We start from the raw sequence: 54,809 nt of genomic DNA, 5'->3' as shown, positions 1-54,809 counted from the left end.
ACATCGAGCCGCAAGGTCCGATCGAGACCGAGGCAGCTCGACGCCTCGACGGCGAGCTCAACCAGAAGTAGCTACCTGGTTACCCAACACTTTCTAAGGCGCGGGCTGACCGCAGGTCAATCAGCCGTTTCGACGTACGACGCCAGGTTGGCCAGCGAGGAGGCGATCCCCGCCTCGTGGTCCGCCTGGTCGATGCCGGGCGGCACGCCGGTGGCGGTGACGGTCACTTCGGTCCCCGCGCCGGCGGCGGCGAGCTGCCAGGTCATGGTCATGGTGCCTGCGTACGACGGGTCGTCGGAGTCGAACACGGCCCGCTGCACCACGCGCTCGGCTGGCACCAGGTCGGCGAAGGCGACGTCGACGACGTCTGTCGCGTCGGACGTCTTGCCGGGACTGTCCGGCGCGTCGAGATAGGTGAGCACCATCCGGAACCCGCCACCGGGGCGAGGGTCCCATCGCTCGATCCGCCCGCGCATGCCCTCAGGCGGCAGCCACGCCTGCAGCGACTCCCGGTCGAGCAGGGCGTCGTAGACGGTCGCCGGTGGTGCGGCAATGGATCGGCTGGCGCGGTCGGTCCTCTCCATGGCCCGATCCTAGGGCTCGCGGAAAGGCCGGACAGTCCGACGCCCGGGCGCCTGCCGTGTTCCGGCCGGCACCCGGGCGCTCGACGTCTCCCCGGCGAGCGGGGTGTTAGGCGGGGGCCCCGCCTGTACCGAATGCGTTGACAAGGGCCCCCGCCTTACACCTCAGCCGGGTTGGGTGACGTTGTTGACCTTGAGGGTGTAGGGGGCGTACTGCTGGACCTGCTCGGTCGGCTCGTCGTAGGCGACCACGGCGACCACCTTCGGGAACAGGCTGAGCAGCGCGAGCTGCGCCAGGTTCAGCGACACGCTCGACTTGCCGTCGAACTGGAGCTGAAGCGCGATCGAGTGCTTCTCGTCCAGGCCGATCAGCCGCAGGTTCCAGTTGTGCACGGTCGCCGGCTTGATCTCGCTGGGCGAGTCGAACGGGGCGAGGCTGCTGCCGTCGCTGAGCGTGGTGCCGCCGACGGTGACGTCGTCGATCAGCAGGCCGCCCTCGTTGACGCCGCCGTCGCTGACGTAGCGGAAGCCGAGCAGGATGCTCTTGCCGGCGTACGCGGACAGGTCGTAGCTGTGCGGCTCGAACCCGTCGGTGGTGCCGTTCAGCGCCGGGCCGAACGGACCGGCGACCGTCTTGTCACCGGGGATGGCGGTGTAGGTGGCGCCACCGTCGGTGGAGACGGTCACGTAGCCGTAGTCGAAGCCGGCCTCCGCGCCGTACTTGGCGAGGAAGCGCAGCGTCGGGTCGGTCGCCGGCACGGTCACCGGGGTGACCGCGGCGGCGTCGGTGTTGTTGGCGTTGCCGGAGAACAGCACCGGGTTGCCGGGCCGGTCGGGGTCGTTGTTGACGACGGTCCAGGCCAGCGGCAGCGGCGGCAGGGTCTTGGCGCCGGTGAACGACAGCGACCGCAGGTCACGGCCGCGCAGCACCGTGCCGTCCGCCTTCTGTAGCGGGACGAAGTCGGCCCCGTTGGGCGCCGCGCCGGGGGTGGCGTAGGCGGCCGGGTTGGCCAGGTTGACCGTGGAGCGCAGGCTCTTGGCCGTCACCCGGCTCTTCGGTACGCCCAGCATGACGCCCTTGCGGTCGCCGACGATCTTGTCGACCAGCGTCATCGTCTGGTAGTCGTGGATCACCTTGTACATGTCCTTGGCGCCTTCGGCGGCCAGCGTCGCCTGCAGGCTGGCCAGGCCCTGCCGCTCACCGTCCTGATGCAGCCGGGACAGGATGTCCGCGCCGTACCGGTCGTGCAGGAACTGCATGAACGAGTACGCGTTGCCGTAGTCGGCGAGCACCGCGTTCGGGTTCGGGCTCTCGCCCCACAGGGTGAGCGAGTTCTCCGGCCCGCCGCAGTCGCGCGGGTTGGTGTTGTACGGCGTCTGCACCGTGCCGAAGCCCTGGTAGCAGTAGAGGTGGCTGTCGGCGCCCCGGTCGTAGACGGTGGCCGTGGTGTCGACGTAGCCGACCAGCGTCTGCGCGTAGTCGGACAGGCCCTCGTTGATCCAGGACGTCTCGAACGGGTCGGTGTAGTAGTGCGCCAGGTGCTGCCACTCGTGCGCGAAGGTGCCCTCGTACAGGTGGGGGCGGGCCGGGCGGCTGGTGCACAGGTCGTCGGTCGGCTCGTTCGGCGGGTTGGCGCCGGTGCGGTGCGCCCAGTCGAACGCGTCGATGGTCATCACGTTGCGGTCGAACAGCTCGTTGAGCTGCGAGGAGAAGAAGCCGGCGATGTAGGTCGGGGCGGCCGGGAACTCGTAGAAGTTGTCGTCCCGTACGTTGTCGACCAGGGTGACCGTCTTGTTGCCGCCGCCGGTGTAGTCGCCGCCGTTGCCGCCGGCGTCCGGCCCGAGCAGCGCGTTGCTGCCGTCGCGGTCCGGCGGCGTGCTGAACGCCGCCGTCTCCTTCGGGTACATGTTGTTGTCGAACTCGTCGACCAGGGCCGTCACCTGCGCGTCGGTGACCTCGGTCGAGTTGGCGATCTGGGTGCGGCAGTCACCGGCCGGGAAGGCGATGTCGTTGGCGACCCAGACCTCGATGTTCTTGCCGACACCGCGCAGCGTGTAGTTCTTGCGGTAGTACGTGCCCTGGTAGTCGTCGAGCCCCAGCCACTGCCGGACGGTGCCGACCGGCGGGGTGTCGGCCGCCGCCTGCGCCTGCGACCGGGCCTGTGCCCGCGCCCGGTACCGGGACGGGGTGTCGACCTTCTTGCCGTCGAGGGTGAAGTCCTTGCGGGACAGTTCCCGGACGTCACTGGTCCGGGACTGCTTGCCCGCGTCGGGCGAGGCGGGTGCGGCCGCCGCCGCCGAGGCGGGGATGACGCTGATCAGTGGTGCGACGAGTGCGATGGCTGCTGCGCCGGCGAGGCGGCTGCGTGCCATTGGCCCCCCTATGGGTGAGGTCGGTCCGATCCGGCGGGAGCTGTCCGCGCGGCCGGGATGCCATTGACGTTCGTACTGCTAAAAGTTGCCCTTGGCAACATCTGCGCCACGACAATCTCCCGACAGCAGGTGGCGACGGTTAGCGTCAGTCGGGAGTGGATACCTCGCACGTCGGCCTGCGGTCGGTGAAACAGCAGCGGCGTTGCCGGACAGGTAGAGGATGTGAGGACACCGCAGCCGGATCGGGAAGGGCGCTTCCGGGCGCTGTACGCCGATGCCTACGCCGATGTGTTGCGCTTCGCCCAGCGTCGCGTGCACCCGAGCCACGCCGAGGACGTCGTCGCTGACGCCTTCCTGGTGGCCTGGCGCCGCCTGGAGGAGGCACCGACCAACCCTGACCAGGCCCGTGCCTGGCTGTTCGGCATCGCCCGCCACTGCCTGCTCAACACCCACCGGGGGCTGGGACGGCAGGACCACCTGGCGGTCCGGATCGCGGAGACGGCACCGACCGACCCGACCGGCGAACCCGAGGACGAAACGGTCGTCCAACGGTTGGTGCTGGCCGCCGCCTGGCGAAACCTGAGCGCCGCCGAGCAGGAGACGCTGGCCCTGAAGGTCTTCGACGACCTCAGCTCTGCCCAGGCCGCCCGGGTTCTCGGCATCAGTGCCGCCTCCTACCGGCTGCGGCTGCTGCGCGCCCGCCGGGCCCTGCGCCGTCACCTCGAACTTGTCGAGCGACCACAGCCCGCGCCCGGCTCCGCACCAGCACTGGCACCACCCACCTCGACAGCGCCGGCCACCGGGCGGCAGATGGAGGCAAAACCGTGAAGACCCACCCCGACTCGGCGAACTCCCGGCTTGACATCGCCCTGCGGTCCCTCGACGCCGCCAGCACGATGACCGCCGTACAGCAGCAGCACGCCGCCGCGACGCTGGAACGGATCGTGACCACCCCGCCAGCGCCGCTCTCCGACCAACCCGGCGCGGCACCACCCGTACGACGTTCGCCCCGTCGCCTGCTCCTCATCTCCGCGGCTGCGGCCGCGGTGGCGGCCGGCGTCCTCGTCCTACCCTCGGGCGGCGGCGGTGGACGGGCATACGCGTCCTGGACTCCCGTGCCCGCCGGTCTGACGGCAGCGGAGGTCGACCTGGTGGCACCGGCCTGCCGCAAGCGGCTGGGCGATGGCCACCTGGACCTGGACCGCGCCCGTCTCGTCCTGGCCGAACGTCGCGGCGAGTACGTCGTGCTGCTGTACCGCACCGACGACCCCGACGTGTCCGGGTCCTGCCTGGCCCACAACCGTCAGGGCAGCGACGACGTCGACGACGTCGCCTGGGGAATCGGCGGCAGCTCGGGGCCCGCCCTGCCGGCGCCAGCCCGCGGCTTCACCCAGGGAGCCATCAGCGACTTCGTCGACGCCTCAGTCACCGACGGCGCGGCCGGCCCCGGCGTCGCCGGCGTGACCATCCACGCCGGCGAGCTGACCGTCCAGGCGTCGGTCAGCAACGGCCGCTACGTCGCCTGGTGGCCGGGCCCAGCCTTCACCAGCGCCCGCGACCAGCGCAGCGGGAAAGGCGGCCCGCAGTTGATCATCAGCTACGACCTGACCCTGACCGACGGCACCGTCATCCGGAACGCGCAACCGAGCCGCCCGTCGTGACGCCAACCAGACCCGGCCGTACTCGGAGGGTGCGGCCGGCCTCGGCCCGCACCCTCCGGACTGCGAATCAGAGCAGGCCAGCCTTACGCGAGTAAGAGGGGAACTCGCTTCCTGTGCACGGGAGGCGGTGCCCGGTCTGGTGCAGGGCCTCGACGATGGCGCTGGCATTGGCCTCGGTCAGCTTGCCCGAACGACAGCCGCCGGCAAGTAGTCAGACCGTGCCATGGACGGGCAGGCCGTAGGCCAGACCGACGCGCTTCGCGGCCCGGTCGTCCGTGATCGCGATGCCGTGACGCAGTTGCGCCGCGGCGAAGACGCTCGCCTCGCCTCGGTCCCGGTCCCCAGCGCCCACCCGGCGTACCCACTCCGCGAAGCACCTGATCTCGGCGAGGCTGTCGAGGGCAATGACCTCGATCCAGTCCAGTGCCATCGCAGCACGTAGTGCTGGGTGCCGTTTGCCGCTCTCCCCGAGTTCGCTCAGGACTACCGACGTGGTCGCCGCCGCCCGGCCGACGACCAGATCTGCGAGTACATCGAGCCGGTCGGCGAGGGCGAAGTGGTGCAGCACGGTTGCGTCGAAGACGAGAAGCGGCTCGGGGCACGAACCTGCGCTGCTCACGGCATCAGGTCAGGTTCGATGCGGGGTGGAAGGTCATCAACACCGATCTGCCCGCGCAGCAGCTCGACCGCTCGGGTGTCGGTGACCTTGTCGCCACGCCATGCCTCCATCACCGCATGGGAGTAGCCAGGAGGCACGCGAACCGCATCCAGGTCGGGTTGCGGCAACCAGCCGACAGCGTCCATGAACTCCGCGCGAGTCGGCGTCGACCGGCCCCACTGCCGCTGGACGGTCGAATCGACCCATCCCGCCTGCTGGGCCTGCCGGAGTGCCAAGGACCAGGAGGTGCGGTAACGGGCCGCCAGACGAATGACGTCCTCCCGGCGCGCGGTCCCACCCTCAGAGGCGCCGAATGCGTCGACCGGGAGGAGAAGCTCGGCGGCGAACGCGTTGATCATGCTTTCCCGGTCCGCGCGTGACAGGTGGACGGCCAGGTCACTCGAATACTCGTCGCCGAGCACGAGATGCCCCAACTCGTGGGCGGCCGTCGCCCGTCGCCGGCCGGGGTCCCCGGCGAGGCTGACCACCGCCACCGCGAGATCGTCATCCACCAGGGACGCGCCGTCTCCTGGTATGTCGCTCACCAGAACGTACTGGCCGCTGCGCTCGCAGAAATCCATCAGCGTGTCGATGGGCTCCACGTCGGCGCCATGGGTCTGGCGGAGCCACGACGCGGCGGCCCGTGCCTCGGACTCTGACCTGATCGGGCCGCCGTACCGCAGTGGCGAGGTGGGCCGCAGAGTGCCGATCTCGATGAGCTGGCGGACGTCTCGCAGCCACGAGGAAAGCGTGATCTCGAGACGTTGGGTCCGGCGGGCAACGTCGGTGTCGTTGTCCTCGGTCAGCAGTTCGGCCCGGTGCGAGATCACCGCCGGTCGACGCTCGAGCAGGAAGTCGAGGGGAACGTCGAGCGCGGTCGCCAGCCGGATCAGTTCCAAGGCGTCGACGCGGCGTGCGCCGGCTTCGATCTTGGCGATCATCGTCCGGTCGAGGTCCACTCGGGCACCGAGCTCAGCCTGGGACAAGCCGGCGCCGAGCCGGGCCTGCCGGACCTGGTCGCCGACTGTCATCCAGTCGCTCTTTTCGGCCATGGTGCGATAATCGCACACTTTAGCTGCCGTCGGCGGCAATCAGCAGCCGGGGTGCGCTGCCTCCGCCGCGACCGCCTCACCCCGGCCCGCAATCGGCGGGCAGAGCAAAGGAGGCGCGAGCTGGTCCGGCGGGTCGGCAGGCACCGGGCGAGGCGGGGGTCGCTGGCGGATGGGGGCGCCGGAGCGGGTGCCGCCCAGCGGCCCGGTAGGGTGCCCAGCACCTGCTGGCGGAGGGGGAGGCGATGCTCGGGCTGGAGGTGCCGCCCGCCGTCGCGGCGGAACAGGTCATCGCTGCCGTCCTGGCCGACCTGCGTGGCGGCGAGCACCGCGGCGTGGTGGTCGACTCCCCGCCCGGAGCCGGCAAGTCGACCCTGGTGGTCCGCGCCGCCACCGAACTGGCCGCCGCCGGCGAGTCGCTGATCATCGTCGCGCAGACCAACGAGCAGGTCGACGACCTCGTCGACCGGCTCGCCCGCAAGGCGCCGCAGCTGCGCATCGGCCGGCTCTCCGCCACCGAGTACCGGCCGTCCGACCGGGTGCGGGCCCACGACCTCGTCCGGGTCGCCGCGAAGGTCACCGACCTCGCCGACTCGGCCGTCATCATCGGTACGGCCGCCAAGTGGGCCACCGTCACCGAGGGCGGCTGGCCGTGGGCGATCGTTGACGAGGCGTACCAGATGCGCTCGGACGCCCTGCTGCGCGTGGCCGGACGGTTCGAGCGGGCGCTGTTCGTGGGCGACCCCGGCCAGCTCGACCCGTTCTCCACCGTGGAGACCGCCCGCTGGACCGGCCTCACCTGGGATCCGATGCAGTCGGCGGTGGCCACCCTGCTGCGGCATAACCCGGGCCTGCCCGTACACCGGTTGCCGGTGTCCTGGCGGCTGCCCGCCACCGCGGCGCCGGTGGTGGCCGCCGCGTTCTATCCGTTCACCGGCTTCCGCGCCGGCACCGGCCCCGCCGACCGGGCGCTGACGTTCGGCGCGACCGGCCCGGGCGACGAACTCGACGCCGCCGTGGAGCTGGCCGCCGCCACCGGCTGGGCGCTGCACGAACTGCCCGCCCGGCACACCCTGCGTACCGATGGCGAAGCCGCCGCGGCCTGCGCGGAGCTGGCGCTGCGGGTGTTGCGGCGCGGCGCGGTCGCCGTCTCCGAACAGGCCCCCGAGGGTACGCCGGTGACCGCCGATCGGATCGCCGTCGGCGCCGCCCACCGGGACCAGGTCGCCGCGATCCGGTCCCACCTCGGCGCGGCCGGTGCCGGTATCACCGTGGACACCGCCAACCGGCTCCAGGGCCGGGAGTACGACGTGACGATCGTGCTGCACCCGCTCTCCGGGCGACGTGACGCGACCGCGTTCCACCTGGAGTCGGGGCGGCTGTGCGTGCTGACGTCGCGGCACCGGCACGCCTGCGTGGTGGTGGCGCGGGCCGGGATCGGCGAGCTGCTCGACGCGCACCCGTCGACGGAGCTGGTGCACCTGGACGTGCCGGTGCGGTTCCCGGACGGCTGGGAGGCCAACCAGACGATGCTCACCACCTGGCAGCGGGACCATCTCGCGCGCCGGTGAAGGGGACCACGCGCGGGAGCGGAAGACACTAACGTCCCTGCGGTGACCCCGATCGTGCTGCGCCGTACCGCCCGGGCCCTGCTCGCCCTGCTCGCCCTGCTCGCGTTCGCGGCCTTCGCGCTGCCCTGGCTGACCCGGGCCAACGGTGACGTCCTCATCGGCTTCGACATCGGCTACCTTGCCTACGGCCTGGGCCGGGAGCCGTACCCGGTGACGCAGCTGTTCACCGAGGTGGCGCAGCTGCCGGCGTTGCTCGCGGTGCTGCTCGTTCCCGGGGTGGCGGTGCAGTCCCGCTGGGGCCGGGGCGTCGCGGTCGTCCTCGGGCTGCTCGCCGCCGGGCTGGCCGGGTTCGCGGCGGTCGGCCTGTTCAACAGCATCGAGGACTACTGGGAGCCGGCGCGCAGCACCCGGTACCAGCTCTTCGCCGTCGCGGTGGCCGTGGTCGCGGTGCTGGTGCTGGCCGCCGTGGTCGCCCTCGCCGCCGGGCGCCGCCGGGCGTACGCGATGGCGGTGGCGCTGCTGCTGGTCGGCGCGGCCGCGTTCCACCTCGGCTGCGTCCTGGTCATCTCCTCGGCGCGGGCGATCGGCGTGGAGCTGAGCCCGCTCGCCTGGGCGCCGGCGGCGGCGTACCTGCTGGCGGCCGGCTGCGCGTTCCTCGCCGCCAGCCAGGACACCGTGCCGGCGGCACCCGCCCGGGCCTGAGCGGTCCCTACACTCGGGCGGTGACGGACGTACGCATCGCGCCGTGGGGCGAGGACGACCTGGAGCTGCTGCGGCGGCTCAACCAGCCGGCGGTCCGGGCGCACACCGGCGGGCCGGAGACCGACGAGCAGGTGTTCGCCCGGCACGTCCGGTATACCGGCGGTGTCGCCGACGGTCAGATGTACGCGATCGTGCTGCCCGACGGGGTGCAGGCCGGCAGCGTCGGCTACTGGCCGCGGGTCTGGCGCGACGAGCCGGTCTACGAGATGGGCTGGGCGGTCCTGCCCGAGTTCCAGGGGCGCGGCGTCGCCACCGCCGCCGTACGCGCCACTGTCGACGCGGCCCGGGCCCGGGGCGGCCGGCGATGGGCGCACGCCTACCCGTCGGTGGACAACCCGCCCTCCAACGCGGTCTGCCGCAAGGCCGGTTTCGAGCTGCTCGGCCCGGTCGACTTCGAGTACCCGCCGGGGCAGCTGATGCGCTCCAACGACTGGCGGCTCGACCTGTCCGCCCGCTGACGACGATGACGAACTGGTGTTTTCGTAGTCCGGCAACCTCGTCGTAAGAGATCGCTCAGCTTCCGTGACCGGGTTGGTCACTCGCGGCCGAAACAGTCAAGGCGTCTCCCCGCCCGACCGCGAGCGAATGAGGACCTGCCGTGTCCGGACCACACCGTGCCCTCCGGCACGCCTGGCGTGGCGCCTGCCTGTTCGTGCTGGTGCTGGCCGCCGGACTGCTGCCGGGGCCGGCCTCGGCGCATCCCTTCGGCGCTCCACAGCAGATCGAGGTCGCGGGTCAGGGTGACCGTGGGGTGCGGGTCCGCTGGCTCGTCGGCGGCACCGACGACCTGACCCTGCTCGGCATCGCCCTCGGCGTGCTGCCCGGGGACCGGGTCATGCTGGACGGCGCGGTGAGCTACCGGGACTCCGACGCCGAAGCGGTGGCCGGCGCGCCCGAGTTCGCCCGCTACCTGACCGAGCGGATCGCCGTGGTCCAGGGCGGGCGGCCCTGCCCGGGCCGGGTCCGGGTCGCCGACGACCTGGCGGGCGGCGGCGCCGAGGTGGCGTACACCTGCCCGGCGCCGGTGGGCACGGTGACCGTGACGTCCCGGATGCTCACCGACCTGCACGAGGCCTACCGGACCCTGGCCCGCGGCCCGGACGGGCAGAAGGCGGTGTACGACGCCGCGCACGAGTCGGCGGACTGGACCTTCGGCCCCGCAACCGGGTCGGGCCGGTCCGCGGCTCGGGAGAGCGCCTGGCAGCTCGCCGTCGTCGGGGGTGTCGTGCTGGCCGCCGTCGTGGCCGCAGTCGTCTGGCGCCGTCGGCGTGGACGGGGGGCCTGACGTGGACGCTCTCCTCGGCGCCGCCGACCTCGGGGATCGGCTGGTCGGCGCGGTGCAGTCGCCGGGCTTCGTGCCGGTGGCGCTGGTGACCGCCTTCGTGGCCGGGGCCGCGCACGGGCTCGCCCCCGGCCACGGCAAGAGCCTCGCGGCGGCGTACCTGATCGGCTCCCGCGGCCGGGTCCGCGACGCCGCCTGGCTGGGCTTCTCGGTGGCCGCGATGCACACGGTCTCGGTGCTGGTCGTCGCGCTCGCCTGGACCTTTTTCTCCCTCTCCGACCTGGTCAGCCTCGAACGGCTGACCACCGGGCTCCAGTTGGCGGCCGGCCTGACCGTCGTCGCCGTCGGGCTCTGGCTGCTGCGTCGCCACCTGACCGGCCACGGCCACCGCCACGAGCACAGCCACCGCCACGAGCACAGCCACAGTCACGAGCACGGCCACCGGCACGAGCACGGCCACGACCATGACCACGCCGCCCGGCCGGGGCTGGTCCTGCTGGGCGTCTCCGGCGGCCTGACCCCCTCACCGGCGGCCTTCCTCGTGCTGGTCACCGGCATCTTCGCCGGACGGGCCGGGTTCGCCCTCGCCCTGGTGGTCTGCTTCGGCCTCGGGCTCGCCGCGGTGCTCTTCACCGTCGGCGTCCTGGCGCTCACGGGCCGCTCCCTGGTGGCGCGCGTCGCCGGGTCCCGCGCCCTGCTGCGCGCGGCCACCCGGGTGGCCCCCGTGCTCGCCGCCGTCGGCATCACCCTCATCGGCGTGGGCATCTCCGCCGCCGCCGTGGCCGGCCTGCCCGGCACCTGACCGCAGACCCCTCCTCCTGTCAGCAACCCCCAACGAAGGAGCTGTCGTGACGACACCACTTCATGCCCTCGCCCGGAGGTGGCGCCGCCTCGGCGCGGCCACCCTCGGGCTCGCCCTGGCCGGCGGCGCGCTCGTGCTGCCCGCCCAGGCCGCCCCGACGTCGACCGGCGCGGCCGGCGCCAGCCAGGCGGTCCCGGTCCCGGCCGCCGACGTGCTCGACGTCGCCTTCACCGGCGGTACCAGCAGCGACCGGGCCCAGCGGCTTCCCGCGACCACCTGGGGCGCCCCTCGCTACGCCACCGACGCGGCGTTCGGCCACGACATCCTCACCGTGGACGGGGTCGACGACGCCGTCTCGTACGACTTCACCGACCAGTGGGGCAGGTTCTCCGCCGGCTTCGCCATCGAGTGTGTCTTCCGGGTCGACACCACGATGCCGGTCAGCGGCGAGAAGGACCTCTGCTCCGACAAGGAGGCCGGCGGCTTCTCGGTCTACGTCAACGGCGGCAACCTCGGCACGATGGCCCACATCGGCGGCGGCTACAAGTCGGTGCTGACCCCGATCAGCGGCAACCGCTGGTACCACGCCGTCTCGGTCTGGGACGGGCAGACCCTGAGCCTGCACCTCAACGGCCAGCTGGCCGGCTCGACCGCCGCCACCGGCACGCTCACCCCGCCGGCCGCCACCTCGCGCCGTTTCGTGGTCGGCGCCGACGCCGCCCCGACTGGCATCGGGCAGGTCGCCCCGCCCGCTTCGTTCGCCGCGAGCAAGGTGTGGAGCGCGGCCCTGACCGGCGCGCAGGTGGCCGAGCTGGCCTCGGCGTACGACACCCGGCCGCCCGTGCCGGTGGCCGACGTGCTCGACGTCGACTTCGACGACGGCGGCCCGAAGGACGACGCGCAGAACCTCGCCGTCACCGTCCACGGCGCGCCGGTGATCGCCGAGGACACCGCGGTGAAGGCGGCGGTCGCCACCTTCGACGGCGCCGACGACGCCTACTCGTACGCCTTCGGCGACCAGTGGAGCAAGATCAGCTCCAGGGTGTCCATCGAGTGCACCCTGAAATCCAACGGCACGCTGCCCAACAACGGTGAGCACTCGGTCTGCTCCGAGAAGGAGAGCGGCGGCTACTCGATCGTCATCTACGGCGACAAGCTGACCTTCACCGCCTACGTCGGCGGCGGCTACAAGTCGGCGCAGACGCAGATCGTCTCCGGCCGCTGGTACCACGCGGTCGGCACCTGGGACGGGCAGCACGTCCGGCTCTACCTCGACGGCGCCCTCGCCGCCGAGGCCCCCGCCGCAGGCACGCTCGGGCTGCCCAGCGGCGCCGCCCGCAACGCCTTCTACATCGGCGCCGACTCGGTCAACCAGTTCTGGGCCCCGGCCTCGGTGCTCAACGCCCGCATCTACTCCAAGGTGCTGACCCTCGACGAGGTCAAGGCGCTCAACATCGCCGCCTTCGGCGACGTCCGGGACGCGGGCGTCGCCGTCACCTCCACCGTCCCGGCCGAGGGCGACCACCTCAGCCGCCCGACCGAGTTCCGGGTCGCCGTCACCAACCAGGGCAACGCCACCGGCTGGCGCTACCTGCTCGACGGCGAGCCGATCCAGGTCGGCCAGGAGATCGGCGCCGGCCTGAAGTCCGGCAGCCACACCCTGCGGATCTCGGCCACCGACGTCTTCGGCAAGCCGATCAGCCGGACGGTCACCTTCACCTCCGACGCCATCCCCACCGGCGGCGGCACCGAGGTCGGCCAGGGCAACGGCCGGGTGAGCCTCTCCGCCATCGCCCACAACCCCGACGGCGGCGAGGTCACCACCACCTTCAAGCAGGCCACCCCGAGCGTCCCGGCCGCCGGCGTCCAGGGCGTCGTGCCGGTGATGCCCTCCGCGCTGGACTTCTCGTACGCCGAGGGCGGCCAGATCGGCACCGCGCCGCGCCCCGACGGCAGGTCGATCGACAGCCCCTCCACCGGCGACATCCCCTTCCAGCGGTACGACGTACAGGTGCCCGCGTCGACCGAGCGCCGCCAGATCCTGTGGAACGGCGTGGTCGACCCCGAGCGTGCCGTCTCGCTGCACGCCTGGAACAGCACCACCCGGGCGTGGACGGAACTCGCCACCGCCCGGGGCCAGGCCGAGGGGGAGACCACCCTGAAGGCAGCGGTCGGGCCGGAACTGGTCGACGGCGGCGTGGTCCACGTCCTGGTCACCGGGCAGGACCCGTTCGCCGACGACCTGGCGGCGCGTGACGCCACCGCCGGCGACCCGGCCAACCGGGACCACTTCGAGGACCCGTCGGCCTACGACTTCTCGCTGGCCCACTTCACCGACACCCAGTACCTCGCCGAGGGCGCGGTCGGCGGCACGTACGACGACTTCGACGGCAACGTCGAGGCCAGCGACAAGATGACCATGGAGGAGCAGGCGCTCTGGGCCAAGTCCTACCGGGACACCACCCAGTGGCTGGCCGACAACGCCGACCGGCGGAAGATCGCCTACACCGCACACACCGGCGACATCACCGAGAACGACTACACGAACCCGCTGGCCACCGACTCCAACGGCAACCTGCTCCGTCCCGGCCTGGACGAGCAGGTGACCAAGGAGTTCCAGTTCACCGCCGACGCGCAGCGCACCCTCGACCAGGCCGGACTGGTCAACCAGGTAATCGCCGGCAACCACGACAACCAGGGCGGCAACGAGACCGGCCCGACCTCGCGGTTCAACACGTACTACGGTCCGGAGCGCTACTACGAGAGCGCCAAGCTGTGGCCGGCCGGCGCCAAGGCGTCGTACCACGCCTGGGACGAGACCACCGACGACTCCGGCGCCGTGGTCACCCGTGGCCGGGACAACCAGAACAACTACGTCCTGTTCTCCGCGGGCGGGCTGGACTTCGTCGCGGTGGGCCTGTCCTACGGCGTCACCCAGGCCGAGGCCGACTGGGCCAGCTCGGTCTTCCAGCGCTACCGCGACCGCAACGGCATCCTGCTCACGCACGCCTACATCGCCCCGTCGGGCGCGCCGGACGGCCGGGGCGCCAACTTCTCCACCGACGGATCGCGGGCCTTCTCGACCATCGTGACGGCCAACCCGAACGTGTTCCTGGTCCTCGCCGGCCACGAGCACGGCGTCGGCACCAACCTCAAGACCGGGGTCGGCGTCACCGTCGCGCACAACGTGGTCGAGCTGCTCGCCGACTACCAGTTCTACAAGATGACCGCCGGTGAGCTGTGGCCGGAGAAGGTCGACGCCAACGGCAACCTCGATCTCGACGGCGACGGCACCATCGACCACCGCAAGGGCGACCTGCTCCAGTTCGGCGCCAGCTTCCTGCGGCTGCTCCAGATCGATGTCGACCGGGCCCGGATGAGCGTGGACACCTACTCGCCGATGCTCGACAACTTCGGCGCCACCGAGTACGACGACCGCAAGCGCTACAACGGCGCCGAGGACAACATGGTGCTGCCGATCGACCTGTCGTCGCGCAAGACCAGCTTCAGCACCGACGGCCTGGTCCTGGTCACGCCGACCGACACCGTGATCGGCGAGGACACGACGAAGTCGGGCTGGCCGGCCACCGTGCAGTGGAGCGGCCTGACCGAGGGCGAGCTGTACGCGTGGACCACGACCAGCCGTACCGGCGACGGCGAGCAGGTCGGCTCCGCCGACCAGTTCGGCGGCGTCTTCGTCGCCACCGCCGCCGGCACCGACGTCACCGCGCCGGTGCTCACCGTCCCCGCCTCGACCACCGTCGAGCAGGGCACGCCCTTCGACCCGCTGGCCGGAGTCACCGCCGTGGACAACACCGACGGCGACCTCACCGACCGGATCCAGGTGATCGGCACCGTCGACACCACCACCCCGGGCAGCTACCCCCTGACCTACCTGGTCGCCGACACCAACGGCAACCAGGCCGTCGCCAACCGGGTGGTCACCGTCACCCGGAAACCGGCGATGGAAATCACCCCCACCTCGGTACGCGCAGACGACGTGACGGCCACCTGGGGCCGGACCCTGAAGCTGACCGCCGCCGTCACGCCGGCCAAGGCGACCGGGCCGGTGCAGTTCATGATCGGTGAGGACGTGCTCTGCGAGGCGCCGGTCAAAAAGGGCGCCGCCTCCTGCACCGTCAAGATGCTGCCCAACCCCGGCACCCACCAGGTGCGGGCGGTCTACGGCGGCGACAAGACCCACGCGGCGTCGTACGACGACTTCACGCTGACGGTGGTCGAGCGCAAGCGCTGACCGGAGACCCGGGCGGGGCCGGTCCGGTCGGACCGGCCCCGCCTATCCGGTGGCGCGGCAGGAACTTCTGGTCATCGCGGCTGCCGCGATCCACCGCTCTCCGGGCGACCCCCAAGGGGTGGAGGATTGTCGATATGGTGTCCCTGATCGACCTGCGGGGGCGGGTCGGGAGGGAGCGAACCATGAGGCGTACCGGACGCATCGCCATGGTGGCGGTGCTCGTGGCGGCGGCGCTGGCCGGCTCGGCGAACCCGGCACAGGCGGCCGATCCACCACCGACGAAACTCTCCGCGTCCGGGTACACGCTGACCACCAGCCGCAGCTATGGCAACGCCGACCTGCTCGGCGGGGCCATCGGCGCCGCGAAGAAGCGGGGCGTCGACTGGATCCTGGCCAACGCCAACCGGTCACTGGAGCCGCTGTCCTGCCAGACCGGCAGCGGCAAGGCGATGTACCACCTGGCCGCCCGGGGCACCGGCGAGTACGGCTTCTGCTGGGACGACACCGGCACCTCCACCGACGACCCGAGCACCACGGCCTGGTACCCGCAGGGCATCACCACCACCGCCGACGCGTACGACAACTACACCTACGACGGCGTCCAGGCCGTCGCCACCACCTGGTACAGCAGCGCCAACGAGTACGTCCGGGTCTCGCTCGCCCCGGCCGCCGGCTACACCAGCGGCGCGAAGTACCGGCACCTGCTGCTGGTCAACCCCGGCTCCGGGGGCACCTTCAGCGCGGTCAGCAACTGCCACGCCGGCGGCGCGATGTGGTACGGCACCATGCTCTACGTCGCCTGCACCGACCACATCAAGCTGTTCAGCTGGGACCACGTGTGGAGCGCCGACACCACGTCGTACTGCGCCGACCGGATCGGCCGGTACTCCGACAACGGCACCTACCGCTTCTGCGCCAGCGGGTACGCGTACATCATGGCGCAGGTCGGGCAGATCACCCCGACCAGCGGCAACGTGCGGTTCTCGTCGCTGGCGCTGGACCGGGCCGCCTCGCCGGACAAGATGGTGGTCTCCCAGTACTCCACCAGCAACGGCGGCAAGATCTGGCGGTACGACCTGGACTACACCACCCGGCTGCCCAAAGTGACCGCCCCGTCGACCTCCACCGGGGCGTATGACGTGTGGTCGATGCCGTGGGACAAGGTCCAGGGCGCGGTGACCCGCGGCGACCACTTCTGGTTCAACAGCAGCGGCGGTTCGGACTTCTACGGCAAGCTGCGCTACTGGAACGCCGCCAGCGGCGACCCGGTCAAGACGTTCACCGGGGCGCACGGCGCCGAGGCGATCTCGTACTGGGGCTGGGGCGACGGCCCCGGCGGGCAGTTGGACATGCTCTACACCCTGACCGAGCACCCCGGCTACCGCGCGGTGATCGCCGTCCGCCAGAGCGACTTCAACTGAGCCCGGCCCGCCCCGGACGGCGTCCCCAGTTGACGCCGGCCGGGGCGGGCCGACGCGTCGCGGGACCGGACTTGTCGGACCGGTCCGCTACCGTCGGGACGTCATGGAGCCGTGGCCGGTCGAGACGCTCATCGGGCGGGAGCACCCCGCGGGCCTGCTGCGCGCCGAGGTCGACCGGGTGACCAGCAGTCACGGCGGCCTCGTCCTGGTCGCCGGCGAGCCCGGCATCGGCAAGACCACCCTGGTCACGGCTGCGGCGGCGGAGGCCCGCCGGCGGGGCGCGCTGGTGCTCGGGGCCGCCTGCTGGGATTCCGACAGCGCACCGGGCTACTGGCCGTGGGTGCAGGTGCTGCGGCGGCTCCGCCGATCCGCCGACGACTGGGCGCCGGCGCGGGAGGCAGCCGAGCCCGCCCTGGCCGTGCTGCTCGGCGAGACCACCGGCGACGGCGACCGGTCCGGTGGCGTCCCACGCCTCGACGCCGACGGCGGTGCCGAGGGCCACCCCGGCGACGGCGCCACCGGCGGCGACCGGGAGGAGTTCCGCCTGCACGACGCGGTCACCAGCGCGCTGGTCGCGGTGGCCCAGCGGCGGCCCGTCGTGGTGGTGCTCGACGACCTGCACTGGGCCGACCCGGCCTCGCTGCGGCTGCTGCGCTTCGCCGCCCAGCACACCTGGTTCGAGCGGCTGCTGCTGATCGGCACGTACCGCGACGCCGAGCTGGAGTCCGGCGAGCACCGGCTCGCCCCGCTGCTGACCTCGCTGACCGCCAAGGCGACCACCATCACCCTCACCGGGCTGGGCCGCGACGAGGTGGCGGCGCTGATAGCCCGCACCGCCGGCCGTACGCCCGACGCCGGTCTCGTCGACGAGGTGCACCGGCGCACGGGCGGCAACCCGTTCTTCGTCGAGCAGACCGCGCGGCTGTGGCACACCGACGGCCTGGTCACCACGATCGCCCCGGGGGTGCGGGAGGCGGTGCGACGGCGGCTCGCCCAACTGCCCGCCCCGGTGGTCGAGGCGCTCACCGTCGCCGCGGTGCTCGGCCGCGCCTTCCACCGTCAGCTCCTCGCCGCCTGCGTACCCGGTCCGGCCGCGCAGATCGACCGGCTGCTGGACCGCGCGGTCGCCGCCCGGCTGGTGGTCGCCCGCGGCGGCGGCCGGTTCGCCTTCGCGCACGACCTGGTCCGGGAGACCCTCTACGACGGGCTGCCGGACGCGGAGCGGCGCGCCCGGCACGCCACCGTGGTACGCGCCGTCGACGGGTCGGCGCCGCTGGCCGAGCGGTTGATCCCCGCGGACCTGGCCCGCCACGCCTGGCTCGCCGGGGCCGATCTCGACCCGTCGCGAGCCGTCGAGCTGCTGGTCGCCGCGGCTCGCGACGCGGGCGGCCGGCTGGCCGGGGAGGAGTCGATCCGGCATTTCCGCCGCGCGCTGGAGCTGGCCCCGGCGCCCGCGGAACGGGTGAAGATCATGATGGAGCTGGCCGAACTGCTCCGGCACACCGGCGAAGCCGCGCAGGACGAGTCGGACCGGCTCTTCATCGACGCCGCGGCGCTCGCGCTCGCCCTCGACGATCCGGTCGTGCTGGCCCGCGTCGCGGTCGCCACCCACCGGCGGCACAGGTTCGCCCGCCACCCGGTCGACGCGCGGCGGCTGCTCCGCGAGGCGTACCGGCGGCTGATCGGCGAGCCCGGCGCCGATGTGCCGGTCAGCACGCTGCTGGCCGACCTGATCACCGCCACCGAGACGCTGGCCCGCCGCGGCCAGGACGACGAGGCGCTCACCTTCAGCCTCTGGGCCCGGCACGACACGACCTGGGGTCCGGGCACGGGCGCCGAGCGGGCCGCGCTCACCGCCGAGATCCGCGAGGTGGCCCGCCGCACCGGTGACCGGGAGACCGAGCTGTGGGCGACCTCCCTGCGCTGGGTGGCGCTGCTCGAACTCGGCGACCCGGGCTACCACCAGGAGCTCACCGCGTTCGTCGCCGGCTGCCGGGCCGGTGACGTCGCGCTGCGGCGGGCGGCGGCGGCGGTCGACGCCGGGATCACGGCCGGCTTCCGGGGCGACTTCGCCGAGGCGGACGCGAACCTCGCCGAGGTGGACTCCTTCGGCGAATGGGAGCAGCACAGCGACCACGCCTACCTGGGCCCGCACCTGCACTGGGCGCGACTGCTGCTGCAGGGGCGGTTCGACCAGGCGGCTCGGCTGCTGGACGCGCCGGACGTCACCGCCCACCCGTACGCGGAACTGCTGCGGGCGATCACCGCCGCCGAGCGCGGCGACGCGGCGGAGGCCGTCCGGCTGACCGTCGGCATCGAGGCGGCGGGGACCACCTACCCCCGGGCGGTGTCGCCGCTGTGGCTGCGGCTGCGGGCGCAGGCCGCTGCGGCGAGCCGCGACCCGCGCCGCTGCGCGGAGGCGCACGCCGCCCTCGCGCCGCACCGCGGCCAGTGGCTGGTGGCGCTCTTCGGCTGCGACCTCAGCGGCCCGGTGGACCACTGGCTGGCCGTCCTGGACGCGGCGCGGCTTCGTTGGGACGACGCCGTCGCCGGGTTCACCGCCGCCCGCGACGCCGCCGACCGGATGGGTGCCCGGCCCTGGTCGCTGATCAGCCGCGCCGCCCTGGTGGATGCGCTGTCCGCCCGGGGCCGGGCGGGCGACGCGAGCGCGGCGGCCGAGCAGCGGACCGCCGCCGTGGCCGAGGCGCGGGCGCTGGGGATGACTCAGATCCTGCACCGGCTGGGCGAGGTCGGGCTGCCCGAGGTGGTGGGCTCGGCGAGGACGCCGGCCGGTGGGCCGACGACCGGCGCCGTGGCTGCCGCGGCCACCGCCGCCGCCACCGACGCCGGGGGAGTGGCCGAAGCGGTCGGTGCCGGCGCCACCACGGCCGGGGCCGGGGCCACCGCGACTGAAGCGGTCGGGCCCGCCGTGGTCGGCGCCGAGTTCCGGCGCGACGGCGCGGTGTGGCGGCTCGCGTACGCCGGGACGGTGGTGCATCTGCCCGACGCCAAGGGCCTGCACGACCTGCGCCTGCTGCTCGGCCGGCCGGGCGTCGACGTGCCGGCGGTGGAACTGCTCGACCCGGCGGCCGGTCCGGAACTGGTGGCCGCCCGGCGGTACGGCGGCGATCCGGTCCTCGACGACGAGGCGAAGGCCCGCTACCAGCGGCACCTGCACCGGCTCGACGAGGAGATCGACCGGGCCGCCGTCCGAGAGGACCGGGCGAAGCTGGCCGCGCTAGACGCGGAACGGGTGGCGCTGCTGGACCAGTTGCGCGCCGCGGCGGGGCTGGCCGGGCGCACCCGACGCCTCGACGACCAGGCCGAACGGGCCCGCAAGGCGGTCACCGCGCGGATCCGGGACACGCTGCGCCGCATCGACGAGCGGCATCCGTTGCTCGCCGCCCACCTGCGGGAGACGGTGTCCACCGGCAGCTCCTGCCGATATCTGCCACCGGAACCGCCACCCTGGAGGCTGTGACTTCCCGCCCCCGCCGCCGCGGCCGGCCGCCGCCTCAGGGGACACCTGGGCCGATTTCCGCTGGTCAGGATGGTGCCGGTGTGGCTGCCCAGTTCCGGCCCTTCGACGGGGTCGGACGCGCCGTTCGGACGGCGGCTCGCAGTACACGGCGGCAAGCCAGCGCCCTTAGGCGGGGTCGCCGGAACCGCCGCGAAATGTACCGTCACCGCAGGTGAATCCCGAGCCGCTCTTGGGGCGCGTCGGTGGGGGGAGAGCGGGCCGTGCTTCGTGTCTTCCTGATCGCGTCCGTCGTCTTCGCCGCCGTCGTGCTGTCGGCGGCCCTCGTCTCGTTCTGCTATGGATTCCTCCGCCCCGAGCGGGCGGCGCGTGGCGCACACCGACGGCCGACCTACCCCCGCTACGGGCCGGTACGTGCCGACGAGGTGGCGATCCTGATCGCCTGCCGCAACGGCGCCGCGACCATCGGCCCGGCCGTCACCGCCGCCCGGGCGACCGGAGCGCCGGTGTACGTGGTCTCCGACGGCTCCACCGACGACACCGCACGGGTCGCCGCCGAGGCGGGCGCCCAGGTCCTCGCCCTCGGCGCCAACGTCGGAAAGCCCGCCGCCCTGCAGATCGGCTACGTCTTCTTCGCGCTCAACGTGACCCGGCGCGCGGTCGCCATCATCGACGACGACGTGTCGGTCGCTCCCGACTTCATCACCGCCGCGCTCGCCCGGCTGGACGACGACGTCGCCATCGTCGTCGGCCACAACGTCACCTGGTGGCCGCCGGAACACCGGTGGAACCCGTGGCTGGCCAAGCGGGCGTACAGCTACTGGAACTACCAGGTGATCACGCGGCGGATCCAGAGCCACTTCAACGTGATGAACTGCATCTCGGGCAGCAACTCCCTCTACCGAGTCGAGCTGCTGGACGAGGTGCTGCCGCAGCAGCCGCCGTACATCGTGGACGACACCTTTTGGGTCCTGGAGACCCACCGCCGCCGTCTCGGCCGGATCGTCTACGCCCCCAGGGCGGTGGCATACCTGCAGGACCCGACCAGCTTGCGGGACTGGTACAAGCAGAACCTGCGGTGGATGTGGGGCACCTTCCAAGGCATCATCGGTCACCGGGTCGGCCGGGTCCACAGCCGGTTCGACTACGCCTACCTGCTGCTGATGGTGCACTGGACCCTCTACATCGGCGGCGGCCCGCTGACCTTGTGGCTGCTGGCCACCGCCGGTGCCGGCATCGGCCCCGGCCTGCTGCTGATGCTCGGCGGTCAAGCGCTCTGGGTGGTGCTGGCCGCCTGGCGGCTGTCCCGCCCCCGGTTGGTGCTCTTCCTGCCGTTCATCGTCGTGGCCGACCTGCTCTACCGGGTGGTCCTGGTGCACGCGCTGGTGAAGGCGCTGCGCCGCCCTACCGTCGACCGCTGCGTGTGGGCCTCGCCGGCACGCATCGGCGCCACTGACCCGGCCAGCGTGTGAGGAGGTGAGTATGTCCGCGAATCAAGAGCTGCCCCTGACGGGCGCATCGACCGCTGCTGTGGGGGTGATCGGTGCGATCGCCCTCAGCATCGGCGCCCTTTTGGTGACGGCGGCCCAGTGGGGCGCCAAGGCCCGCCGCCGCTTCCGGTGACACCTCGCCGGCCCGCCGGGGCGCGGGCCGGCGAGGGTGTGGCACGGGGGGGCCGCGGACCTCTGTTCGGTCCGCGGCCCCGCCGGTCAGCGGCGGTTGTAGCGGTACATGGTCAGCGTGCCGAACACCAGCACGAACCCGGCGCTCCACAGCAGCAGCCACATGACGTTCGTCCCGTCGAACGTGCCGGCGGTCGCCCCGCGGACCGCCGACACCAGGTGGGTGATCGGGTTGACCTTGACAAATGCCTGCAACCAGCCGGGCATGGTGGCCGGGTCGACGAACACGTTGCTCAGGAAGGTCAGCGGGAACAGCACCATCATGCTGACCCCCATCACCGACTTCTCGCTGCGCAGGACCAGGCCGAAGAACGTCCAGACCCAGGAGAAGGCGAACGAGAAGATCACCAGCAGGCCGATCCCGCCCAGCACCCCGAGCACGCCGCCGCCGGGGCGGAAGCCGAGCACCAGGCCGACGCCGAGGATGACCAGCGCGGCGAGGATGTAGCGCAGCAGGTCCCCGAAGATCATGCCGACCAGCGCGGCCGGCCGCCAGACGGGCAGCGTCCGGATCCGGTCGAAGACGCCCTTCTCGATGTCGTTGTTCAGCCCGACCCCGGTGTACATGGTGATCATGACGACGCTGGTCACCATGATGCCGGGCAGGAAGAACTGCAGGTAGTCCCGCGGGCTGTCGGCGAGCGCGCCGCCGAACAGGTACGTGAACATCAGCACCATGATGATCGGGAAGGCGGTCACGTCGAACAGCTGCTCCGGCACGTGCTTGATCTTCAGCAGGGCCCGCCAGCCGAAGCTGAGCGACGCCGACAGCGGCCCCGGTCGCGGTGGCCGACTGCCCGGCGCGAGGACGGTGGCCAACGCCTCCGCAGAGGGCACGTACACGGACGGGGCCCGCCCGGTGGTGGTCGCGGTGTCGCTCATCGGGCCGCCTCCAGTTCGTCGTCCCGCTCGTCGGCCGCGCCGGCGGGGTGGTCGGTCAGGGCCAGGAACACCTCGTCCAGGCTGGGCTGGCCGAGGGAGAAGTCGTCGACGACGATGCCGGCGCGGGCCAGCTCGCCCAGGGCCCGGGCGGCCTGCTCGCTCGCCTCCAGGTCGGTGCCGTCCTCGCCGACCCGGGCGGTCATCGCCACCGGGTCCGGCTCCAGCTGCACCGGCACGCCCAGCGCCGCCCGCAGCAGCTTCTCGGCGTCGGGCCGCCGGCCCGCATCGCGCAGCCGTACGTGGATGGTGCCGGAGCCCACCGACGACTTCAGCTCACCCGGGGTGCCCTCGGCGATCACCCGCCCGTGATCGACCACCGCGATCCGCCCGGCGAGCTGATCGGCCTCGTCCAGATACTGCGTGGTCAGCAGCACCGTGGTGCCGTGTGCCACCACCGCCCGGATGATCTCCCACACCTGGTTGCGGCTGCGTGGGTCCAGCCCGGTCGTCGGCTCGTCGAGGAAGAGCAGATCCGGGGTGTTCAGGATGCTCGCCGCGATGTCGATGCGCCGCCGCATGCCGCCGGAGTACTTCTTCACCTGCCGGGCCGCCGCCTCGGTCAGCCCGAACGCGGCCAGCAGCGCGTCTGCCCGCTCCCGGGCAGCGGGCTTGCGCAGCCCCAGCAGCCGGCCGAGGAGCACCAGGTTCTCCGCCCCGGTCAGGTCCTCGTCCAGCGAGGCGTACTGGCCGGTCAGGCTGACCCGGGCGCGGACCAGGTCCGCCTCGGCCACCACGTCGTGCCCGAAGACCCGCGCCTGGCCACCGTCGGGACGCAGCAGGGTGGCCAGCACCCGGACCGCGGTGGTCTTGCCGGCCCCGTTCGGGCCCAGCAGCCCATAGACGGTGCCGGCGGGGACCCGCAGGTCCAGGCCGTCGAGCGCGCGAGTCGCGCCGAACGACCGGACCAGACCGTCGGTCTCGACGGCCAGGCCGGTGTTCCGGTTACTCATGATCACTACCTCTCTTCAGCGACGCTTCAGCAGACGTACGGGCGCGCCGCGCGACCCTCGCGCAGCGCCAGACCCCACCAGCAGAGCTCGTCCAGCAGCACCCGGGCGTCCTGCCGCAACTGCTCCTGCGCCTGCACGCCGGGCGGGTCGGCGAGCAGGTCCACGCCGACGGTGTCGCGCACCGTGACCGCGTGCAGCGCGGTGAAGACCGTCCGGAGCTGGTCGACCGCGTACCGGCCGACCGAACGACAGCCGTACGACACGAAGCCGACCGGCTTGGCCTGCCACTCGTCGTACGCGTAGTCGATCGCCTGTTTCAACGAGGCGGGGAAGCTGTGGTTGTACTCCGGGGTGACCAGGACGAACGCCTCCGCCCGGCCGACCTGCGCGACGAAGGCCCGGATGGCCGGCGTCGGTTCGGCGGGATAGCGGGCGGGGAAGTCGTAACCGGCCAGGTCGACGACGTCGACCGCCAGCTCCTCGCGCCGGCGCGCCTGGTCGACGAACCAGCGACCCACCCGGTCACCCATCCGCCCCTCCCGGGTGCTGCCGATGATCACGGCGAGTTGTAACGGCGCCATGCTCCCTCCCCCGAGTCTTCGTGGGATCTCATCCCGGAGGCGCGAGACGGTCGCCAGATCGCATCTGGCGGCCGTGCGGTGCCCCACCGTTACCTCACCAGGGCAGCACCCCGTAGTCACCCCCGTTGTCCATCCGATACCCCCAGAGCAGGCCGCTCGGCCCGTCCGCCGGCAGGGTCGCCAGGTGCACGCTGACCTCCGCCCCCTGCTCCGCCGTCCGGAAACCGGAGTGGCCGTTGAAATCCGTCGCGCAGTACCCCGGGTTGGCGGCGTTCACCTTGACCGGGGTGTCCCACAGCTCCTTGGCGTACATCGCGGTGACCATGTTCAGCGCCGTCTTCGACGACGGGTACGGCACCGACGTCAACCCGAACAGGGCACCCTGCGGATCGGTCATCACCGCGATCGAACCGACCTCACTGGACACGTTGACGATCCGGGCGGCCGACGCCCGCAGCAGCAGCGGCAGCAACGCGTTGGTCACCGCCACCACCCCGAACACATTGGTCTCGTACACCTCCCGCAGCGTGGCGAGGGTCGTCTCGCTGGGCAGCGCGGTGCCGTCGGCCCGGACGATGCCGGCGTTGTTGACCAGGACGTCGAGCCGGCCGTACTCCCGCTCCACCAGCTTCGCCGCCGCGGCGACCGACTCCGCGTCGGTGACGTCCAGCGGCACGAACCGCACGTCCGCGCCGTCGGCGCGCAGCGCCCGTTCCGCCTCCCGGCCGCGCGTCTCGTCCCGCGCGCCCAGCAGCACCGTCATGCCGCTTGCGGCGAGCTGGCGGGCGGTGGCGTACCCGATTCCCTTGTTGGCCCCGGTGACCAGGGCGAGCGTCGTCGTCATGCGGTCGAGGCTGCCGGCGGGACCGGCCGGCCGGGAGAGACCCGGCGAGCCTGGTACCGGCGGTACCACCCGCAACGGCCCGGACTGCGGCAGGCTGGCGGGCATGACGACGCTGCGCCGGGCCGAGCTGGCGGACTTCCTGCGGGCCCGCCGCGCCCGGCTGCGGCCCGCCGAGGTCGGCCTGCCCGACGGGGTACGCCGGCGCACCCCCGGCCTGCGCCGCCAGGAGGTCGCGCAGCTCGCCGGCATCTCGATCGACTACTACATCCGGCTGGAGCAGGGCGCGGGCCGCACCCGTCCCGGCAGGTGCTCGCCGCCCTCGCCCGGGCGCTGCTGCTGAACCGGGACGAGCGGGTGTACCTGTTCCGGGTCGCCGGGGCGGCGCCGCCCGAGCCGGCCGGCCCGAGCCGGACGATGCCCCCGGGGCTGCGGCACCTGCTGGACGCGATGACCGACACGCCCGCGTACCTGGTCGACGCCGCGTACGACGTGCTGGCCTGGAACCGGCTGGCGGGCTGGTTCGTCGGCGACCTGTCGACGGTCCCCGCCGACGAACGCAACATGGTCCGCTGGATGTTCGCCCGAGAGGTCCCCGACGCGTACTGGCGCGACCCGGAGGTGCTGGCCTTCGCCCGGACCACGGTGGCCGACCTGCGCGCGGCGTACGGCCGCCACCCGGCCGACCCGCCGCTCGCCGCCCTGGTCACCGAGCTGCTCGGGGTGTCGCCGCGGTTCGCCGCGCTCTGGGCCGAGCACGGGGTGGGGGAGCGCCGCCCGACCGTCAAGCGGGTCACCCACCCGGAGCTGGGCGCGCTGGAGTTCGAGTGCCGGGTGCTGCACGTGCCGGAGACCGACCAGCGGCTGATCGTCTACGTCCCCGAGCCGGGCTCACCGACCCAGGCGGCCTTCCGCCGGGCCGGCGAGCGGCTCACCGCAGGTCAGTAGCCGACGAACAGGCCGCCGGTGGCGGTCTGCCCGTGCCAGGTGGCGGTGACGGTGCCGGTCGTGGACGGCCGGAGGTCCCGCGACCCGACGATCGGGAAGACCGCCCCCGGGCTGCCCGGCGGCACGTCGACGGTCGCCGGTACGGACACCCCGGGCAGGTCGACGGAGAGGGACACCCGGGTGCCGTCCGGGTTGGGCGTGTCGCCGATGCCGACCACCCCGGTGGTCGTGCCGCCGATCGGGACGTACGCGCCTCCGACGGCGAAGGTCGTCGGCACCGCCGCGACCGGGGTGCTGTCCCCGGTGGTGCCCAGGTACGCGCCGGGGTTGCCCTGGCCGGGGACGTTGTCGCCCCGGACCGGCACCGTGAAACTGGCCGTGGTCGCCCCCTCGGGCACGACGACCAGCGCCGGCACGTGCACCCGTACCCCGCTGTAGGCGGTGTTGGACCAGAGGTCGACGTTGAGGCCGCCGGCCCTGGCCGGGGCGGTCAGCTCCACCGTCCCGGTCACGTCCGCTCCGTTGAACACGACCCGTTGGTCGAAGTGCAGCTCCTTGACCCCCTGCACCGCCGGATCCTCGGGCACGACGGTGACCGTGCCGGCCGGGATGAGGGGCTGCCCGGACGCCAGGGCGTGGACCGTGCGCTGCTGCGTCGTGTCGGCGTGGGCGGCGAGCCGGATCGGGAAGCTGACGCTGGTCCGTCCCTCCGGCACGGTCACGGTGCTGCCCACGAACGCCCCGTAGACCACGTCGCCGCGCACGGAGACCTGCAGCCCGCCCGCGGGGGCCGGACGGGTGAGCGTGATGGTCTGGGTGGCCAGCTGCCCGGCGACGATGGTGGACGGGGTGATCGTGCCACCGCTGATCACCGGGCCCGACGTCGGGCTGACGGTGGGCGACGGGGCGGGCTTGACGGGTTTGCCGGGCTTGCCACCGGGAGCGGCGCCGGCCGTGACAGGGGCGATGGTCAGCAGCGCCACCGCCAGCGCGGCGGCGCCCAGTGGGCGGAGCAGGGTGGACGGTCGCATGAGGTACTCCGTTCCGCTCGGAGAGGGAGACGTCCTGAGCCAACCTGCCCGGCCGGCCGCCCACCAGCCGGCCGCCCGGTCCGTAGCAGTCTCGTAAGAAGTTGCCGGGCCGGTCCAGCGGCCCTGGCGCCTCGGCTCACACCTGGTCAGGTGACCTTGGTGAACGTGGCGAGGGCCCTCGCGTAGACCTTGTGCAGCAGCGCCTCAGACTGCTTCTGATCGTTGCTGCTCTCGCTGGCGTTGACCTCCATGACGTAGTTGCCCCGGGCGGTCACCGCGGTGCAGAGGTAGCCCGTGTTGCCGCTGCCGACCAGCTTCTCGCACCAGGCCACCGTGTCCCGGCCGGCCGGCTTGAGCGGGCTCGCCATCGGCAGCACGGTGGTGGCCCGCCCGTCCGGCTCCCGGTAGCTCTTGCAGCCCTTCAGCGTCGCGCGTAGTTCACCGATCAGCGTCCGGCCGGGCACCTTCAGGTAGCCGACCACGTACTGGCGGATCCAGATGTCGCTGTCCGCGCCCCACTCCCTGCTCCGGTAGCCGCTGCGCTTGCGGTCCGTGGGCAGGCTGTCCCGGCAGGGATGGGCCAGCTTGTAGGCCTCGGTGTCCTCGGTGCTGATGTCCGCCGTCTCCGGCCGCAGGCCGGCCAGGTCCACCATGGCCGCCTTGACCTGCCGGCGTACCTCCCCGACGGTGGTCGGCGCGGGCCGGGTCGGCGTCGCCGTCGGGGACGGCTTCGCGCGCGGCGTGGCCGGCGCCGACCAGGTCGCGGCCTTCTCGGCCTCCGCCGTGCCGCAGCCGGCGAGGGCGGCGCAGGCCAGCAGGGACAACAGCTTCAGGGGGGTACGGCGGCGCTCCATCGCTGCGGCGCGATCCTTTCGTCAACGCGAAGAGGGGGCCCGAGCGGGCCCCCTCCTGTCCTGCGTCCGGACTGCTTGCCGCGTTACGTCAGCTCGGCACGTAGTCGAAGGTGTCCGGGTTCGGGCCCTGCCGGCCCGCCTCGCCCCTGTCCAGGGCGGTGATCCGGTCCATCGCCGCGTCGTCCAGCTCGAAGTCGAAGATCGCGAAGTTCTCCTCGATCCGCTTCGGGGTGACGGACTTGGGAAAGACGATGTCGCCGCGCTGCACGTGCCAGCGCAGCGTCACCTGGGCCGGCGTCCGGCCGACTTGCTCGGCGATGTCGACGACGGTCGGGTCGTCGAGCACCCTGCCCTGCGCGATCGGCGACCACCCCTCGGTGAGGATGTTGTGCGTCTTGTCGTACGCGCGTACCTCCTCGTTGCCGAAGTACGGGTGCGCCTCGACCTGGTTGACCGCTGGCACGACCTGCGCCTCGGCGGCCAGCCGCTCCAGGTGCGCCACCTGGAAGTTCGACACGCCGATCGACCGGGCCAGGCCGTCGCGCTGGAACTCCTCCAGCACCTTCCAGGTGGAGACGAAGTCGCCGTCGTAAAGGGTGGGCAGCGGCCAGTGGATCAGGAACAGGTCGAGGTAGTCGAACTTCAACGCCGCGAGGGTCTGCTCGAACGCCTTGCGGGCGTCGTCGGGGCGGTGAAAGCCGTTGTTCAGCTTGCTGGTCACGAAGACGTCGCCCCGGTCCAGCCCGGACTCGCGGATCGCCTGCCCGACCTCGGCCTCGTTGCCGTACATCTCGGCGGTGTCGATGTGCCGGTAGCCGACGTCCAGCGCGGTACGGACGGCCCGCACGGTGTCCTTCGGCTCGATCTGGAACACGCCGAAGCCCAGCTGCGGGATGGTGTTGCCGTCGTTGAGGGAAAAGTTCGGGATCGTGTGCGCCATTCGGCTTGTTCTCCCATCGTCTCGGGGCCGCCCGGGGCGCGGAAGCGTTCCCACCCTCTCCCGGCCGGACCGGGCCACCGCAGGGAGTTACCCGCCGCCGCGGTCCTGTCACCCGGATCGGCGGCGTGATCTGCGCCGATCCGGGCGGCCCGGGCGCTCGCCGGCGCGGGTCGGGCCCGCGGCCGGCGAGCGTGGGCTCAGCCGAAGATCGCCCGCGCCCACTCCGGGTGGTCGATGAACGGGTTGCGGTTGCCCTGCCAGCGCTCGTAGATGCGCTGGTTGCGGCGCTGCTCGAAGGCGTCCGGCGGGTCCAGCTCGTTCCAGGCCAGCAGCTTGGAGAGCCGTCCCAGGTACGGCGCGGTGCCGTTGCTGACCGAGTCGTTCGGCTCCAGGTTCGGCCAGCCGTCGCCGCCCTCGTACCGGATCGCCATGTAGAGGATCATCCGCGCCACGTCGCCCTTCACCGCGCTGCGCGGCTCGAACGAGTCGGCGTCGGTGTAGCAGCCGGGGGCCTCGGCGACGGCGCTGCCGCCCGAGTCGAAGTCCTTGTTGCCGCGCAGCGAGTTGACCGATACGTCCTCCGGCCGCAGGTGGTGCACGTCGGTGCCGGGGCCGGTGGCGGTGCCGAAGTCGCCGTGCGACTTGGCCCAGACGTGCTCCCGGTTCCAGTCGTCCGCCCCGCCCCCGTTGCTGCTCTTGCTCTGCGAGCGCCCGGTGTAGAGCAGGATCACGTTGTTGGCGTTCGCCGGGTCCTGGTCGGTGTCCTTGAGCGCCTCCCACACCTGGTCGTACGTCAGCTTGCTCTGCACCCGGATGATGGCGTGCAGCGAGCTGCGCAGCGCCGGGCCGGTCTTGCCGATCGCGCCGGCGTAGTAGGTCGAGTCGTACGGGCCGCCGGTCGGGGTGGGGGAGGGGGTCGGCGAGGGGCTGGTGCCGCCACCGAGGCTCAGCGCGGTCGGGCTCTTCAGGCCGCCGTGACTGAAGTACGCGGTGAGCGCCCCCGTCGCGGTGACCTGCCTGCCGCGCAGCGACGGGTTGGTGAGCAACCCGAAGCCGGTCCGCCATCCGGCGGTGACCTGCACGTACAGCATCCGGCTGGTGCTGGTCTCGGTGGCCGCGTCGGCGATCGCGATGGCAGTGTCGGCGGTGTAGTTGGCGGTGAGCACGGTGGTCGACGAGGTCGGCTGACCGACGATGTAGCCCGTCACGGTGGCGGTCCGGCCGTCCTGCGCGGCCAGCGCCTGCGCCACGGTCAAGGTGGTCGCCGCCGACGCCTGGCCGGCCACCACGACGGGGGTGGCGACGGTGACGGCCAGCACGAACGCCGCGATCAGCCGCCCGGGTCGCGAGCGGGTGACGCTCTTTATATTTATGAACGACGATGCTAGCTGGCGCCGGGTGAACGCCGGGAGATCACGAGGTCAACTTCTCGTCCTGCCCGGCCTCGAAGAGCACCGGCCACGGCCGGGCGGCGGACGCGAGCGCCGCCGGCCCGGGTGGCTCGGTGACCGCCAGCACCTCCGCCGCCAGCTGCCCGAACATCGGCGCCGCCGGGTGCGCCGACCGGTCCGGCCAGGCCGCCGAGGTGCGCTTCGCCAGCCGTACGCCGGCCAGTGGCCGCCAGGCCAGCCGGGGTTCCCGCCGGGCGAGGGCCGCCGGCTCGACGGCCACCGCGCCTCCGGCCAGCAGCAGCCCGAACAGGAACTCCGGGTTGCGCGCCGGCCGGACTCGCCCCGGGGTGAATCCCTGCTCCCCGCACACCCGCAGCAGGTGGTCGTGCCAGCCGGGCGCGGTGGCCCGCGGTGCGGTGACCAGGTCCAGTCCCGCCAGTGCGGCGAGGCTGACCGCGCGGTCGCGGGCCAGCGGCGACGCCCGGGGCAGCAGCACGCCCAGCGGCACCTCCACCGCCGGCCCGAGGCGCAGCCCCGCGTCGTCCACCGGGTGGTGCAGCAGCCCCACGTCGAGCCGCCCCTCGCCGAGCACCCGTACCTGTTCGGCGCTGGTCAGCTCGTGCAGGTCCACGTCGAGGCCCGGGGCTCGCGCGGTGATCCGGTCCAGCAGCGCACGCAGCATCACCGCCGGGGTTTCCGGCGGTACGCCGGCCCGCAGCACCCCCAACTGCCCGTTGCGCACCTGTCGGATCAGGTTGCGCAGCCGCCGCTCGCCGGCGAGCAGCTCGTTCGCCTCGCCGAGCAGGAGCTGCCCGGTGGTGGTCAGCCGCACCTGCCGCCGGGACCGGTCGAACAGCTCGACCCCCAGTTCCCGTTCCAGCCGCTGGATCGACTGGCTCAGCGGAGGCTGCGCCATCCCCAGCCGCTCGGCCGCCCGCCCGAAGTGCAGCTCCCGGGCCACCACCACGAAGTGCCCCAGGTGCCGCAGCAGATCCACGCCCCGACCTTACGGGGGGCGGGGGCTAGCGTGAGGTGCATGGGGGTCGGGGAGCGGATCGAGGAGATCTACGGGCGGGCGGGGATCAGCGGGGCGCTGCACGTGGTGGACGTCGACGAGGCGGGGCGGCAGGTCGCCCTGCGCGCCGACGAGCAGATCGTCATCGCGTCCGTGTTCAAGATCCTGCTGGTGCTGGAGTTCGCCCGGCAGGCCGTCGCCGGACAGCTCGACCCGGCCGAACGGGTGCTGGTGCGCGCCGAGGACCGGCTCGGCGGCTGGGGAGTCGCCGGCTGCGCCGACGAAGTCGAGATCTCCCTGCGTGACCTCGCGTACTTCACCATGTCGGTCAGCGACAACACCGCCGCCGACCTGCTGTTGCGTCGGGTCGGGCCGGACGTGCCGGCGATGCTCGCCGCCGAGCTGGGCCTGCCGCGCACCCGGATCGTCGGCGGCCCCCGGCAACTGGTCGAGGTGATGCTCGCCGACGTGGGCGCCCGCGACGAGGAGGAGTTCGCCCGGATCTTCCCCACCCTGCCCGCCGAGCGGGTCCGGTCCATGCGGGTCTTCGACCCGGCGCACACCACGTCCAGCACCGCCCGGGAGATCACCCACCTGCTCGGGCTGATCTGGCGAGACGAGGCCGGGCCGTCGGCTGCCTGCGCCATGGTCCGCGAGCTGATGGGCCGCCAACTTTTCTGGACCCGGCTCGCCGCCGGCTTTCCGCCCGGCGTCCGGGTCGCCGGCAAGACCGGCAACCTGCCCGGCCTGCACCTGGAGGCCGGCGTCGCCGAATACCCCGACGGCCGCCGGTACGCGATCCTGGTGCACGCCCGGACCGAGCGGCTGAGCGTCCGGCGAATCGACGTCGACCTGGCGCTGGGCCGGGCCGCCCGGGTCGCGGTGGAGGCGCTGCGCGACGGATGAGTTTTCGGCCGAGGGTCCCGCCGTGCGCCCCTTGCGACCTGCGTTGATATCGATCCGGATATCGACGCCGCATGCGGTCGATCTTGGACGCGACGGCGGGTGCGGTGGTGAGGTCGGTGCCGACCATGCTCCACACCGCACCGAAAGGCATCCGCATGCCCGCACCTCGCATCCACCGCCGCCGCCTGCTGCGCGACGCCGCCGCCGGCACCGCCGCGCTGACCACCGCCGGGCTGGCCGGCGCCGGGATCACCACCCCGGCCCGGGCCGCGGCACCCGCCGTCGCGGCACCCGCCGTCGCGGCACCCGCCGTCGCGGCGCCCGCCGCCGCCCGGCCACGCCGCCGGGGAGCGGTCAGCTTCCGCTGGTGGGGTACGTCCGGCTGGCGGGTCGACATCGGCGACCGGACCGTCCTTGTCGACCCGTACCTGAGCCGCTTCGACACCGGGCTCTTCGCCGGGGCGTTCGACGAGGACACCCCGTTGACCGTGGACACCGGCGTGATCGACCCGCTGGTGGACCGGGCGGAGAACATCTTCGTCACGCACACCCACTGGGATCACTTCAACGACGTGCCGTACCTCGCCGGGCGCACCGGCGCCCGGGTCTTCGGCACGCTGACCGCGTACCACCTGGGTCTGGCCTACGGGCTGCCGGCCGGGAAACTCGCGCCGGTCCGGGGCGGGGAGGTGCTCGACTTCGGCGACTACACGGTCGAGGTGGTCAGCTCGCTGCACAGCCGCAACGGCTCCTGGTCGTTGGCCTTCCCCGGCGTCCGGGTCACTCCGCCGCCGAGGCCGGCGAAGCTCTCCGACCTGCCCGAGGGGGACACCCTGGCCTTCCAGCTACGGGTGATGAACGGCCCGTCGGTGTTCTTCATGGGGGCGAGCGACCTCAACGAGCGCAACCTGGCCGGGCTGGCCCCGGACGTGGCGATGGTCGCCTCCGCGGCCACCACCGCCACCGCCGACTACGTGCCCCGGCTGATGGCGGCGCTGGACTTCCCGAAGGTGGTGGTGCCGGTGCACTGGGACAACTTCGAGACGCCGCTGACGAACCCACCGCGGGTGGAGCCGAACGACCGTGAGCGCCTCGACGCGCTGATCGCCGAGGTGCGGCGGGCCTCGCCGCGCAGCCGGGTGCTGGTGCCCGAGTACCACACCGCGTACCACTTCTGAGGGGTGCGGGGCCGGCCGCCCGGCCGGTCCCGCTCAGCCGGCGGCCAGCTCGGCCAGCGCCCGTACGCTCTTCCAGTTGCGGGTGGTGGCCACCATCCCGAGCTGCTTCTCCAGGTAGGCGTTGGTGAACTTCGACCGGCCGTAGCCGCCGTCGGGGAAGTGCTGGTAGACCTCCCGGCCGGCGACGGTGAACTCGACGTTCTCGGTGCCGGGCACGGTCAGCGCCGCGGCCTTGGCCTTCGTCGGGGCGGCGGCCAGGAACGCGACCAGCAGCCGGGTCGGGTCGTCCTGCCCGGGGTACGGGTTGCCGGCCACCACGGCGGCCAGCTCACCGGCGTCGCGGATCAGCACCGGCACGGTCAGCCCGAACTCGCCGGTGATCGCCTTCTCGAGGCCCCGGGCCAGCGTGCCGGCGTCGCGCACCGGGCTGCCGAAGACCACGTTGCCGGACTGGAGGTGGGTCCGCACGTCCTCGTGGCCGAGGTCGGTGACCACCCGCCGCAGGTCGGCCATGCCGATCCGGGTGCTGGTGCCGACGTTGATCCCGCGCAACAACGCGACGTACCGGGTCATGGCGTTCAGCCTAGGCGTCCGGCGGGCCGCCGGCCGCCCCGCCACGGGGCGGCGCGGAGTCACCGCCCGCCGGCCGGGCTCGAGTGAGGTCTGGCGTCTCGATGACCCCGGAGACGGCGATACCTCAGAGGAATATTTATGACTCTGAGGTATCCCGCTCGATCGACCACAAGGGCCCGATCCAGGCGACGCCGAGTGGCCGTCCCGACCTCGATGGGGCGTCGGTGGCCGGCCGGTCTAGCGGCGGCGGACGGCGGCCGAGTCGAGCCGGAACCCGATGGCACGGTCGACGATCCGCTCGATCAGCTCGCCCTTGCGCAGCCCGGTCACCCCGCGCAACCCGGCCCGGGCGGCGAGCGCCCGCAGGTCCCGCGCCGTCCAGCCGGCCAGGTACGCCGTACCGTCGGCGCGCCGGGACATGGCGGACAGCGCGGCGTGCGCCCGCTCGATGTCCGGGCCCGCGCCCACCGGCCGGGCCGGGGCCGCCGGCCCGTCCTCGACGTGGTCGGCCGGAACCGGTGCGGGGGCGGCCCCGGCGGGCGGTGGCGGGGGAGCGGCCACCGGCAGTACGGCCAGCCGGGCGCGGCCCTGCGCCAGGTCGGTCAGCTCCGCGGTGGTGAGGCCGGCCAGGAACTCGGCCACCCGGGCCAGCGCGGCCCGCGTCGGGTCGGTCATGCGGCCGTCCCGGCCGGCTGGAGGTGGTCCCAGAACTCGGTGGTGATCTGCCGCAGTTCCTCGCGTACCGGGGTGACGGTGACCCGGTCGCGCAGCACCACCGGCACCCCGCGCGGGGTGTTCGTGGCGAACAGGGTGACGTTCTCCCGCAGCGCGGTGGGGAAGACCGGCACGCCCAGCGCCCGCACCTGGTCCATGTAGCCCTGGTGTGCGGCGATCGGGCGCTGCGCCATCAGCTGGATCATGGTGAACACCACCCCGGCGATGCCCGGGGCCACCTTGTGGTGCCGGCGGATCCGGGCGAACCGGCGGGAGTCGGCGTTGTACCGCTCGACCAGCTCCCGCACGTTGCCGTGCAGGTAGTCGATGCCGAGGGTGGACAGGTAGTCGGCCTTCGCCGGGATGAGCAGGTGGTCGCTGGCGATGATCGCCGACTGGGTGACCACGTTGAAGTTCGGCGGGCAGTCGATGAGCACCAGGTCGTACGGGGCCAGCGCCGGGTCGTGCAGGCCCTGGTCGAGCGAGCCGCGCACCCGGAACAGCTCGGCGTCGTACTCCTCGCCGTCGGCCACGCCCCGGGCCAGCGCCAGGTCGATGTCGACCAGTTGCAGGTGCGAGGCGATCAGGTCGAGCCGCCCGGCGCCCTTGAGGTGGGCGTTGGCCGGGCCGGGGGAGACCACCAGCTCGCCGAGGGTCACCGCCGGGGTGTCCCCGCGCAGGCCGTCGTACCAGCGTTTGACGGTGCGCTCGTCGCGCAGCCGGTCCCGCCAGTCGTCGGGGTCGTAGAGGCTGAACGTCAGGCTGGCCTGCGGATCGAGGTCGATCAGCAGCACCTTCATTCCCCGGTTGGCCAGTTCGGCCCCGAGGTTGGCGGTGACCGTGGTCTTGCCGACCCCGCCCTTGTAGTTGATAACCGATACGACGTACACCGATACCTCCCCGACCGGGAACGGTAACGGGCGGTCCGGCGCTGTCCGGCACCGGACCTCGTGTCGAGCCTGGCTGACGCCCCGAGAACCGGGAAGTAGTGGCCTCGCCGGGTCGCGAGGCCACTACTTCCAGGATGGAGCGTGCTCGGTGGCCGTCAGCGCGCCGCGACGTGCCGCCGGCGGCGGGTGGCCACCAGCAGCAGCGTCCCGATGGCCAGGCCGCCCGACCCGGTCGCGCCGAGCAGCCGCAACGAGGTCCCGGAGGTGCCGGTCTGCGGCAGTTTGGGCCGGTGGAAGAGCTTGGCTGGGCCGGCCGACGGCGATCCCTTCGCCGGGATCCGGACGACGTCGACGAGCCAGAACCTGTTGTCCCGAGGTACGGCGCTCAGGCTCCACTCCCCGGTGGAGATGAGCCGGATCGGCGTGGACGTCCACCCGCCGTTCGGGTCCACCCGGACGTCGCCGGCGACCCTGGTCCACCTGCCCCGCTGGTCGGGGCGCTCGGGGTTCGCCTCGTCGACGCCCTCGGTGTAGAAGATCGAGACGGGGCCGGTGAAGGTCTCCCGGCAGTGCGGCTTCCCCTTCCAGTGCAGGGTGGCCGTCCAGGAGTCCTCGCCGGCCCGCTTCACCACGGTCTCGAAGCAGGTCGGTGCGACGGGTTCGGCCTTCGGGGCCCCGCCGCCCCACTCGGACCCGCCCGGGGTCCCCGGCTGCTGGCCGCCCCACTCGGACGCGCCGGGAGCCCCCGGGTGCTGGCCGCCATCCTCGGGCCCGGGCGGCTGGCCGGCGCCGTCCCCGGCGGGCTGGCCGGCGCCGGCGCCGCTCGCCTCGTCCGAGGCCCAGGTCGGCTGGCCCGCCTCGTCGTGCGCCGCGGCCACCGACGTCTGGTGGTACCGGACGGCGCCGTCATCGGCTTTCGCCGCAGGCGGTGAGCCCAGCACCGCGGACAGGACGAGCGCGGCGGTTCCCAACAGCAGCTTCGGGCGGCACAGTCTTCTCATGCAACGTTCCTTCAAGTAGGGCAGACGTGCCCACCATTGAAAGCGTTATCTAGGGCTTTGTCCTATCTATCCGCAAACTGCTGACGGAATCACCCGATCAGCTGTCCCCGGGCGGCTGGTATGTCGACTCAGGAGTCCCGGCCGGCCCGTCCGGGCCCGCCGTCCCGCTCAGCCGCCAGTACTGCCGCTGGCGCTCGTCGCGGACCACGACGCCGAGCCGGGCCAGCTCAATCCGCAGCTCCCGCGCGTCGCCGCGCCGGTTCCGCTCGACCGCCCGCTGCCGGGCCCGCAGCAGCGCGTCCGCTCCGGCCGGCAGCCCGGGCAGCCCCGCCACCCACCGCCGGTACGCGTCGCGGTGCGGATCCCGCTCCGTCCACGGCACGCCGTGCCGCCGGAAGGCCGCCGCCAGCCGCGCGCCGCCGAGGTCGGTCCGCTCCCGGACCAGCTCCTGCTCCTGCGCGCCGAGCAGGACCAGCGCCTTGTCGTCGAGGAAGGCCGCCCGCACCGCCGTACGCGGGAACTCCTGGACGTCGCCCGCCCGGCGCAACCGCACCCCGTGCCGGTCGACGGTGACGGTGAGCCGTTCCCGGGTGCCGGCCACGGCCACCGCCAGGCCGGCCAGGACGCCGACGGCGACCGCGCCGACCATGGCCCGGCGGTCGGGCAGCTCGGCGACCGCCCGGAACAGCCCGCGCCAGGGCACCCAGCGCACCTCGGTGGCGACCCACGGTGCGACGGTGGCGAACAGCCAGCCCGCGCCGGCGCCGAGCAGCGGGAAACCGCCCCACATCAGCGCCAGCTCGCCGGTGCCGCCGTCCACCGTGACCGCGTCGTCCCCGTCCTGCCCCGACACGGTCAGGACACCTCCCGCCGCAGCGTGCGCAGCAGGCCGGCGGCGACCGGTACGGCCACCCAGACCAGCCACGACACGGCCATCCGGCCCCACTGCCCGGCGGTCACGTCGGGACCGAACAGCGGTTCCATCGTCGCCGACGTGTCGAGCCACCGGGCCGGCCCGCGCAGCGCCGTCACCATCGAGGCGAGGATCGTCCAGACGGTCGGCAGCAGCAGATAGCTGACGACGGCCAGCGGCGTGTTCAGCAGCAGCAACCCGAACGCCGCGCCCATCAGCACGTTGACGACCTGCAACACCGCGGCGTGCAGCAGCAGTGACCACTCGAACTGCCAGCTGCCCGTCGCGCCGGTGGCCCCGGCGAGCAGCGTGCCGACCGCGGCCACCGCCAGGCTCACCAGCACCGACGCCAGCGCGGCCAGCACCACCGCCGCGAGCTTGGCCACCACCACCCGCTCCCGGCGGGGCACCAGCGCGTACGTGGTCAGCGCGGTGCGCTGCGACCACTCCGCGGTGATGGACAGGATGCCCACCACCGGCAGCAGCAGGGCGACCGGCAGCAGCGACGGGGTGAAGAAATCGGTGAACGTCTGCTGCTCGTCGGCGACGACGAACAGCTGCACGGTGACGATGACGGCCGCGATCGCCCCGATCGTGATCAGCAGCCAGCGGCCGGCCCGGGTGTCGACCAGCTTGCGCAGCTCGACCTCGGTCAGCCGGGCGAGGGTGGGTGCCCGGTCGGCGGGGCGTACCGGGACGGCGGGCGCGGGGGGCGCGGTGGTGTCGGTGCTCATTTCACGGACTCCTTCGTCGACGAGCCGGCGGTGAGGGTGAGGAACAACTGCTCGAGGCCGCCCGTGTCGGCCGACCGCAACTCGGTCAGGACCAGGCCGGCGTCCGCCGCCGCCTGCCCGACCGCGCCCGCCTCGGCCCGCACCACGAACCCGCCGTCGGTGCCGGCGGTGGCGTCCAGCCCGGCCCGGTCCAGGGTCAGCCGCAGGGCCTGCGGATCACGGGCGCGGACCAGGGTGCCGGCACCGGCGAGCAGTTCGTCCCGGCCGCCCTGGGCGACCACCCGTCCGCCGCCGATCACCACCAGCCGGTCGGCGACCGCCTCCACCTCGCGCAGCAGGTGCGAGGAGAGCAGCACCGTGCCGCCCCGGTCGGCGAAGTCGCGCAGCAGGCCGCGCATCCAGAAGATCCCCTCCGGGTCGAGGCCGTTGGCCGGCTCGTCGAGGATCAGCACCCGGGGGTCACCGAGCAGCGCGTGCGCCAGGCCGAGCCGCTGCCGCATGCCCAGCGAGTACGCCCGTACCCGGCGCCGGGCCGCGGCCGGGTTCAGCCCGACCAGGTCGAGCGTGGCGGCCACCCGCCGGGTGTCCACGCCCATCGTCCGGGCGGCCACGGCGAGCACCTCCCGGCCGGTGCGGCCGGCGTGCTGGGCGGAGGCGTCGAGCAGCACCCCGACCTCCCGGCCGGGGTTGGGCAGCCGGCGGTACGGCCGCCCGCCCACCGTCGCGCTGCCCGCCGTCGGTGGGGTGAGGCCACAGATCATGCGCATGGTGGTGGACTTGCCGGCGCCGTTGGGCCCGAGGAATCCGGTCACGGTCCCCGGCTCGCAGCGGAACGAGACGTCCTCGACGGCGGGGTGCGGGCCGTACCGCTTGGTGAGGTGGTCGACTTCGATCATGTGTCGAGCCTGCCGGCGCCACCCGGTCGGGCGCTGCGGCCGGCGGTCGAGCGGGGCACCGTCCCCGGTCTATGGTCGGCGTCGACTTTGGTAGCTGGTGGACCGGGCCGGCGGCTCCTTAGCATGGGCTGGTGAGCAGCGCCGTCGTACCGGATCATCCCTGGCTGCTGCCGGGCTCGCTGGCCCCGGCGGCGCCCGCTGCCCGGGCGGTGCGCCGCACCCCCCGGGACTGGCTCGTCGACGGCCTGGCCTTCCTCATCGCCCTGGGCTGGGTGGTGCTGTCCTGGAGCGACTCGCTGTCGCCGGACCCGCAGGTCGCGCTGAACGTCGGGCCGCCGTGGCTCAACGAGGTCGACCTGGTGATCGGTGTGCTGGTCGCGGCGGCGCTGTGGCTGCGCCGGCGCTGGCCGGTCGGGCTCGCCGTGGCCACCGCGCCGCTGGCGCTCTTCTCGGTCAGCGCGGGCGCGGCTCTGCTGATCATCCTGTTCACCGTGGTGGTGCACCAGCCGCTGGTGGTCGGTGCGGCACTGGTCGGCTGGCACCTGCTGACCAACCCGATCTACGTTGCGATCCGGCCCGACCCGACGATGTCGTTCTGGGCGTCCATGGCCTGGACGGTGATGTTCATCGGCGTCATGGTGGCCTGGGCGCTGTTCGTCCGGGCCCGACGGCAGCTCGTGCTCTCGCTGCGCGACCGCGCCGAACGGGCCGAGGCCGAGCAGCAGCTCCGGGTCGCCCAGGCCCGGCAGCTGGAACGCACCCGGATCGCCCGGGAGATGCACGACGTGCTCGCCCACCGGATCTCCCTGCTCAGCCTGCACGCCGGCGCCCTGGAGTTCCGGCCCGACGCCCCGGCCGGCGAGGTCGCCCGGGCGGCCGGGGTGATCCGGTCCAGCGCCCACGCCGCCCTTCAGGACCTGCGCGAGGTGATCGGTGTGCTGCGGGCCGAACCCGGCGTCGGGGAGACGGCCAGCCCGGAGCGGCCCCAGCCCACCCTGGCCGAGGTGCCGACGCTGGTCGCCGAGTCCCGCGCCGCGGGGGTACGGGTCTGCGTGGTCGACGAGGTGGTCGACGCGGCCGGCGTGCCGGTCGCGGTGGGGCGCAGCGCGTACCGGATCGTGCAGGAGGGGCTGACCAACGCCCGCAAGCACGCCCCCGGGGCGGTGGTGACCGTCCGGCTCGCCGGCGGCCCCGGGGACGGCCTCGCGGTGGAGATCCGCAACCCGTGGCCGGTGGGGGAGCCGGCGGGCGTGGCCATCCCGGGCACCGGGACGGGGCTGGTCGGCGTCGCCGAGCGGGTCGGTCTGGCCGGCGGCCGGCTGGAGCACGGGCGCGACGCCGAGGGCGACTTCCGGCTGACCGCCTGGCTGCCCTGGCCCGCCGCGTGAGCGCCGGGCAACCCCCGGTCCGGGTCCTGATCGTCGACGACGACGCCCTGGTCCGGGCCGGCCTGTCGATGATCCTCGGCGGGGTGCCGGAGGTCCAGGTGGTCGGCGAGGCGGCCGACGGCGCCGAGGTGCCCGAGGCGGTCGCCGCGTACGCCCCGGACGTCGTCCTGATGGACATCCGGATGCCCCGGGTCGACGGGCTGACCGCCACCGAGGCGCTGCGGGCCGCGCCGGATCCGCCCGAGGTGCTGGTGCTGACCACCTTCGACGCCGACGAGCAGGTGCTGCGGGCGTTGCGCGCCGGGGCGGGTGGCTTCCTGCTCAAGGACACCCCGCCGGCCGAGATCGTGGCCGCCGTACGGCGGGTCGCGGCCGGCGAGGCGACCCTCTCCCCGGCGGTGACCCGCCGGCTGATCGCGCACGTGACGGCGCCGGTGCCCGCCGCCGGTCCGGACGCCCGCCGGGAGCGGGCCCGGCGGCTGCTGGCCGGGCTCACCGCGCGGGAGCGGGAGGTGGCCGTGGCACTCGGCCAGGGCCGGACGAACGCGGAGATCTCGGCGGAGCTGTTCATGAGCGTGGCCACGGTCAAGGCGTACGTCTCCCGGCTGCTGGCCAAGCTCGACCTGAACAACCGGGTGCAGGTGGCCCTGCTCGTGCACGACGCCGGCCTGGCCTGACCGGTTCCGCCCCGAGGACGGTCCGCCGGAAGACACTCACGGGTGAGTGTTTCAGCAATGATGGTTTCACGAGTGAGCGTATTGACGGGTGACCGCGCGTTGAACCGCTGCCGCTCACCCTCCGTACCACCTGCCGAGGATGCGGTACGGCGCTTCCGCCGTCACCGATGCCGAGCTGCGGGAGGCCTGCCGTGCGAGTTGGTGAGCAGTCGACGGATCCCATCGACCTGATCCTGGGCGAGGTGCCGGTGCCGGCGCCGCTGACCCCCGAGGACGTCCGGCTCGCGGTGCGGGCGGTCATCGTGCACGCCGCCGAGGAGTGGCCGACCGGACCGCTGTGCCGCAACGACGGCGCCACGTACCCCTGCCGGCTGCACCGGTGGGGCCGGCGGGTGCTGGAGACCCACGGGCTCAACGAGCGTCAGATCGAGGCGCTGATCCGGCACGGCAACCCGTTCGTGCACGTGCCCTTCCCGTTCGTGGTCAACGGTCCGGCGCGCCCGGACCGTACCGTCGCCTCCGCCCCGCGCGGCCCGGTCGGCCGGGGTGTCCCGCCCGGGGTGCGGCCCGCCTTCCGGCCCGGCGGGCCCGGCCGGCCGGCCCCGACCGCCACGCCGCGCTGGCCCCGGGCGAGCTGACGACCGCCGCGGCCGGGCGTCGGGAAGACGCCGCGGCCGTGGTGTTCGGATCGGGGGCACGCCCGATCGCCCGGGTGCCGCGACGCCGGCCCGGCCCAGGACCCCCACCCGGGGCCGGGCCGGCGTCGCTCACCTACCGCGGATCCCGCACTTCGGCGCGGACCAACTGGTCGTGTTGCGTGACCGGTCGTCGTTGTTCTCCCGCCGGGAGTCCAGGTGCACGTGGTCGTTGTGGCCCGGGTAGCCGGGCCCGTAGAGGCCGCTGAAGCCGTGGTTGCGGCCCTGCCGGGCGACCTGGCAGAGCGTGGCGCCGCGGGCGGTCACGTCGGCGGCGTTGCCGTAGAGGTGCTGGCTGTCCCCGACCCCGCCGGCCCGGTTGTTGCAGGCCCGGCTGCGGAACCCGCTGGACACGGTGAGCGGCTTGTCGCCCAGCCCGCGGCGCAGCGCCTCCAGTTTCCACATGATCCGGACGGCGTTGAACCGGGTGCGTGACGCGGACAGCGGCCCGCCGGTCCACCCGCCGCGCCCGCAGCCGTCGTCCAGCTGCGCGTAGCTGAAGTGCCGGGGCGTGCAGTCGTCGTCCTGGATCTCGTACAGCTTGCCGAAGGTCTTGGGGCCGGCGATCCCGTCGGCCTTCAGCCCGTACGCGGCCTGGAAGCGCCGTACGGCGGCGGTGGTCTTCGGCCCGTACCGGCCGTCGTTCTCGACGATGTCCCGGTAGCCCGCCCAGCCGGCGACCCGGATCTGCAGCTGGCGGACGTCCGCGCCGGTGCGTCCCTGGCTGAGGGTGCGTTTCCAGGTGTAGCAGCCGTCGGCATGGGCGGCCGGCGCGGCGGCCACGGTGGCGATCACCGCACCGGGCAGGGCCAGGGCGAGCGCGACGGCGGCTCGCCGCAGGATGGTCAGGCGCACAGGAGTCCTCCAGGGTGCGGAGCGGATGGAAGTGGCGGGCATCGGGGCTTGTCCCGTCATCACTCACCTTCGCAAGCCCTGCTCGCATTCAGCCGCGAACGAGAACAATTCACCCTCATGTCGGTTGTTCCTGGGCACTAGCTGAGGAAGTGGGGCGAACCGCCAATCTCCAGCGTGGGATGAACCCCGGCCGAAAGGGGATGGCGGGCGGAAAACTCGCGCCATGACGCAAAGGCGGCGTGCCGCCACCGAGGGTGACTCCCGTCCCTTCCGCATCGCGAGGTACCGTCACGGCGGGCCTGCGGACGGGGAGGTGGGCGTGGCGCGCGGAGGGGTCTTCTGCGTCGAGGGGCAGTGGCACCGCGACCTGAACGAGCGCGGCTCGGTGCTGCCCACGCTGGAACTGCTCGAACGGCTCGGCCGGATCCGCTTCATCCACAAGGACGCCGCCACCCGGGACGAGCTCTTCTACTTCCTGGACCGCTGGCTGCTCAAGCAGTACGCCGACTACCGGGTCGGTTTCTTCGCCATGCACGGCGAACCCAGCCGGCTCTGCCTGACCGACTGGGATTCCGTCGAGCTGACCGACGTGGCGGAGCGGATGGCCGGCCGGTGCGAGGGGCGGCGGCTCTATTTCGGCAGCTGCTCGGTGCTGCGCGCCTCCGACGCCACGCTGCGCGATTTCCTGGAGGTCACCGGAGCCGCTCTGATCTGCGGCTTCACCCGCGACGTCGACTGGGTCGAATCGGCCGCCTTCGAAACAGTGCTGCTCGACGTGCTCGCCAACGGCCAGCGGCACAACGCCGCCGAGCTGCGGATGGGCTCGGCGCACTGGGCGCCGCTCGCCTCGTACCTGGGCTTCCGGGTGATCTACGCCAACGGCCGGGCCTGGCGGCCCAGCGGCCGGCCCCGGGTCCCCAACCAGGCGACCGCCCGCCGGGCCCTGGGCCACCCGCACTGACCGGCGCGGCTCCCGGCCCGGGCGGCCGGCTCCGCCGGCTGGTAGAACCGACACATGGCACGCAGCATCGCGAGCAACACCCGCGTCGACCGGGACGCGCTGACCGAGTTCCTCCGCCCCCGGCACCGGGTGCTGTTGATGACCACCCGGGCTGACGGCCGGCCGCAGTCCTCGCCGGTCTCCGGCGGCGTCGACGCGCAGGGCCGGCTGGTGATCTCCACCTATCCGGAGCGGGCCAAGGTGACCAACATCCGGCGCGACCCCCGGGTCTCGGCCTGCGTGCTCTCCGACGACTGGAACGGCCCGTGGGTGCAGGTCGACGGCACCGCCGAGGTGCTGGACCTGCCTGAGGCACTGGAACCGCTGGTGGAATACTTCCGCAGCATCTCCGGGGAGCACCCCGACTGGGACGAGTACCGGGCGGCGATGGTCCGGCAGGGCAAGTCGCTGATCCGGGTGACCATCGACGGCTGGGGGCCGATCGCCACCGGCGGCTTCCCCGCCCGGCTGGCCGACTGAACCGCGCTCAGTACGCGGCGGTGAACCGCATGTTCTCGAACCGCGGCTGCTCGATCTCGTCGACGACCGCCACCGCCAGGTCCTCGTAGGTCAGCACCGAGCGGCCCTGCGCGTCGGTCACCGGCTGCTCGGTGCCGGTCCGGTAGTGGCCGGTCCGTTCGCCGGGGTGGAACTCCAGCGGCGGTGGCGAGACGTACGTCCAGGTCACGCCGTCGGCGGCGGTACGGTAGACGGCCAGCGCGTCGGCCTGCCCCAACGCCGCCTCCCGGTACTCGTCGGGGAAGTCCGGCTCGTCGAGGAACGGGGTGCCCTGCGGGGTGAGCAGCGTCGACCCGCCCCCCACATGGATGATCCGCGGCGGGGCCGGCACGTCGCGCAGCACGGTGACCAGGTTCTGCGCCGCGTCGCGCCACAGGGACCGGTCGTCGCCGCCGCCGATCGCCACCACCAGCACGTCAGCGTCCGGCGCCAGCTCCCGTACGCTGCGCGCCGAGGTGACGTCGCCGGTGACCAGCCGTACCCCGGCCGGCAGGTAGCTGGTCGCCTCCGGGCGCCGCACCGCGGCGGTGACCCGGTGCCCCCGGTCGAACGCCTCGGCGGTGATCCGCGACCCCGCGGTGCCGCCGGCACCGAACACCACCACGTTGCTCATCGCCTGACCGCCTCCCGCCCCCATGCCGTCCGCCTCCCAGGCTATGGAGGTGGCGGGTGTCGGCGGGCGGTAACGGCTCAGTCGATCAGCGCGGAGTAGACCAGCTGGCGCAGCTGCGACCGCAGCGGGTAGGTGCTCGACGGCATCAGCTGGGTGAACAGCAGCGCCGTGACCTCCTCCACCGGGTCCACCCAGAACGCGGTGCTGGCCAGGCCGCCCCAGTAGTACTCGCCGACGCTGCTCGGCACCCGGGACGGCACCGGATCCAGCACCACGGCGAAGCCCAGCCCGAAGCCGATGCCGTCGAGGATCGTCTCGGAGAACCCCGCCGGGGCGAAGGAGGCCAGGTCGCCGCCGCCGGGCAGGTGGTTGCGGGTCATGAAGCGCACGGTGCGCGGGCCCAGCAGGCGGACCCCGTCCAGCTCGCCGCCGCGCAGCAGCAACTGGGTGAACCGGTGGTAGTCGGCGGCGGTGGAGACCAGCCCACCGCCCCCGGAGAACCAGCTCGGCTCGGTCAGCGCGGCCCGGCCGATGCCGTCGGCGCGGACCGCCTGCCCGGTGGCCGGGTGCGGGGCGTAGAGGGCGGCCAGCCGCTTGGCGTCCGCCTCGTCGACCCACCAGCGGGTGTCGGTCATGCCCAGCGGGCGCAGCACCCGCTCGGCGAGGAACGCGTCCAGGGACTGCCCGGAGACCACCTCCACCAGCCGGCCCAGCACGTCGGTGGCGACGCCGTAGTTCCAGCTCGTGCCCGGCTGGAACAGCAGCGGCAGCCGGGCCAGGCCGGCCGAGGCCGCGGCCAGGTCCGCGCCCGGGGGCACCCCCAGGTCGAAGCCCGCCTTCCGGTACAGGCTGTCGACCACCGAGGTCTGCGCGAAGCCGTACGTCAGGCCGGCGGTGTGGGTGAGCAGGTGCCAGACCCGGATCGGCTCGACCGCCGGCACGGTGTACGGCTTGAGCAGCGAACCCTTGTCGAAGACCCGAACGTCGGCGAACTCCGGCAGCCAGCGGCTGATCGGGTCGGTCAGCTCGAACCGGCCCTCCTCCCAGAGCATCATCGCGGCGACCGAGGTGAGCGGCTTGGTCATCGAGTAGATCCGCCACAGCGTGTCCGCCTCGACCGGCGTGCCGGCCTCCCGGTCGCGCAGCCCGTACGTGGCTGAGTGGGCGACCTCGCCGCGCCGGGTCACCACGATCTGCCACCCGGCCAGCCGGCCGTCGTCGACGTACCGGCCGAAGTGCTCGTCGATGCGCGCCAGCCGCGCGGGGTCGAAGCCGATCTGGTCCGGGTCGATGGTTCGCGCCACAGTCACCCGTCGAACCTACTAGCGGGTAGGCGGGCACCGGAAGGGTGTCGGTGGGTGGGTTAGCCTGGGCCGGTGCCGGAGCTGACCGAGGACACCGCCTTCGACGACACCGCCTTCCACGACGACGACTGGTACGCCGAGGAGTTGGTGGACCGGCAGTTCGTCCGCTGCTCCTTCCAGCGGGTCGACCTGACCGAGGCGCTCACCCAGGGCGCGGTGTTCACCGAGTGCGACTTCGGCAGCGTGCGCTTCAACGCCTCGCGGCACGCCGCCTCCGCCTTCATCCGCTGCACCTTCCGCCGGTGCAACTTCTTCGACGCCGAGTTCACCGGCTGCAAGCTGGTCGGCAGCACCTTCACCGACTGCGACCTGCGACCGCTGCGGGTCGACGGCGGGGACTGGTCCTTCGTCACCCTGACTCGCGCCGACCTGCGCGACGCGCGGTTCACCGGGGCGCGGATGCGGGAGGCGGACCTCACCGGGGCGGATCTGACCGACGCCACGGTGACCGGGGTCGACCTCTCCGGCGCGCAGCTCGACGGGTGCCGGCTCACCCGTGCCGACCTGCGCGGCAGCGACCTGAGCGCGCTCGACCCGAGCACCGTCGAGCGGGCCGGCGCGCTGATCGACCCGGAGCAGGCGGTCGTGCTGGCCCAGGCGCTCGGCTTCCGGATCGGCTGAGCCCGCAGGCCCGCCCGGCAGGGCCCGTGGTCCCGGGGGCGCGACCAGCACCGGTAATACCGGATGGTAACGAACTGGAAACGCCCACCGTCCGACATATGGCGCGTCGCGCCGCTGCGATGGCACCGTGAGGGGCCTCGCGTGCCGCGGGGTCGGGAGCACCGGGAGACGGAGGTGCGGGTGGCGGAGCGGGACCGGGCCGGTGAGTTGCGGCCGCTGAGGGCCGGCGGGCGGCGGGGCGGACCGGGGACGGCCGGCACCGGAAACGCCCACGGCGTACACCGGCTGGCGCCGACCGGGCGTGGCCGGCGTCGCGTGGACGTGCTGGTCGGGATCGCCGTGCTCGCCTGCCTGATCGCCCTGGTCAACTACCTCGGCGCCGTGCGCGACCGGGAGGCCGACCCGTCGGACGCCGGCGCACCGCCGGGAGGCGGGCTGCCCGGCGCCGCTTTCCCGGCCCCGCCGACCTTCGGCGCGTCGGCCGGTCCCGCCTCGCCCGGACTGCGGCCCCGACAGCAGCATCCGAGCACCCGGCCGCCCGCGCCGTCGCCCCCGGCCCGGCCCAGCCGCCCGCCCGCGCCGTCACCCGCACCGCCACCGGCACCGGCGGTCGCGGTCAGCCAGGCCGACGTGCCGGCGGTGGTCGACCTGACCGCCGTCGGCGGCGCCGACTGGGTGCACTGGGGCCTGGGCGGTGGGGCGGCGCCGGTGCGCAAGCGGGGCGGCTCCGGCGAGATCGCCGACGAGGGCGGCCCCGGCGCCCGCGGCGGCTACGACACCAACCCCGAGGGGTACGGCTGGCGCGACGGCGATCCGGTGGAGCGGATCGACGCCACCATGACCGGGGTCTACGTGTGCGACGTCGGCAACGGCTTCCGGCTGTCGGTGGCGGGCGACGGGACGACCCGCACCGCCGTGCTCTACGCCGGGGTGTGGATGGCCCGCGGCCGGCTGGACGTGCGGCTCTCCGGCGGCGGCCCGACCACCACGCTGCGGCTGGAGGATCCGCACACCACCCACACGGCGCAGTTCACCATCCGGTTTCAGGCGGCCCGGGGCGCGAAGGTGCTGATCTCGTGGACCGCCGAGGAGTCCTTCACCGGGTGCGGCAACGTGAACCTGCAGGCACTCGCGCTGCGCTGAGCCGCGTCGATCAGCCGGCCGGCCCGGGTCGACCCGGGTAGCGTCTCGGGCGGGATCGTAGAGCTGGAGGAGACGATGACGTCGAGCGAGCGGGTGCTGGACAGCCCGCAGGGCTGGGTCGCCGACCACATCCACCGGTACGTCGAGACGGGTGGTGTCGAGGGGCACGAGTGGCGACCGGGTGTCTTCACGCTGCTGCTCACCACCCGTGGGCGGCGCAGCGGCAAGCTCCGCCGCACCGCGCTGATCTACGGCCGCGACGGCGACGACTACCTGGTGGTCGCCTCCCAGGGTGGCGCCCCGCAGCACCCCGCCTGGTACCTGAATCTGCTGGCCGATCCGCGGGCCGAGGTGCAGGTGGGTGCCGAGACCTTTCCGGTCCGGGCGCGTACCGCCAGCGGCGGGGAGAAGGCCCGGATGTGGGCCACCATGACCGCGATCTGGCCGGCGTACGACGAGTACCAGACCAAGACCGACCGGGAGATCCCGGTGGTGGTGCTCGAACGGGCCTGACTCGGGGGTCGGGGCGCGGGACAGTTTGTCCGTCGCCCGCCGGTCACCTGGCCGTAACTTCTGGCTGTCCGGCTCCGACCATCCTCTGTGGAGGCCCGTTCGATGACCAACAGTGCCGTCCGACCCGTCACGCCGTCCGGCGGTCACGACGTGCTCCGGGAGATCCCGCTGCCGCCGTACGTGACCGGCGAGGACGTCCAGTTCGCCGTCCGGGCGGTGGTGGTGCACGCGCCACGGCGCTGGTCGGGCGGCACGGTGTGCCGCAACGACGCCAGCCCCTACCCGTGCCGGCTGCACCGGTGGGGCCGGCGGGTGCTGGCCCTGCGCGGCCTGCCGCCGGCGGAGATCGACGCACTGGTGGAGCGGGGCGACCCGGTGGCGCCGGTGGCGTCCCGTCCCACCCGGCCGGTGGCCTGATCCGGCCGGTGCCCCGGCCCCCCGGCCCGGGGCACCGGCGGTGGCTCAACAGGCGATCGGTTTCACCCACGAGCACTCCAGGCCCTCCGGCACGCGGGGGGTCTGCGGCGCGACCGGGACCGCCACCCGCGCCGTGGTCGGGCTCGCCACCCGGTACGACGCCAGCGCGATGGCGATCTGGTCCTCCAGGCTCTTGACCGACGACGCCAGGTAGTTGTTCAGCACGATCGAGAAGGCCAGCAGGTGGCCGTCGCCGTCGGTGGCGTAGCCGGAGAGGCCGGAGACACCGGTGAGGCTGCCGGTCTTGGCGTGCACGTTGTTCGCGGCGGCGGTGCCCCGCATCCGGCTGCGCAGCGTGCCGCCGACGAACCGCTCGGCGTTGCCGGCGACGGGCAGCGCCGCGTACCAGGTGTCGAACCACGGCTCGTCCCGGACCGCGGTGAGCAGCGAGACGAACTCGGCCGGCGGGATCAGGTTGCGCCGGGACAGGCCCGATCCGTCGCGCTGGCGCAGCGTGCCGGTGTCCATGCCGGCGTCGGCGACGTACTCGCTGATCGCGGCGAGGCCGGTCGACCAGGTGCCCCGGCCGGAGATGATCCGCCCGATCTCCTTGGTCAGCACCTCGGCGTGCCCGTTGTTGGACAGCTTCAGGAACGGCGTCATCAGCTCGCCGAGGGGCATCGAGTCGTGCCGGGCCACCGGGGCCGCCTCGGTCGGGGTGGCCCGGCCGAGGACCGTCGGGCCGAGTACCCGGATGCCGTGCCGGTGCAGCGCGGCCCGGAACACGTCCGCCGCGTACCCGGTCGGTTCCCACACCGTCATCCACTCGTCCACCGGGTCGTCGCCGACCTCGATCCGGCCGGTCACCACGACGGTGTCGCCGCCGTGCTCCCGCTCGAAGGAGAGGTCGGTGCCGCCCTCGGTCACCGTCACGGCCCGATTGTCGATCTTCACCCAGTTGTTGGCCGGGGTCATGGTCACCGCCGGCCGGTCACCGGCCGCGCCGCCGGGCGCGGCCCGCATGATCACCGTGCCCGCGTCGTAGTCGGTGTCCGGCGCGACGGTCAGCGCGGAGACCTGCGCCGCGTAGTAGTAGGACTCGTCGTCCCAGGTCCAGTCCGGGCCGAGTCGGGTGTCGTCGTAGCGGGTGTCGTCGGCGACCAGCTTGCCGGTGACCATCCGTACGCCCTCGGCGGCGACCTGGGCGGCGAGCGCGTCGTAGTCGGCGGCGAGCATCGTCGGATCCCCGCCGCCGCGCAGGTAGAGATCGCCGGAGAGCACCCCCGCGCGGCGGTTTCCGGTGCTGCGCACGTCGGTGGTGAAGCGGTGGCCGGTGCCGAGGAGCGCCAGCGCGGCGGCGGAGGTGAGCAGCTTGGTGTTGGAGGCGGGCACCAGCCGGCGGTCGCCGTTGCGGTCGTACAGCGTCTCCCCGGTGGTGGTGTCGACCACCACCACCCCGGCCTGCGCCCCGTCCAGCCGGGAGTCGGCGAGGACCGCGTCGATGGCGGCGTGCAACCGGGTCTGCGCCGGGTCGGGGGATTCGGCGGTGGCGGGTGCGCCGGCGCCGGCGGTGGCGACGAGCAGCGCGGTCAGCGCGAGCCCTCGGGTGAAGAGACGTCGTTGCATCCGTCGATGTTCGCACGGAGTTTTCTGTCAGAGAAGCCTCGGCGGTGAAGATTTGTTACCGACGGTCGGGCGGTACGCGAGGCACGGGGGCACCGCCCGGTCTGGTCCACCACGTCACCCCATCAGGTGAGCCCCCAGATCACGAAGCTGGCGACGGTGCCGCCGGCGAACTGGGCGATCCGGTACGTGAGCACCATCCATGACCTCAGCATAAGGACGGATCCGACATGTCCGGGTGGAAACGCCCCCGCTGTCGGCGGGCGTCGAGTCACCCGGCTCTATTTGACGGATGGTTGGTCAGGGGGCACGGTGGAGATGAGGGACGGCCCCGGTCGGCCCCGATCCCGCCCGCGGCGGCCCTTCCGGCCCCGCGCCTTCGGCCCGACGCGCGGGCCGTCTGCGGCCCCGTCGAACGGCCGCGATCCGACACCCACGAGGAGTCCTCAGCATGCTCACCATGACCGACAACGCCGTGCTCGTGATCCGCGACCTCACCGTGCAGCAGGACGTCGCCCCGTCCGGTGGGCTGCGCATCGCCGCCGACACCGAGGCCGGCTCGCTCACCATTGAACTGGTGCCCCAGCCGGCTCAGGGCGACCAGGTGGTGGACAACCAGGGCGCCCGCATCTTCCTCGACTCCGACGCGGCCGAGCTGCTCGGCGAGACCTCGGTCGACGCTACGGTTGACGACGAGGGGGTCGTCCAGTTCGGGTTCAGCGAGAAGGAGTGATCCGCCGGGCGGGCCGCCCACGCTCGGTGTCGCGGCCCGTCCGCCACGGGCCCGGTCCGCTCTCCGGGCCCGGGCCCGCCAGCGCACGCAGCACCCACGCCAGGTGGTGCGAGGTGCTCCACGCGGTCCAGTTCGCGGCGGAACTCGCGCCGGCCCCCCGGCGCGCCCGGCGCAGCAGCTCGTGGTCGCCCCAGGAGAACGCCGCCCCGGCGGCCGGCCAGTGCGGCGCGGCGACCAGCGCCCGGCACAGGTCGGCGAAGCGCTCGTCGCCCCGCCCACCCCGCCGCGACCAGCGGTAGACCCACCACTCGCCGTCCCCGGTGTACGCCACCGTGGGCAGCCGGTCACCCGCCGGCCCCGCGCCCGGCGCCGCGCAGCCGACCCCGTAGTCGCCGAAGCCGACGCCCAGCTCGGCCAGCCGCTGCCAGAGCAGCCAGTCCCAGCGCGGCAGCCGTACCGGCTCGTCGGTGAGCAGGCGGGCCAGGGACGGCGGCAGCCCGCCCGCCGTCAGCGTCACCGAGCACCAGGCGTGCCGGCGGGCCCAGTCCAGTAGCCGGCGCGCCCGCGGCTCGGCCTGCCGTACGTCCGCCGGGCAGCACACGTCCCCGGCGTCGATCAGCAGGTCGCACTGCTCCGGCACCAGGCCGGTGAACCGCCAGATCCGTTCCACCGCAGCCGTCGTGGCATCCGGGCCGGCCCGGTCCTGGCCGGTGCGCAGCCGGACCACCGCCCGGCGGGCGTACGCCCGCGCGGCCACCCCGTGCGCCAGCAACCGGCGGTCCCCCTCCGCCAGCCCGATCACCGGGACCAGCGGTACGCCCAGCCGGACCACCTCGGCGGCGGCGCCCTCCGGCAGTGCCGAGACGTCGACCGCCGGCAGCAGACCCTCGGGCAGCCGGCGCAGGCCGTCCACAACGGAGGCGTCCACAGTCGACAGCGCCAGGACCGGGGCGAGCAGCGGAAGCGCGGCCGGGTCGAGATGACCGAGCGCCTCCAGCTCGCCCCGCCGGCCCGGGAGGACGGGCCGGTAGACCGGGTCCACCGCCCGGCCCACGTAGGCGGGCACCATACCTCAATGTAGCCAGGTGGAAGCGTTGCGCACAGGCCCTTTCGGCCCGGGAACCCTTACGCGGAAGGCCCCCGGCGTGCAGACGAGCGCACGGCGCCGCCGGACCCGAGTCCCAACGTCGCCGCGCTCGGCCGTCTCCCACCACCGCAGCCCGACGGCGAGTACGTCGGCGGGGACCTGGCACCGACCGGTGCGGCCCGCACCGGTCATAGGCACTCGATCCCCCGTTCGCACGCGGGCAAACCTGGGAACCGTGGCGAATTCCACCATCTGCGAGTCCCGGCGTGATCTGCCGCCGGACCGGGTATGAGCGCGGCATGGAGCATTACACGATCGCGACGGTCGCCGAGAAGAGCCCGGATTTCCGCCAGGTGCTCTGGACCGGCGCGCACAGCCAGTTGGTGATCATGACCATCCCGCCGGGCGGCGAGATCGGCGAGGAGGTCCACGAGGGCATCGACCAGATCCTCACCTTCGTCAGTGGGACCGGTGAGGCCCGGGTGGCCGGCGAGAAGAAGGAGGTCGTCGCGGGGGACCTGGTGGTCGTGCCGGCGGGCACGAAGCACAACTTCGTCAACACCGGGCCGAACCCGCTGGTGCTCTACACCGTTTACGGGCCGCCGGAGCACGCCGACCAGGTGGTGCACCGGACCAAGGAGGAGGCCGACGCGGCCGAGGCCGCCGGCGAGGACGAGCCGCCGACCTCCTGACCCCGCCGTCCGGTCGCCTCTCCGCCGGAAGCATCCCGGCGCGCGAGACGGGTACCCGGCGCCCGTGGAGCAGCCGGCAATCTCCGACTACGGGTTCCTCTCCGACTGCCGCTCCGGCGCGCTGGTCGGCCGGGACGGCTCGGTCGACTGGTGGTGCCCGAACCGGTTCGACGGCCCGTCGGTGTTCGGCCGGGTCCTCGACCCCGACGCCGGTCACTGGCGGCTCGCCCCGCTCGCCGCCAGCCAGGTGGAGCGGTCGTACCACCCGGACACGCTGGTGCTGCGGACCGTGCACCACACCCCGGAGGGCAGCGTCGCGGTCACCGACGCGCTCGCCGCCGAGGTCGGCGCCCGGGGACACCAGCTGGGGATGAACTCGCCCGCGGTGCTGGTGCGGGTGGTCGAAGGGCTCAGCGGCCGGGTCCGGATGCGGCTGGACTTCGCCCCCCGGCCGGAGTACGGCCTGCTCACGCCGTACCTGCACGAGCAGGACGACGGCGCGGTACTGGCCACCGCCGGCCCGGTCACGCTGATCCTGCGCGGCGGCACGCTGCGGCTGCGCGCCGACCCCTACCGGGTCCGGCACGACTTCGAGGTCGACGCCGGTCAGGTGGTCGGCTTCGACCTGGCGTACGCCCCGGCGTACGGCGGGCCGCCGGCCCGGCTGGACCCGATCTTCACCCTCGCCGAGACGGTACGGGCCTGGGAGGCGTACCGGGAGACGCACCGCTACGAGGGCCGGTACCCCGAACCGGTCCGGCGCAGCGCCACCGTGCTCACCGGCCTGACGTACACCCGCAGCGGCGCGGTCGCGGCCGCGCTGACCACGTCGCTGCCCGAGCGAATCGGCGGCGACCGCAACTACGACTACCGCTACTCCTGGTTGCGCGACTTCTCGATGACCATGCGCGCGTTCTGGGTGGCCGCCTGCCCGGACGAGGCCACCCGGCTGTTCGCCTGGGCGGCCCGCTCGATCGGTCGGATCGGTGACCGGCCGGTGCCCGTGCTGTTCGGCCTGGAAGGGGAGCGCGACATCTCCGAGCACGCGCTGGACCACCTGCGCGGCTGGGGAGCCAGCCGGCCGGTCCGGGTCGGCAACGACGCCTGGCAGCAGCGCCAGCTCGACGTGCCCGGCGAGGTGATCTCGGCGGTCTGGCTGCTGCACGACTATCTCGGCGAGACCTTCGACGAGGAACTGCGGGAGATGGTGATCGGGCTGGCCGAGCAGGTCGCGACGACCTGGCGGCTGCCGGACCGGGGGATGTGGGAGACCCGGGACATCGAACGGCACTACCTGTCGTCCAAGGTGCTCTGCTGGGCGGCGCTGGACAGGGCGGTAACCCTGGCGCCCCGGCTGGGCGAGCGGGCCGACCCGCGCCGGTGGGCGGCCATCCGGGACGAGATCCGGGCCACCGTGCTGCGGGAGGGCTGGAACGAGCGGATCGGGGCGTACACCGGGGCTTTCGGCTCCGCCGAGCTGGACGCCTCGGCCCTGTTCCTGCCGGTGGTGCACTTCCTCGACGCCCGGGACCCGCGGATGCGCTCCACCATCGAGGTCATCGAGCGGGAGTTGGGCACCGACGACGGCCTGGTGCGGCGCTGGGCCACCGACCCGGCCGGGTTCGTACTGTGTTCGTTCTGGCTGGTGGAGTGCCTGGTGATGGCCGGGGAGCGGGAGCGCGCCCAGGCGCTGTTCGAGAAGGTGCTCGGCCAGGCCAACGATGTCGGCCTCTTCGCCGAGCAGATCGACCTGTCCACCGGCGGGCAGCTCGGCAACACCCCGCAGGCCCTGTCGCACATCGGGCTGATCAACGCGGCCTGGCGGCTCACCGACCCGAACTCGACGTGAGCCGGTCGCGCCCCGCCGAGAGTGATTGCCGGGGCCCCCGCCTATACCAGACGCGTTAAGCGGGGGCCCCTCCTAATGAGTGTTGCGGGTCGGCCTCAGGCAGACTCGTCCGGTGGTAGCCGCCGGTGGGTGAGCACTCGTCCCTCC

Annotated in this window: 53 protein-coding genes; 28 read left to right on the top strand and 25 right to left on the bottom strand. The window is 73.3% G+C overall.

Annotation, left to right across the window (positions count from 1 at the left end; translation table 11 throughout):
• Nucleotides 1-116 precede the first annotated feature (116 nt).
• Nucleotides 117-584 (bottom strand): SRPBCC family protein, encoded by a 468-nt coding sequence (locus AB0H57_RS25245; RefSeq protein WP_357510470.1) that lies wholly within the window; start codon nt 582-584, stop codon nt 117-119.
• A 162-nt stretch (nt 585-746) separates the two neighbouring features.
• On the bottom strand, nt 747-2,954 hold the full coding sequence (locus tag AB0H57_RS25240; RefSeq protein ID WP_357510468.1) for a choice-of-anchor J domain-containing protein: 2,208 nt from the start codon (nt 2,952-2,954) through the stop codon (nt 747-749).
• Nucleotides 2,955-3,176: 222 nt separating this feature from the next.
• Between AB0H57_RS25240 and AB0H57_RS25235 the strand changes: the two genes are divergently transcribed.
• Together AB0H57_RS25235 and AB0H57_RS25230 are read left to right on the top strand one after the other, a co-directional pair.
• A complete protein-coding gene (locus tag AB0H57_RS25235; RefSeq protein ID WP_357510466.1) occupies nt 3,177-3,782 on the top strand; it encodes a sigma-70 family RNA polymerase sigma factor in 606 nt (201 codons plus the stop codon).
• Nucleotides 3,779-4,615 (top strand): hypothetical protein, encoded by an 837-nt coding sequence (locus tag AB0H57_RS25230; RefSeq protein ID WP_357510464.1) that lies wholly within the window; start codon nt 3,779-3,781, stop codon nt 4,613-4,615. The genes AB0H57_RS25235 and AB0H57_RS25230 overlap by 4 nt, the downstream gene beginning before the upstream one ends.
• A 211-nt stretch (nt 4,616-4,826) precedes the next feature.
• Here AB0H57_RS25230 and AB0H57_RS25225 read toward each other — a convergent pair whose 3' ends face one another.
• Both AB0H57_RS25225 and AB0H57_RS25220 read right to left on the bottom strand, forming a co-directional pair.
• Complete coding sequence (locus tag AB0H57_RS25225) at nt 4,827-5,234, bottom strand: hypothetical protein (RefSeq protein ID WP_357510462.1); 408 nt, start codon at nt 5,232-5,234, stop codon at nt 4,827-4,829.
• Nucleotides 5,231-6,325: an XRE family transcriptional regulator gene (locus AB0H57_RS25220; RefSeq protein WP_357510460.1), complete on the bottom strand. Its 1,095-nt coding sequence runs from the start codon at nt 6,323-6,325 to the stop codon at nt 5,231-5,233. Before AB0H57_RS25220 ends, AB0H57_RS25225 begins: the two co-directional genes overlap by 4 nt.
• 242 nt (nt 6,326-6,567) lie before the next feature.
• Here AB0H57_RS25220 and AB0H57_RS25215 point away from each other — a divergent pair, with 242 nt between their 5' ends.
• The 10 genes from AB0H57_RS25215 to AB0H57_RS25170 all read left to right on the top strand — a co-directional run bounded on the left by AB0H57_RS25215 (nt 6,568) and on the right by AB0H57_RS25170 (nt 21,516).
• Complete coding sequence (locus AB0H57_RS25215) at nt 6,568-7,893, top strand: AAA family ATPase (protein WP_357510458.1); 1,326 nt, start codon at nt 6,568-6,570, stop codon at nt 7,891-7,893.
• Between the two features lie 42 nt (nt 7,894-7,935).
• Nucleotides 7,936-8,595: a hypothetical protein gene (locus AB0H57_RS25210; protein ID WP_357510456.1), complete on the top strand. Its 660-nt coding sequence runs from the start codon at nt 7,936-7,938 to the stop codon at nt 8,593-8,595.
• A gap of 20 nt (nt 8,596-8,615) precedes the next feature.
• Nucleotides 8,616-9,113 (top strand): GNAT family N-acetyltransferase, encoded by a 498-nt coding sequence (locus AB0H57_RS25205; RefSeq protein WP_357510454.1) that lies wholly within the window; start codon nt 8,616-8,618, stop codon nt 9,111-9,113.
• A 140-nt stretch (nt 9,114-9,253) separates the two neighbouring features.
• Nucleotides 9,254-9,940 carry a hypothetical protein gene (locus tag AB0H57_RS25200; protein WP_357510452.1) on the top strand — a complete coding sequence of 229 codons (687 nt, stop codon included), beginning with the start codon at nt 9,254-9,256 and terminating at the stop codon, nt 9,938-9,940.
• Between the two features lies 1 nt (nt 9,941).
• The gene (locus AB0H57_RS25195) at nt 9,942-10,739 is read left to right on the top strand and encodes a cobalt transporter (protein WP_357510450.1); all 798 of its coding nucleotides are present in this window, start codon (nt 9,942-9,944) and stop codon (nt 10,737-10,739) included.
• A gap of 46 nt (nt 10,740-10,785) precedes the next feature.
• Nucleotides 10,786-14,994, top strand: coding sequence for a LamG-like jellyroll fold domain-containing protein (locus AB0H57_RS25190; RefSeq protein ID WP_357510448.1), 4,209 nt, complete (start codon nt 10,786-10,788; stop codon nt 14,992-14,994).
• A 182-nt stretch (nt 14,995-15,176) separates the two neighbouring features.
• Entirely contained in the window at nt 15,177-16,415 is a 1,239-nt protein-coding gene (locus AB0H57_RS25185) for a hypothetical protein (RefSeq protein ID WP_357510446.1), read from the top strand.
• Nucleotides 16,416-16,518: 103 nt separating this feature from the next.
• Nucleotides 16,519-19,896: an AAA family ATPase gene (locus tag AB0H57_RS25180; RefSeq protein WP_357510444.1), complete on the top strand. Its 3,378-nt coding sequence runs from the start codon at nt 16,519-16,521 to the stop codon at nt 19,894-19,896.
• 260 nt (nt 19,897-20,156) lie between these two features.
• Complete coding sequence (locus AB0H57_RS25175; protein WP_357510442.1) at nt 20,157-21,365, top strand: glycosyltransferase family 2 protein; 1,209 nt, start codon at nt 20,157-20,159, stop codon at nt 21,363-21,365.
• A 10-nt stretch (nt 21,366-21,375) separates the two neighbouring features.
• The gene (locus AB0H57_RS25170; RefSeq protein WP_357510440.1) at nt 21,376-21,516 is read left to right on the top strand and encodes a hypothetical protein; all 141 of its coding nucleotides are present in this window, start codon (nt 21,376-21,378) and stop codon (nt 21,514-21,516) included.
• Nucleotides 21,517-21,602: 86 nt separating this feature from the next.
• Here AB0H57_RS25170 and AB0H57_RS25165 read toward each other — a convergent pair whose 3' ends face one another.
• The 4 genes from AB0H57_RS25165 to AB0H57_RS25150 form a co-directional block, all read right to left on the bottom strand.
• Entirely contained in the window at nt 21,603-22,457 is an 855-nt protein-coding gene (locus tag AB0H57_RS25165; RefSeq protein ID WP_357510438.1) for an ABC transporter permease, read from the bottom strand.
• On the bottom strand, nt 22,454-23,467 hold the full coding sequence (locus tag AB0H57_RS25160; protein WP_357510436.1) for an ATP-binding cassette domain-containing protein: 1,014 nt from the start codon (nt 23,465-23,467) through the stop codon (nt 22,454-22,456). Before AB0H57_RS25160 ends, AB0H57_RS25165 begins: the two co-directional genes overlap by 4 nt.
• A 26-nt stretch (nt 23,468-23,493) precedes the next feature.
• The gene (locus AB0H57_RS25155; protein ID WP_357510434.1) at nt 23,494-24,048 is read right to left on the bottom strand and encodes an NAD(P)H-dependent oxidoreductase; all 555 of its coding nucleotides are present in this window, start codon (nt 24,046-24,048) and stop codon (nt 23,494-23,496) included.
• Between the two features lie 94 nt (nt 24,049-24,142).
• The gene (locus AB0H57_RS25150) at nt 24,143-24,892 is read right to left on the bottom strand and encodes an SDR family oxidoreductase (protein WP_357510432.1); all 750 of its coding nucleotides are present in this window, start codon (nt 24,890-24,892) and stop codon (nt 24,143-24,145) included.
• Nucleotides 24,893-24,995: 103 nt separating this feature from the next.
• On the opposite strand from AB0H57_RS25150, the gene AB0H57_RS25145 reads away from it, so the two are divergent.
• Nucleotides 24,996-25,232, top strand: coding sequence for a helix-turn-helix transcriptional regulator (locus AB0H57_RS25145; RefSeq protein ID WP_357510430.1), 237 nt, complete (start codon nt 24,996-24,998; stop codon nt 25,230-25,232).
• The gene (locus AB0H57_RS25140; RefSeq protein WP_357510428.1) at nt 25,199-25,837 is read left to right on the top strand and encodes a transcriptional regulator; all 639 of its coding nucleotides are present in this window, start codon (nt 25,199-25,201) and stop codon (nt 25,835-25,837) included. The genes AB0H57_RS25145 and AB0H57_RS25140 overlap by 34 nt, the downstream gene beginning before the upstream one ends.
• Here the strand turns inward: AB0H57_RS25140 and AB0H57_RS25135 are convergent.
• From AB0H57_RS25135 to AB0H57_RS25115, 5 genes are all read right to left on the bottom strand, one after another.
• Nucleotides 25,831-26,868, bottom strand: a complete 1,038-nt coding sequence (locus AB0H57_RS25135; protein ID WP_357510426.1) for a hypothetical protein — start codon at nt 26,866-26,868, stop codon at nt 25,831-25,833. The genes AB0H57_RS25140 and AB0H57_RS25135 overlap by 7 nt on opposite strands.
• A 146-nt stretch (nt 26,869-27,014) precedes the next feature.
• Nucleotides 27,015-27,722, bottom strand: coding sequence for a hypothetical protein (locus tag AB0H57_RS25130; RefSeq protein WP_357510424.1), 708 nt, complete (start codon nt 27,720-27,722; stop codon nt 27,015-27,017).
• Between the two features lie 88 nt (nt 27,723-27,810).
• Complete coding sequence (locus AB0H57_RS25125; protein ID WP_357510422.1) at nt 27,811-28,662, bottom strand: aldo/keto reductase; 852 nt, start codon at nt 28,660-28,662, stop codon at nt 27,811-27,813.
• Between the two features lie 197 nt (nt 28,663-28,859).
• A complete protein-coding gene (locus AB0H57_RS25120) occupies nt 28,860-29,981 on the bottom strand; it encodes an endonuclease (protein ID WP_357510420.1) in 1,122 nt (373 codons plus the stop codon).
• 94 nt (nt 29,982-30,075) lie between these two features.
• Nucleotides 30,076-31,050 (bottom strand): LysR substrate-binding domain-containing protein, encoded by a 975-nt coding sequence (locus AB0H57_RS25115; protein WP_357510418.1) that lies wholly within the window; start codon nt 31,048-31,050, stop codon nt 30,076-30,078.
• Nucleotides 31,051-31,089: 39 nt separating this feature from the next.
• Between AB0H57_RS25115 and AB0H57_RS25110 the strand changes: the two genes are divergently transcribed.
• Both AB0H57_RS25110 and AB0H57_RS25105 read left to right on the top strand, forming a co-directional pair.
• Nucleotides 31,090-31,974, top strand: a complete 885-nt coding sequence (locus tag AB0H57_RS25110) for a serine hydrolase (RefSeq protein WP_357510416.1) — start codon at nt 31,090-31,092, stop codon at nt 31,972-31,974.
• 155 nt (nt 31,975-32,129) lie between these two features.
• A complete protein-coding gene (locus AB0H57_RS25105) occupies nt 32,130-33,152 on the top strand; it encodes an MBL fold metallo-hydrolase (RefSeq protein ID WP_357510414.1) in 1,023 nt (340 codons plus the stop codon).
• Between the two features lie 33 nt (nt 33,153-33,185).
• Here AB0H57_RS25105 and AB0H57_RS25100 read toward each other — a convergent pair whose 3' ends face one another.
• The 7 genes from AB0H57_RS25100 to AB0H57_RS25070 form a co-directional block, all read right to left on the bottom strand.
• The gene (locus AB0H57_RS25100) at nt 33,186-33,725 is read right to left on the bottom strand and encodes a DUF1697 domain-containing protein (RefSeq protein WP_357510412.1); all 540 of its coding nucleotides are present in this window, start codon (nt 33,723-33,725) and stop codon (nt 33,186-33,188) included.
• 237 nt (nt 33,726-33,962) lie between these two features.
• Nucleotides 33,963-34,400 (bottom strand): Rho termination factor N-terminal domain-containing protein, encoded by a 438-nt coding sequence (locus AB0H57_RS25095; RefSeq protein ID WP_357510410.1) that lies wholly within the window; start codon nt 34,398-34,400, stop codon nt 33,963-33,965.
• Nucleotides 34,397-35,329, bottom strand: a complete 933-nt coding sequence (locus AB0H57_RS25090) for an AAA family ATPase (protein WP_357510409.1) — start codon at nt 35,327-35,329, stop codon at nt 34,397-34,399. The genes AB0H57_RS25095 and AB0H57_RS25090 overlap by 4 nt, the downstream gene beginning before the upstream one ends.
• A gap of 155 nt (nt 35,330-35,484) precedes the next feature.
• A complete protein-coding gene (locus AB0H57_RS25085; protein WP_357510407.1) occupies nt 35,485-36,330 on the bottom strand; it encodes an LPXTG cell wall anchor domain-containing protein in 846 nt (281 codons plus the stop codon).
• A gap of 97 nt (nt 36,331-36,427) precedes the next feature.
• Nucleotides 36,428-37,183 carry a hypothetical protein gene (locus AB0H57_RS25080; RefSeq protein ID WP_357510405.1) on the bottom strand — a complete coding sequence of 252 codons (756 nt, stop codon included), beginning with the start codon at nt 37,181-37,183 and terminating at the stop codon, nt 36,428-36,430.
• 2 nt (nt 37,184-37,185) lie between these two features.
• Entirely contained in the window at nt 37,186-37,977 is a 792-nt protein-coding gene (locus tag AB0H57_RS25075; protein ID WP_357510403.1) for an ABC transporter permease, read from the bottom strand.
• Nucleotides 37,974-38,873, bottom strand: coding sequence for an ATP-binding cassette domain-containing protein (locus AB0H57_RS25070; RefSeq protein ID WP_357510401.1), 900 nt, complete (start codon nt 38,871-38,873; stop codon nt 37,974-37,976). The genes AB0H57_RS25075 and AB0H57_RS25070 overlap by 4 nt, the downstream gene beginning before the upstream one ends.
• A 131-nt stretch (nt 38,874-39,004) precedes the next feature.
• Here AB0H57_RS25070 and AB0H57_RS25065 point away from each other — a divergent pair, with 131 nt between their 5' ends.
• The 3 genes from AB0H57_RS25065 (at nt 39,005) to AB0H57_RS25055 (ending at nt 41,576) form a co-directional block, all read left to right on the top strand.
• Nucleotides 39,005-40,261: a histidine kinase gene (locus AB0H57_RS25065; RefSeq protein ID WP_357510399.1), complete on the top strand. Its 1,257-nt coding sequence runs from the start codon at nt 39,005-39,007 to the stop codon at nt 40,259-40,261.
• Nucleotides 40,237-40,938 carry a response regulator transcription factor gene (locus tag AB0H57_RS25060; protein ID WP_357510472.1) on the top strand — a complete coding sequence of 234 codons (702 nt, stop codon included), beginning with the start codon at nt 40,237-40,239 and terminating at the stop codon, nt 40,936-40,938. The genes AB0H57_RS25065 and AB0H57_RS25060 overlap by 25 nt, the downstream gene beginning before the upstream one ends.
• A gap of 191 nt (nt 40,939-41,129) precedes the next feature.
• A complete protein-coding gene (locus tag AB0H57_RS25055; protein ID WP_357510397.1) occupies nt 41,130-41,576 on the top strand; it encodes a hypothetical protein in 447 nt (148 codons plus the stop codon).
• A gap of 129 nt (nt 41,577-41,705) precedes the next feature.
• Here AB0H57_RS25055 and AB0H57_RS25050 read toward each other — a convergent pair whose 3' ends face one another.
• Nucleotides 41,706-42,488 carry a D-Ala-D-Ala carboxypeptidase family metallohydrolase gene (locus AB0H57_RS25050; protein WP_357510395.1) on the bottom strand — a complete coding sequence of 261 codons (783 nt, stop codon included), beginning with the start codon at nt 42,486-42,488 and terminating at the stop codon, nt 41,706-41,708.
• Between the two features lie 319 nt (nt 42,489-42,807).
• Here AB0H57_RS25050 and AB0H57_RS25045 point away from each other — a divergent pair, with 319 nt between their 5' ends.
• Both AB0H57_RS25045 and AB0H57_RS25040 read left to right on the top strand, forming a co-directional pair.
• Nucleotides 42,808-43,449: a hypothetical protein gene (locus AB0H57_RS25045; RefSeq protein ID WP_357510393.1), complete on the top strand. Its 642-nt coding sequence runs from the start codon at nt 42,808-42,810 to the stop codon at nt 43,447-43,449.
• A gap of 54 nt (nt 43,450-43,503) precedes the next feature.
• Nucleotides 43,504-43,968: a PPOX class F420-dependent oxidoreductase gene (locus AB0H57_RS25040; RefSeq protein WP_357510391.1), complete on the top strand. Its 465-nt coding sequence runs from the start codon at nt 43,504-43,506 to the stop codon at nt 43,966-43,968.
• A gap of 7 nt (nt 43,969-43,975) precedes the next feature.
• Here AB0H57_RS25040 and AB0H57_RS25035 read toward each other — a convergent pair whose 3' ends face one another.
• Complete coding sequence (locus AB0H57_RS25035) at nt 43,976-44,620, bottom strand: NAD(P)H-binding protein (RefSeq protein ID WP_357510390.1); 645 nt, start codon at nt 44,618-44,620, stop codon at nt 43,976-43,978.
• Between the two features lie 77 nt (nt 44,621-44,697).
• The gene (locus AB0H57_RS25030) at nt 44,698-45,930 is read right to left on the bottom strand and encodes a serine hydrolase domain-containing protein (RefSeq protein ID WP_357510388.1); all 1,233 of its coding nucleotides are present in this window, start codon (nt 45,928-45,930) and stop codon (nt 44,698-44,700) included.
• 66 nt (nt 45,931-45,996) lie between these two features.
• Between AB0H57_RS25030 and AB0H57_RS25025 the strand changes: the two genes are divergently transcribed.
• The 4 genes from AB0H57_RS25025 (at nt 45,997) to AB0H57_RS25010 (ending at nt 48,678) form a co-directional block, all read left to right on the top strand.
• Complete coding sequence (locus tag AB0H57_RS25025; protein ID WP_357510386.1) at nt 45,997-46,605, top strand: pentapeptide repeat-containing protein; 609 nt, start codon at nt 45,997-45,999, stop codon at nt 46,603-46,605.
• Nucleotides 46,606-46,746: 141 nt separating this feature from the next.
• On the top strand, nt 46,747-47,748 hold the full coding sequence (locus AB0H57_RS25020) for a hypothetical protein (RefSeq protein WP_357510384.1): 1,002 nt from the start codon (nt 46,747-46,749) through the stop codon (nt 47,746-47,748).
• Nucleotides 47,749-47,823: 75 nt separating this feature from the next.
• Nucleotides 47,824-48,261 (top strand): nitroreductase family deazaflavin-dependent oxidoreductase, encoded by a 438-nt coding sequence (locus AB0H57_RS25015; RefSeq protein ID WP_357510382.1) that lies wholly within the window; start codon nt 47,824-47,826, stop codon nt 48,259-48,261.
• A 102-nt stretch (nt 48,262-48,363) separates the two neighbouring features.
• Complete coding sequence (locus AB0H57_RS25010; RefSeq protein WP_357510380.1) at nt 48,364-48,678, top strand: hypothetical protein; 315 nt, start codon at nt 48,364-48,366, stop codon at nt 48,676-48,678.
• 45 nt (nt 48,679-48,723) lie between these two features.
• Here the strand turns inward: AB0H57_RS25010 and dacB are convergent, their stop codons facing one another.
• Complete coding sequence (gene dacB / locus AB0H57_RS25005) at nt 48,724-50,304, bottom strand: D-alanyl-D-alanine carboxypeptidase/D-alanyl-D-alanine-endopeptidase (RefSeq protein WP_357510378.1); 1,581 nt, start codon at nt 50,302-50,304, stop codon at nt 48,724-48,726.
• A 448-nt stretch (nt 50,305-50,752) separates the two neighbouring features.
• Here dacB and AB0H57_RS25000 point away from each other — a divergent pair, with 448 nt between their 5' ends.
• Nucleotides 50,753-51,034 (top strand): iron-sulfur cluster biosynthesis family protein, encoded by a 282-nt coding sequence (locus tag AB0H57_RS25000; protein ID WP_357510376.1) that lies wholly within the window; start codon nt 50,753-50,755, stop codon nt 51,032-51,034.
• Here AB0H57_RS25000 and AB0H57_RS24995 read toward each other — a convergent pair.
• A complete protein-coding gene (locus AB0H57_RS24995; protein WP_357510374.1) occupies nt 51,018-52,103 on the bottom strand; it encodes a hypothetical protein in 1,086 nt (361 codons plus the stop codon). The genes AB0H57_RS25000 and AB0H57_RS24995 overlap by 17 nt on opposite strands.
• Before the next feature lie 317 nt (nt 52,104-52,420).
• On the opposite strand from AB0H57_RS24995, the gene AB0H57_RS24990 reads away from it, so the two are divergent.
• Nucleotides 52,421-52,813, top strand: coding sequence for a cupin domain-containing protein (locus AB0H57_RS24990; protein WP_357510372.1), 393 nt, complete (start codon nt 52,421-52,423; stop codon nt 52,811-52,813).
• Between the two features lie 64 nt (nt 52,814-52,877).
• Nucleotides 52,878-54,662, top strand: a complete 1,785-nt coding sequence (locus tag AB0H57_RS24985) for a glycoside hydrolase family 15 protein (RefSeq protein WP_357510370.1) — start codon at nt 52,878-52,880, stop codon at nt 54,660-54,662.
• The last annotated feature ends 147 nt before the right edge of the window (nt 54,663-54,809 follow it).

Source organism: Micromonospora sp. NPDC050686, from assembly GCF_040654475.1.
Lineage (GTDB): Bacteria > Actinomycetota > Actinomycetes > Mycobacteriales > Micromonosporaceae > Micromonospora.
This window is presented reverse-complemented; position numbering and strand designations above follow the sequence as displayed.

What these genes read in the sequence shown, in the direction of transcription:
- AB0H57_RS25245 (WP_357510470.1), bottom strand. Translation starts at nt 584, where the DNA reads ATGGAGAGGACCGACCGCGCCAGCCGATCCATTGCCGCACCACCGGCG.
- AB0H57_RS25240 (WP_357510468.1), bottom strand. Translation starts at nt 2,954, where the DNA reads ATGGCACGCAGCCGCCTCGCCGGCGCAGCAGCCATCGCACTCGTCGCA.
- AB0H57_RS25220 (WP_357510460.1), bottom strand. Translation starts at nt 6,325, where the DNA reads ATGGCCGAAAAGAGCGACTGGATGACAGTCGGCGACCAGGTCCGGCAG.
- AB0H57_RS25215 (WP_357510458.1), top strand. Translation starts at nt 6,568, where the DNA reads ATGCTCGGGCTGGAGGTGCCGCCCGCCGTCGCGGCGGAACAGGTCATC.
- AB0H57_RS25185 (WP_357510446.1), top strand. Translation starts at nt 15,177, where the DNA reads ATGAGGCGTACCGGACGCATCGCCATGGTGGCGGTGCTCGTGGCGGCG.
- AB0H57_RS25180 (WP_357510444.1), top strand. Translation starts at nt 16,519, where the DNA reads ATGGAGCCGTGGCCGGTCGAGACGCTCATCGGGCGGGAGCACCCCGCG.
- AB0H57_RS25170 (WP_357510440.1), top strand. Translation starts at nt 21,376, where the DNA reads ATGTCCGCGAATCAAGAGCTGCCCCTGACGGGCGCATCGACCGCTGCT.
- AB0H57_RS25165 (WP_357510438.1), bottom strand. Translation starts at nt 22,457, where the DNA reads ATGAGCGACACCGCGACCACCACCGGGCGGGCCCCGTCCGTGTACGTG.
- AB0H57_RS25160 (WP_357510436.1), bottom strand. Translation starts at nt 23,467, where the DNA reads ATGAGTAACCGGAACACCGGCCTGGCCGTCGAGACCGACGGTCTGGTC.
- AB0H57_RS25155 (WP_357510434.1), bottom strand. Translation starts at nt 24,048, where the DNA reads ATGGCGCCGTTACAACTCGCCGTGATCATCGGCAGCACCCGGGAGGGG.
- AB0H57_RS25150 (WP_357510432.1), bottom strand. Translation starts at nt 24,892, where the DNA reads ATGACGACGACGCTCGCCCTGGTCACCGGGGCCAACAAGGGAATCGGG.
- AB0H57_RS25145 (WP_357510430.1), top strand. Translation starts at nt 24,996, where the DNA reads ATGACGACGCTGCGCCGGGCCGAGCTGGCGGACTTCCTGCGGGCCCGC.
- AB0H57_RS25135 (WP_357510426.1), bottom strand. Translation starts at nt 26,868, where the DNA reads ATGCGACCGTCCACCCTGCTCCGCCCACTGGGCGCCGCCGCGCTGGCG.
- AB0H57_RS25130 (WP_357510424.1), bottom strand. Translation starts at nt 27,722, where the DNA reads ATGGAGCGCCGCCGTACCCCCCTGAAGCTGTTGTCCCTGCTGGCCTGC.
- AB0H57_RS25125 (WP_357510422.1), bottom strand. Translation starts at nt 28,662, where the DNA reads ATGGCGCACACGATCCCGAACTTTTCCCTCAACGACGGCAACACCATC.
- AB0H57_RS25110 (WP_357510416.1), top strand. Translation starts at nt 31,090, where the DNA reads ATGGGGGTCGGGGAGCGGATCGAGGAGATCTACGGGCGGGCGGGGATC.
- AB0H57_RS25105 (WP_357510414.1), top strand. Translation starts at nt 32,130, where the DNA reads ATGCCCGCACCTCGCATCCACCGCCGCCGCCTGCTGCGCGACGCCGCC.
- AB0H57_RS25100 (WP_357510412.1), bottom strand. Translation starts at nt 33,725, where the DNA reads ATGACCCGGTACGTCGCGTTGTTGCGCGGGATCAACGTCGGCACCAGC.
- AB0H57_RS25095 (WP_357510410.1), bottom strand. Translation starts at nt 34,400, where the DNA reads ATGACCGACCCGACGCGGGCCGCGCTGGCCCGGGTGGCCGAGTTCCTG.
- AB0H57_RS25085 (WP_357510407.1), bottom strand. Translation starts at nt 36,330, where the DNA reads ATGAGAAGACTGTGCCGCCCGAAGCTGCTGTTGGGAACCGCCGCGCTC.
- AB0H57_RS25075 (WP_357510403.1), bottom strand. Translation starts at nt 37,977, where the DNA reads ATGAGCACCGACACCACCGCGCCCCCCGCGCCCGCCGTCCCGGTACGC.
- AB0H57_RS25070 (WP_357510401.1), bottom strand. Translation starts at nt 38,873, where the DNA reads ATGATCGAAGTCGACCACCTCACCAAGCGGTACGGCCCGCACCCCGCC.
- AB0H57_RS25040 (WP_357510391.1), top strand. Translation starts at nt 43,504, where the DNA reads ATGGCACGCAGCATCGCGAGCAACACCCGCGTCGACCGGGACGCGCTG.
- AB0H57_RS25035 (WP_357510390.1), bottom strand. Translation starts at nt 44,620, where the DNA reads ATGAGCAACGTGGTGGTGTTCGGTGCCGGCGGCACCGCGGGGTCGCGG.
- AB0H57_RS25015 (WP_357510382.1), top strand. Translation starts at nt 47,824, where the DNA reads ATGACGTCGAGCGAGCGGGTGCTGGACAGCCCGCAGGGCTGGGTCGCC.
- AB0H57_RS25010 (WP_357510380.1), top strand. Translation starts at nt 48,364, where the DNA reads ATGACCAACAGTGCCGTCCGACCCGTCACGCCGTCCGGCGGTCACGAC.
- dacB (WP_357510378.1), bottom strand. Translation starts at nt 50,304, where the DNA reads ATGCAACGACGTCTCTTCACCCGAGGGCTCGCGCTGACCGCGCTGCTC.
- AB0H57_RS25000 (WP_357510376.1), top strand. Translation starts at nt 50,753, where the DNA reads ATGCTCACCATGACCGACAACGCCGTGCTCGTGATCCGCGACCTCACC.
- AB0H57_RS24995 (WP_357510374.1), bottom strand. Translation starts at nt 52,103, where the DNA reads ATGGTGCCCGCCTACGTGGGCCGGGCGGTGGACCCGGTCTACCGGCCC.
- AB0H57_RS24990 (WP_357510372.1), top strand. Translation starts at nt 52,421, where the DNA reads ATGGAGCATTACACGATCGCGACGGTCGCCGAGAAGAGCCCGGATTTC.